At 70.9% G+C, this 50,028-nt stretch carries 35 protein-coding genes and 1 pseudogene; 24 read left to right on the top strand and 12 right to left on the bottom strand.

Annotation, left to right across the window (positions count from 1 at the left end):
• A partial coding sequence (locus tag AX737_RS27105) for a formate dehydrogenase accessory sulfurtransferase FdhD (RefSeq protein WP_197430734.1) occupies positions 1-292 on the bottom strand: 292 nt, incomplete at its 3' end.
• Positions 293-579: 287 nt separating this feature from the next.
• On the opposite strand from AX737_RS27105, the gene coxB reads away from it, so the two are divergent.
• The 15 genes from coxB to AX737_RS27035 all read left to right on the top strand — a co-directional run bounded on the left by coxB (position 580) and on the right by AX737_RS27035 (position 15,792).
• A complete protein-coding gene (gene coxB / locus AX737_RS27100; protein WP_066926901.1) occupies positions 580-1,419 on the top strand; it encodes a cytochrome c oxidase subunit II in 840 nt (279 codons plus the stop codon).
• 87 nt (positions 1,420-1,506) lie between these two features.
• The gene (gene ctaD, locus AX737_RS27095; RefSeq protein ID WP_066926899.1) at positions 1,507-3,135 is read left to right on the top strand and encodes a cytochrome c oxidase subunit I; all 1,629 of its coding nucleotides are present in this window, start codon (positions 1,507-1,509) and stop codon (positions 3,133-3,135) included.
• Between the two features lie 204 nt (positions 3,136-3,339).
• Positions 3,340-4,290, top strand: a complete 951-nt coding sequence (locus AX737_RS27090) for a heme o synthase (RefSeq protein WP_066926908.1) — start codon at positions 3,340-3,342, stop codon at positions 4,288-4,290.
• A 6-nt stretch (positions 4,291-4,296) separates the two neighbouring features.
• On the top strand, positions 4,297-4,461 hold the full coding sequence (locus AX737_RS34935) for a hypothetical protein (protein ID WP_197430733.1): 165 nt from the start codon (positions 4,297-4,299) through the stop codon (positions 4,459-4,461).
• A gap of 15 nt (positions 4,462-4,476) precedes the next feature.
• A complete protein-coding gene (locus AX737_RS27085) occupies positions 4,477-5,082 on the top strand; it encodes a cytochrome c oxidase assembly protein (RefSeq protein ID WP_066926897.1) in 606 nt (201 codons plus the stop codon).
• Positions 5,083-5,246: 164 nt separating this feature from the next.
• Positions 5,247-6,104 (top strand): cytochrome c oxidase subunit 3, encoded by an 858-nt coding sequence (locus AX737_RS27080; RefSeq protein WP_066926895.1) that lies wholly within the window; start codon positions 5,247-5,249, stop codon positions 6,102-6,104.
• A 127-nt stretch (positions 6,105-6,231) separates the two neighbouring features.
• On the top strand, positions 6,232-6,606 hold the full coding sequence (locus AX737_RS27075) for a DUF983 domain-containing protein (protein WP_197430735.1): 375 nt from the start codon (positions 6,232-6,234) through the stop codon (positions 6,604-6,606).
• Positions 6,603-7,370, top strand: a complete 768-nt coding sequence (locus tag AX737_RS27070) for an SURF1 family protein (protein WP_238229328.1) — start codon at positions 6,603-6,605, stop codon at positions 7,368-7,370. The genes AX737_RS27075 and AX737_RS27070 overlap by 4 nt, the downstream gene beginning before the upstream one ends.
• A 75-nt stretch (positions 7,371-7,445) precedes the next feature.
• Positions 7,446-7,874: a DUF4864 domain-containing protein gene (locus tag AX737_RS27065; protein ID WP_066926893.1), complete on the top strand. Its 429-nt coding sequence runs from the start codon at positions 7,446-7,448 to the stop codon at positions 7,872-7,874.
• Positions 7,875-8,038: 164 nt separating this feature from the next.
• A complete protein-coding gene (locus AX737_RS27060) occupies positions 8,039-8,278 on the top strand; it encodes a hypothetical protein (RefSeq protein ID WP_156453990.1) in 240 nt (79 codons plus the stop codon).
• An 81-nt stretch (positions 8,279-8,359) separates the two neighbouring features.
• Entirely contained in the window at positions 8,360-9,772 is a 1,413-nt protein-coding gene (thrC, locus tag AX737_RS27055) for a threonine synthase (RefSeq protein ID WP_066926889.1), read from the top strand.
• Positions 9,769-11,064 (top strand): pitrilysin family protein, encoded by a 1,296-nt coding sequence (locus AX737_RS27050; protein ID WP_066926887.1) that lies wholly within the window; start codon positions 9,769-9,771, stop codon positions 11,062-11,064. Before thrC ends, AX737_RS27050 begins: the two co-directional genes overlap by 4 nt.
• A gap of 397 nt (positions 11,065-11,461) precedes the next feature.
• Positions 11,462-14,329: a sensor domain-containing phosphodiesterase gene (locus AX737_RS27045; RefSeq protein WP_238229359.1), complete on the top strand. Its 2,868-nt coding sequence runs from the start codon at positions 11,462-11,464 to the stop codon at positions 14,327-14,329.
• A 150-nt stretch (positions 14,330-14,479) separates the two neighbouring features.
• Positions 14,480-14,830, top strand: a complete 351-nt coding sequence (locus AX737_RS27040) for a hypothetical protein (RefSeq protein ID WP_066926883.1) — start codon at positions 14,480-14,482, stop codon at positions 14,828-14,830.
• 32 nt (positions 14,831-14,862) lie between these two features.
• Entirely contained in the window at positions 14,863-15,792 is a 930-nt protein-coding gene (locus AX737_RS27035; protein WP_066926881.1) for a ferredoxin--NAD(+) reductase, read from the top strand.
• 128 nt (positions 15,793-15,920) lie between these two features.
• Here AX737_RS27035 and AX737_RS27030 read toward each other — a convergent pair whose 3' ends face one another.
• Entirely contained in the window at positions 15,921-18,359 is a 2,439-nt protein-coding gene (locus AX737_RS27030; RefSeq protein WP_238229330.1) for a glycogen/starch/alpha-glucan phosphorylase, read from the bottom strand.
• A 448-nt stretch (positions 18,360-18,807) separates the two neighbouring features.
• Between AX737_RS27030 and AX737_RS27025 the strand changes: the two genes are divergently transcribed.
• Both AX737_RS27025 and glgA read left to right on the top strand, forming a co-directional pair.
• A complete protein-coding gene (locus tag AX737_RS27025; protein WP_066926877.1) occupies positions 18,808-20,394 on the top strand; it encodes an alpha-amylase family glycosyl hydrolase in 1,587 nt (528 codons plus the stop codon).
• A 166-nt stretch (positions 20,395-20,560) separates the two neighbouring features.
• Complete coding sequence (glgA, locus tag AX737_RS27020; protein WP_066926876.1) at positions 20,561-22,087, top strand: glycogen synthase GlgA; 1,527 nt, start codon at positions 20,561-20,563, stop codon at positions 22,085-22,087.
• A gap of 166 nt (positions 22,088-22,253) precedes the next feature.
• Here glgA and glgB read toward each other — a convergent pair whose 3' ends face one another.
• The 7 genes from glgB to AX737_RS26985 form a co-directional block, all read right to left on the bottom strand.
• The gene (gene glgB / locus AX737_RS27015) at positions 22,254-24,530 is read right to left on the bottom strand and encodes a 1,4-alpha-glucan branching protein GlgB (protein WP_066926873.1); all 2,277 of its coding nucleotides are present in this window, start codon (positions 24,528-24,530) and stop codon (positions 22,254-22,256) included.
• Positions 24,531-27,791, bottom strand: coding sequence for a maltose alpha-D-glucosyltransferase (gene treS / locus AX737_RS27010; RefSeq protein WP_066926871.1), 3,261 nt, complete (start codon positions 27,789-27,791; stop codon positions 24,531-24,533).
• Positions 27,792-27,941: 150 nt separating this feature from the next.
• Entirely contained in the window at positions 27,942-31,319 is a 3,378-nt protein-coding gene (locus AX737_RS27005; protein ID WP_066926869.1) for a maltotransferase domain-containing protein, read from the bottom strand.
• Between the two features lie 126 nt (positions 31,320-31,445).
• Positions 31,446-36,344 carry a malto-oligosyltrehalose synthase gene (locus tag AX737_RS27000; protein WP_066926867.1) on the bottom strand — a complete coding sequence of 1,633 codons (4,899 nt, stop codon included), beginning with the start codon at positions 36,342-36,344 and terminating at the stop codon, positions 31,446-31,448.
• Positions 36,341-38,146, bottom strand: coding sequence for a malto-oligosyltrehalose trehalohydrolase (gene treZ / locus AX737_RS26995; protein ID WP_066926865.1), 1,806 nt, complete (start codon positions 38,144-38,146; stop codon positions 36,341-36,343). The genes AX737_RS27000 and treZ overlap by 4 nt, the downstream gene beginning before the upstream one ends.
• Before the next feature lie 484 nt (positions 38,147-38,630).
• Entirely contained in the window at positions 38,631-40,727 is a 2,097-nt protein-coding gene (glgX, locus tag AX737_RS26990; RefSeq protein ID WP_066926863.1) for a glycogen debranching protein GlgX, read from the bottom strand.
• Between the two features lie 40 nt (positions 40,728-40,767).
• Positions 40,768-42,189, bottom strand: a complete 1,422-nt coding sequence (locus AX737_RS26985; protein WP_066926861.1) for a trehalose-6-phosphate synthase — start codon at positions 42,187-42,189, stop codon at positions 40,768-40,770.
• Between the two features lie 388 nt (positions 42,190-42,577).
• Between AX737_RS26985 and AX737_RS26980 the strand changes: the two genes are divergently transcribed.
• The 7 genes from AX737_RS26980 (at position 42,578) to AX737_RS26950 (ending at position 46,883) form a co-directional block, all read left to right on the top strand.
• Entirely contained in the window at positions 42,578-43,078 is a 501-nt protein-coding gene (locus AX737_RS26980) for a hypothetical protein (protein WP_066926859.1), read from the top strand.
• Between the two features lie 3 nt (positions 43,079-43,081).
• Positions 43,082-43,492 (top strand): phage holin family protein, encoded by a 411-nt coding sequence (locus AX737_RS26975; RefSeq protein ID WP_066926857.1) that lies wholly within the window; start codon positions 43,082-43,084, stop codon positions 43,490-43,492.
• A gap of 5 nt (positions 43,493-43,497) precedes the next feature.
• Complete coding sequence (locus tag AX737_RS26970) at positions 43,498-43,878, top strand: DUF3618 domain-containing protein (RefSeq protein ID WP_082773326.1); 381 nt, start codon at positions 43,498-43,500, stop codon at positions 43,876-43,878.
• A gap of 48 nt (positions 43,879-43,926) precedes the next feature.
• Positions 43,927-44,718: a hypothetical protein gene (locus AX737_RS34930; RefSeq protein ID WP_066926853.1), complete on the top strand. Its 792-nt coding sequence runs from the start codon at positions 43,927-43,929 to the stop codon at positions 44,716-44,718.
• Positions 44,719-44,863: 145 nt separating this feature from the next.
• On the top strand, positions 44,864-45,979 hold the full coding sequence (locus tag AX737_RS26960; RefSeq protein ID WP_066926850.1) for a UV damage repair endonuclease UvdE: 1,116 nt from the start codon (positions 44,864-44,866) through the stop codon (positions 45,977-45,979).
• Between the two features lie 38 nt (positions 45,980-46,017).
• Positions 46,018-46,569 (top strand): alpha/beta hydrolase, encoded by a 552-nt coding sequence (locus tag AX737_RS26955; RefSeq protein WP_066926848.1) that lies wholly within the window; start codon positions 46,018-46,020, stop codon positions 46,567-46,569.
• An 89-nt stretch (positions 46,570-46,658) separates the two neighbouring features.
• Positions 46,659-46,883, top strand: coding sequence for a hypothetical protein (locus AX737_RS26950; RefSeq protein ID WP_066926903.1), 225 nt, complete (start codon positions 46,659-46,661; stop codon positions 46,881-46,883).
• A gap of 69 nt (positions 46,884-46,952) precedes the next feature.
• Here the strand turns inward: AX737_RS26950 and AX737_RS26945 are convergent, their stop codons facing one another.
• From AX737_RS26945 to AX737_RS34925, 3 genes and pseudogenes are all read right to left on the bottom strand, one after another.
• Entirely contained in the window at positions 46,953-47,984 is a 1,032-nt protein-coding gene (locus tag AX737_RS26945; RefSeq protein ID WP_066926846.1) for a TIGR01620 family protein, read from the bottom strand.
• A 20-nt stretch (positions 47,985-48,004) separates the two neighbouring features.
• Entirely contained in the window at positions 48,005-49,411 is a 1,407-nt protein-coding gene (locus tag AX737_RS26940; RefSeq protein ID WP_066926844.1) for a YcjX family protein, read from the bottom strand.
• A 136-nt stretch (positions 49,412-49,547) separates the two neighbouring features.
• Positions 49,548-50,028, bottom strand: a pseudogene (locus AX737_RS34925) (hypothetical protein); the annotation flags it as partial.

The following is a 50,028-nucleotide window of genomic DNA, read 5'->3' as shown; positions in this document are numbered from 1 at the left end:
CCTGCTCGCCCTCCCGCCCGCTCTCAAGCGCCACGCCCCGGATCTCGTCGGCAGACTCGACGATCCCCTCGGTCAGGCTGAACCCGTAGGCGAAATCCTCGAGGTCGGCCGGCGTCGTCATCATCACCGCGTAGGGCACGCTGCCGTAGACGAGGTTGACCGGCGTCTCGACGGCGAGGGCCCGGCTGTCCGCCCGCGGCTCGGCCTCCCGGTAGGCGACGACCCGCGTCGGCACCCGCACGGCCGGCTCCGGCAGGCCCGCTCCGTTCCCCGCGACATCGTGCCCAGACATCGGCAACCTGCAGCTTCTCGCGGCCTCGACGGCCATCGGGGCCCCTCCTACACCAACCCGCCCGGCGAGCGAGGGTGGCGGGCGCGGATTTGCGACGCGCAGGGTGCGGGAAAGCGCGCGATGCGACGCTTGTACGGTTGCGCCTTGCACGCCCATGTGATCTGACACCGCGATCGGAAACCCCGGCCTCACGGCCGTCGGGGCCGCGAAGTCGGTTGCGCGCTAGCCGGAGATAGGGTCTCGCGCGGCCAAGAAGAAGAGTCTCCGAGGGGAGCTAAGGGAGCCACATGCGGACGGCGCGGACGAAAACACCATTCTTGTCGGGGGTGGCCGCGCTCGGCGCCCTCCTCGTGACGTCCTCCCAGACCTTCGCTGCGGGTGTCGGCCAGCCGGTGCCGTGGCAGATGGACCGTCAGGTCGCGGTCACGGAGAACGCGCGCGACATTCACAGCTTCGAGCACGGGATGCACTGGCTCTCGCTCGGCATCTCGCTCTTCGTTCTGGGCCTGATCCTCTGGTGCATCTTCCGCTTCGGCGAGAAGCGCAACCCGACGCCCTCGAAGACCACCCACAATACCGCCATCGAGATCGCCTGGACGATCGTCCCGGTCCTGATCCTGGTCGCCGTCGCGATCCCCTCGTTCCGCCTGCTGCGCACGCAGCTCTCGGACCCGAAGGCCGACGTGATGATCAAGGTCATCGGTCACGCCTGGTACTGGTCCTACGAGTATCCGCAGACCGACCAGGGCGGCGGCTTCACCTTCGACGCCAACCTCGACGAGGACAAGCAGCCGAAGCTGCTCGCCACCGACAACGACATGGTCGTGCCGGTGAACAAGGTGGTGAAGATCCAGGTCACCTCGACCGACGTGCTGCACTCCTGGGCGCTGCCCTCCTTCGGCTTCAAGATCGACGCGATCACGGGCCGCCTGAACCAGGCCTGGTTCAAGGCCGACAAGGAGGGCACCTACCACGGCCAGTGCTCCGAACTCTGCGGCCAGCGCCACGCCTACATGCCGATCACCGTGCGGGTGGTGAGCGAGGAGGCCTACGCCCAGTGGCTCACCGAGGCGAAGACCAAGTACGCCCGCCTCGACGACGGTGCGAGGCTCGCCGACGCGCGCTGAGCGCCCTTTCCGGGCCGGCGCCCCTCGGGGCTCCGGCTCGGCTCACCGCGAGACAATCAGAGAGAAACGCACAAGGCTCTTCGATCCATGGCAACAGCCGCTGCACACGGGGCGCACGACGCCCACGACGACCATAAGCCGAGCTTCTTCGCCCGCTGGTTCCTGTCGACCAACCACAAGGACATCGGCACGCTCTACCTGCTCTTCGCCTTCTGCGCGGGCATGGTCGGGGCGTTCCTCTCCTTCGGCATCCGCATGGAGATGGAGGAGCCCGGGCTCCAGTATTTCTCCAACCCGGCCACCTACAACGTGTTCGTGACCGGCCACGGCCTCATCATGGTGTTCTTCATGGTGATGCCGGCCCTCATCGGCGGCTTCGGCAACTGGTTCGTGCCCCTCATGATCGGCGCGCCCGACATGGCGTTCCCGCGCATGAACAACATCTCGTTCTGGCTGACCTTCGCGGGCTTCCTGAGCCTCGTCTGCTCCCTCTTCGTCGAGGGCGCACCGGGCGCGCAGGGCGCGGGCACCGGCTGGACCGTCTACCCGCCGCTCTCGGCCGCCGGCCATCCCGGCCCCGCCGTCGACTTCGCGATCTTCGCCCTGCACCTCTCGGGCGCGGGCTCGATCCTGGGCGCCATCAACTTCATCACGACCATCCTCAACATGCGCGCCCCCGGCATGACGCTGCACAAGATGCCGCTCTTCGCCTGGGCCGAGCTGGTGACCGCGTTCCTGCTGCTCCTGTCGCTCCCGGTGCTCGCCGGCGCGATCACGATGCTGCTCACCGACCGCAACTTCGGCACGACCTTCTTCGACCCGGCCGGCGGCGGTGACCCGATCCTCTGGCAGCACCTGTTCTGGTTCTTCGGTCACCCCGAAGTGTACATCATGATCCTGCCGGCCTTCGGCATCGTCTCGCACATCATCGCCACGTTCTCGCGCAAGCCGGTCTTCGGCTACCTCGCGATGGCCTACGCGATGGTCGCGATCGGCGTCGTCGGCTTCGTCGTGTGGGCCCACCACATGTACACGGTCGGCCTCTCGCTCCAGACGCAGTCCTACTTCGTGTTCGCCACGATGGTGATCGCGGTGCCCACCGGCGTGAAGATCTTCTCCTGGATCGCCACGATGTGGGGCGGCTCCATCCGCTTCACCGCCGCGATGCACTGGGCGATCGGCTTCATCTTCCTGTTCACCGTCGGCGGCGTCACCGGCGTCGTCCTGGCGAACTCGTCGATCGACAAGTACCTGCACGACACCTACTACGTCGTGGCGCACTTCCACTACGTGCTCTCGCTCGGCGCCGTGTTCATCATCTTCGCCGGTGTCTACTACTGGTTCCCGAAGATGACCGGTCGCATCATCCCCGAATGGGCCGGCAAGCTGCACTTCTGGCTGGCCTTCATCGGCGCGAACGTCCTGTTCTTCCCGATGCACTTCCTGGGTCTGGCCGGCATGCCGCGTCGTTACGCCGACTACCCGGAGGCGTTCGCGGGCTGGCACAAGGTCTCGACCTACGGCGGCCACATCTTCGCGCTCGGCATGTTCGTGTTCGTGATCGGCGTGGTCCTGGCCTTCCGCTCGAAGGTGCGCGCCGCGGACAACCCGTGGGGCGAGGGTGCGACGACGCTGGAATGGACCCTGTCCTCGCCGCCGCCCTTCCACCAGTTCGAGACCCTGCCCCGCATCGTGGACGAGCCGGGCCACCACTGAGGACGGATCGGTCCGGGATATGCTTCCCGGACCGCGCGGGGACCGCGACAGCGGCCCCCGCCCTTCCCCGGGCGCCGTCGCGCGGCGCCCCGGAAAGGGCGAGATCTCCCGGTAGCGGGCCGCATCGGGCCCACGGGCTTGGAATTGTTCCGTTTCGCCTTTACCGCCGCCATGACGGCCGGCGCGCCAGAGCCAGTGATGTCGATGACGAGTCTGACCAACTCCCTGCCCGCCGAGCGCGAGGCTTTCGCTCCGGCGGTCGGCGGCGACGTGCCGGACTACTTCGCCCTGCTGAAGCCGCGGGTGATGGTTCTGGTGATCTTCACCGCGCTCGTCGGCATGGTGGTCTCGCCGCACGGCCACGTCTCGCCGGTGATCGGGGCGATCTCGCTGCTGATGATCGCGATCGGCGCCGGGGCGTCGGGCTGCCTCAACATGTGGTGGGACGCCGACATCGACGCGGTGATGACCCGCACCGCCAAGCGCCCGATCCCGGACGGGCGCATCCGGCCGAACGAGGCACTGGCCTTCGGCCTGTTCCTCTCGGTCGGCTCGACGCTGATCCTCGGGCTCGCGGCGAACTGGCTGGCCGCCGGGCTCCTGGCCTTCACCATCGTGTTCTACGCGGTGATCTACTCGATGTGGCTGAAGCGGGCGACCGCGCAGAACATCGTCATCGGCGGCGCCGCGGGCGCCCTCCCCCCGGTGATCGGTCAGGCGGTGGTCTCGGGGACGGTGGGCATCGAGTCGCTCGTGCTCTTCGCCATCATCTTCATCTGGACGCCCCCGCACTTCTGGGCGCTCGCCCTGGTGAAGGCCGGCGAGTACGCCAAGGCCGGCATCCCGATGATGCCGAACGTGGCCGGGCCCGAATCCACCCGCCGCCAGATCGTCTGGTACACGGTGCTGCTCGCCCCCCTCGGCCTCGTGCCGGTCGCCCTCGGATTCGGCGGCCTGCTCTACGCGGTGATCGGCGTGCTGGGCGGCCTCGGCATGCTGGCCTTCAGCGTGCAGGTGCTGCGCAACCGCGAGGGCGAGGCCGAGAAGCGCGCCGCCATGGGCATGTTCGGCTTCTCGATCCTCTACCTCTTCCTGCTCTTCGCCGCGCTGCTTGCCGAGCAGAGCCTGGGGCTGTTCCGGCCGCTGGTGGCCTGATTGACCATGATGGATCCCAAGGTCGAGTACCGTCCCCTCACGCCGGAGGAGGAGGCGCGCCGCCGCAAGCGCTCGGTGGCGATCGCGCTCGCGCTCGGCGCGATGGTTCTGCTGTTCTTCGTGCTGACCATCGCCAAGCTCGGGCCCCAGATCATGAGCCGGCCCCTCTGATCCGGTGAGGCAGGGATGACGAACGCGCCGCAGAACCGGAAACTGGGCCGCACCGCCCTCGCCTGCGCGGGCTTCGCGGCGGGCATGCTCGGCCTCGCCTTCGCCTCGGTGCCGCTCTACGACGCCTTCTGCAAGGCGACCGGCTACGGCGGCACCCCGCGCCAGGGGCCGGTGCCGACCGCGGTCGCGGCCAAGCCCGGCGATGCCATGCTGGTCCGCTTCGACACCAACGTCGCGCCCGGCCTCGGCTGGAAGTTCCGCGCCGAGAGAGGCGGCGTCGAGGCCCCGCTCGGCGAGACCCAGACCGTGTTCTTCCACGTGAAGAACACCGGGCCGACCGCGACCACGGGGGTTGCCACCTTCAACGTGCAGCCCGAGCTGATGGGCGGCTACTTCGTGAAGGTCGAGTGCTTCTGCTTCAAGGAGCAGACGCTCCAGCCCGGCGAGACGCTCGACGTGCCGGTGGTGTTCTACATCGACCCGGCCGTGCGGGCGGATTCCAACACCGCCGCGCTATCCGAGATGACCTTGTCCTACACCTACTTCGCCTCGAAGAACGGGCAGCCGGTCACCGCCGCGCTCGACCGGGGCGGGACGGTGCCGGGACGGGGGAATTTCTAGGCCCCGCGGCGGCGCCAAGCGTGACAACAGCCGCGCCCGTCCAGTATGGGTGCGGCCAGGGTTTTGAGACGAGCTTCGACGGGGCGGCACAGGCCCCGCGATCGTGAGGGCAGGACCCGCGGCCGGCGACGGCGCGGTCCCAAGGGGTCAGGAGAAACGTTCCGATGGCAGAGGCGCACGCCAAGAACCACGATTTCCACATCCTGGCGCCCAGTCCGTGGCCGCTGCTGGGTGCGATGTCGGGCTTCGTGATGACCACGGGCGCCGTGTTCTGGATGAAGAGCATCCAGTTCGGCACCCTCACCCCCGGGCCCTACGTGTTCGGCGCCGGGCTGCTCGGCGTGCTCTACACCATGTTCGCGTGGTGGAGCGACGTGGTGAAGGAGGCCAATTCCGGCGACCACACCCGCGTGGTGCAGCTCCATCACCGCTACGGCATGATCATGTTCATCGCCTCCGAGGTGATGTTCTTCGTGGCGTGGTTCTGGGCCTATTTCGAGGCCGCGCTCTACACCGCCGACCCGATCCAGGCCTCGCGCGTGGAGTTCACCGGCGGCACCTGGCCGCCGAAGGGCATCGAGGCCTTCGATCCCTGGCACCTGCCGCTGCTCAACACGCTGATCCTGTTGACCTCCGGCACCACCATCACCTGGGCCCACCACGCCCTGCTGCACGGCGACCGCAAGGGCCTGAAGCTCGGCCTGCTGCTCACCGTGATCCTCGGCGTGCTCTTCACCGCCTGCCAGGCCTACGAGTACCACCACGCCGCCTTCGGCTTCTCGGGCAGCATCTACTCGTCGACCTTCTTCATGGCGACGGGCTTCCACGGCGCGCACGTCATCATCGGCACGGTCTTCCTGATCGTCTGCCTGCTGCGCGCCAACGCCGGCCAGTTCACCACCCAGCAGCATCTCGGCTTCGAGTTCGCCGCCTGGTACTGGCACTTCGTCGACGTGGTCTGGCTGTTCCTCTTCGCCGCGATCTACGTCTGGGGCGCGGGCGCCGGCCACGGCGCGCACTGAGGACCGGCCGCCGCGCTCCGCGCATGGCGGCGATGCGAAGGGCGGCTCCGGCCGCCCTTTTTCATGCGCGCGACGCCGCGCGATCCCATATCGGACGCGCGGGGGACCCGCGTTCGAGGGAAGCACGATCTTGGATCACAGCCATCAGCGGCCGGAAGCCATTCCGACGGGCCTGCGCGGGCGCTGCCCGCGCTGCGGCGAGGGCCGCCTGTTCAAGGGCTTCCTCACCCTGCGGCCGTCCTGCGAGGCCTGCGGGCTCGACTACACGAACTTCGACTCGGCGGACGGGCCGGCCTTCTTCGTGATGTCGATCGTCGGCCTCGTCGTGGTCGGCCTCGCGCTCTGGATGGAGATCACCTACGAGCCGCCGATCTGGGTCCACGCCCTCGTGGCGGGGAGCCTGTCGATCGGGCTCAGCCTGATGCTGGTGCGCCCGCTCAAGGGCATGCTGATCGCCCTGCAATACGCCAACAAGGCCGAGCAGGGGCGCTTCGAACAGTGAGCGCCCGACCGGAGACTGGGCTGCCCGCGCCGCGGGGCGCGTGGCGCGATCTGGTCGCGCCGGGCCTCTCGGCGCTGATCGTGCTCGCCATCCTGCTCGGGCTCGGCGTCTGGCAGATCGCCCGGAAGACCGAGAAGGAGGCGCTGATCGGGCGCATCCGGGAACGCTCGCTGGCTGCCCCGGTCGCGCCGCCGTCGCCGGATGCCTGGAACCCGGCCCGCGACGAGTTCCGGCACGTCCGGGTGACCGGCCGTTTCCTGAACGACCGCGAGACCCTGGTGCACGGCCTCGCCCCGGGCGACACGCCCGGCCGCGCGCTGCAGGGCTACTACGTGCTGACGCCGTTCGAGCGGACGGACGGCGGCACGCTCCTGATCAATCGCGGCTTCGTGCCGACCGAGCTGAAGGCGCAGGCCGACCGGCGCGACGGCCTCGTCGCCGGCGAGACCGCGGTGACGGGCCTCCTGCGGGCCAGCGAGCCGCGGGGCCTGTTCGTGCCCGCCCCCGACCCGGCCCGCGGCGCGTGGTTCAACCGGGACATCGCGGGCATCGCCGAGGCCCGCGGCCTCGGACCCGTGGCGCCCTACCTCGTCGAGGCGGATGCGGTGCCCGGCCAGACGAGTTGGCCGCGCGGGGGCCAGCTCCGCATCGACCTCCCCAACAACCACCTGCAATACGCCTTCACGTGGTTCGGCATCGCTGCCTGCCTCGTCGGCGTGTTCTCGGTCTTCGCCTGGCGGCGCCTGCACGATCCGGCGGCCTGACACCAGGCCCCGGCTTGCGGACCCGATCGGCCGCGCTACCCTCATGGGCCGGGTACCTCCGGGCAGGTGGGCACGATGCGCGCGCGACTGACGTCCTCGGTGATCCTCGCGGCACTTCTGCTGGCGTCCGTCCCCGCGGCCGCCTTCGACGAGGCCGACCGGGAGGCCGCACGGGCCGTCATCGCGCGACAGGTGGACGCTCTCGGGCGCGACGACGCGGCGACCGCCTATGCCCAGGCGGCCCCCGGCATCCGGGACCTGTTCCCGACGCCCGAGGTCTTCATCGGAATGGTCCGGACGAACTATCGCCCGGTCTACCGGCACCGCAGCTTCGTCTTCGGCGCCGCGCAGGACGGCGGCGCGACCAGCCTGTCCCAGTCCGTCGCCATTCAGGACACCTACGGGGTCGATTGGACGGCCGAGTACAGCCTGGAGCGGCAGCCGGACGGCCAGTGGCGCATCGCGGGCTGCCGCCTGACCAGGTCCCCGGGTGTCAACCTCTGATTGCACTATCAGATGAAAGCAATCGGAAGCAATCACAAGGCCCGAGACACGGTTTATCTTTCTATCGCCCAGTTCGAATTCGCCCGATGACTTCGAAGGAAAACTGGATCCAATCGTCCTGTCCGCGGTTGTCGGGCCTGAACGGGCACGGAGATCGAACCGGTATGGCCAAATCCAGGCAGGACATGGACCGGGAAGCCGCTGCCGCGACGGCGCGACCGGAGGATGCGGATCGCTACGACCCGGTCCGGAGCGCCCTGCGGAGCGCCCGCGACGCGTTCGATCCGGACGGGGCGACGCGCGAGCACCGCGCCGCGACCGCGCCGCTGGTCTGGTACATCGAGGACACGCTTGACATGGCCCTCGCGAAGCCGGCCGCCGGGACGGACCTCGAGAAGCCGTAGCCGCGCAGCGATACGGCGCCGGCGCACTTCGACACCGCTACGCGCATCGTGTAGAGGGAGCGCCTTCTCCCGGAGGCCCCTGTGCTGCACGTCTCGACCCGCGGCGACGCCGCGCCGCTCTCGTTTTCCGACGCCCTCCTCGCCGGCCTCGCCCGCGACGGCGGCCTCTACGTGCCCGAGAGCTGGCCCGGTCTGACGAAACCCGAGATCGCCGGCCTCGCGGGCCTCTCCTACGCCGACGCCGCCAAGCGCGTGCTGCGCCCGCTGGTCGATGGCGAGATCGCCGACGCCGACCTCGACCGGATGATCGACGAGGCCTACGCCACGTTCCGGCACCCGGCGGTCTGCCCGATCAACCAGCTCGACGACAACCTCTTCCTGCTCGAACTCTTCCACGGCCCGACGCTCGCCTTCAAGGACGTGGCGATGCAGCTCCTCGGGCGGCTGATGGATCACGTGCTGCGCCAGCGCGGCAGCCGCGCCACCATCGTGGGCGCCACCTCGGGCGATACCGGCTCGGCCGCCGTCGAGGCCTTCGGCGGGCTCGATCAGGTCGACATCTTCATCCTCTACCCGCACGGCCGGGTCTCGGAGGTGCAGCGGCGCCAGATGACCTCGGTCGCCGCCCCCAACGTCCACGCGCTCGCGCTCGACGGCACGTTCGACGATTGCCAGAACATCGTCAAAGCCCTGTTCCAGCACGCCGACTTCGCCGACTCGGTGAAGCTCTCGGGCGTCAACTCGATCAACTGGGCCCGCGTCGCCGCGCAGGTGGTGTACTACTTCACCAGCGCGGTGGCGCTGGGCGCGCCGCACCGCCCGGTCTCCTTCGCGGTGCCGACGGGCAATTTCGGCGACATCCTGGCCGGCTGGGTCGCCAAGCGCATGGGCCTGCCGATCGAGCGCCTGATGATCGGCACGAACGCCAACGACATCCTAGTCCGCACCCTGGAGCACGGCGCCTACGAGCTGCAGGGCGTGACGCCGACCACCTCGCCCTCGATGGACATCCAGATCTCCTCGAACTTCGAGCGGCTGCTCTTCGAGGCGCTCGGGCGCGACGCGGCCTCGATCCGCCGCCTGATGGCGGGCCTGAAGCAGTCCGGCGGCTTCCGCCTGGACGAGTCGGTGCTGGCGACGGTGCGGGCCGAGTTCGACGCGCACGCGGTCTCGGAGGCCGACGTGATGGCGGAGATCCGCGAGACGCACGCCGCGACCGGCGTGACGCTCGACCCGCACAGCGCCATCGGGGTCCGCGCCGGCCGCCGCCTCCTGGGCAAGGATCCGCGCACGCCCGTCGTCGCGCTCGCCACGGCGCATCCCGCGAAATTCCCGGACGCGGTCGCCCAGGCGACCGGCGGCGCCCGCCCGGCGCTGCCCCCGCACCTCGCCGACCTGATGGAGCGGCCCGAGCGCATGACGCGCGTGGCCAACGACCAGGCCGCCGTCGAGGCGCTGATCCGCGAGCGTGCCCGCATCACGAGAGGCGCATGAACCAGCATTTCGACACGCACGGCGCCTCGCCCTCGCTGCGGGTGACGCGGCTCGCCAACGGCGTCACGGTCGCGACCGAGGCGATGCCGGGCGTGGCCACCGCGACGCTCGGCGTCTGGGTCGGCGCGGGCTCGCGCCACGAGCGGGCCGACGAGAGCGGGCTCAGCCACCTCATCGAGCACATGGCCTTCAAGGGCACGCGCACCCGCTCGGCGCGCGCGATCGCCGAGGACATCGAGAATGTCGGCGGCGAGATCAACGCCGCGACCTCCGCCGAGGGCACGAGCTACAGCGCGCGCGTGCTCGGCGAGGATGTCGGCATCGCGCTCGACGTGATCGGCGACATCCTCACCGACTCGGTCTTCGACGCCGGGGAACTCGCCCGCGAGAAGGGCGTGATCCTGCAGGAATACGCCGCCGTCGAGGACACGCCCGACGACGTGGTCTACGACGCCTTCACGGAAGCGGCCTTCCCCGACCAGCCGATCGGCCGGCCGATCCTGGGGCGGCCCGAGACGATCCGCAGCTTCGACGAGGCCGCGATCCGCGCCTATCTGGCCCGCGAATATACGCCCGACCGCTACGTCGTGGCGGCCGCGGGCGCGGTGGAGCACGAGGCCTTCGTGGCGGCAGCCGAACGCCACTTCGGCGCGATGCCCGCCGTCGAGGCGCCCGCCGCCGTCGCCGGCAGCTACGGCGGCGGCGAGCGGCGCATGCCGAGGAAGCTCGAACAGGCCAACCTCGTGATCGGCCTGCCCGGCCTCTCCTTCCGCGACGACGGCTACTACGCCCTGCACATGTTCGCGCAGGTGCTCGGCGGCGGGCTGACCTCGCGCCTCTGGCAGGAGGTGCGCGAGACGCGCGGCCTCGCCTACGAGATCCAGGCCTTCCACTGGCCCTTCTCCGATTGCGGCCTGTTCGGCATCGGCGCCGGCACGGCCGGCGGCGACGTGGCCGAACTCGTCTCGGTGACGCTCGACGCGGTGGTGCGCGCCACGCGCGACATCGCCCCCGAGGAGATCGCCCGCGCCAAGGCGCAGCTGAAGCTCTCCCTGCTCGGTGCGCTGGAGACGCCGGGCGGGCGCATCGAGCGCAACGCGCGACAGATCCTGGCCTGGGGCCGGGTGATCCCGGCCGCGGAGGTGATCGCGAAGGTCGATGCCGTGACCGTCGAGGACGTGCGGGCGGCGGGCGCCGCGATCCTCGCGGGCGCGCCGACGCTCGCGGCGATCGGTCCGATCAAGGGCCTGCCCTCGCTCGACAAGGTCGGGGCGGCCCTGCGGGCGGCCTGACCGAAACCCGCAGGGCGATCGCCTGTGCCGACACGGCCGGAGCGCGCGCGCTTCGGCCCGGGTGCTATCGCGGCGCGGGCCGGCAAGGCTTGTCGGCTTCCCGAAATCGCCCGGCGCCGCGGACGGAACCGCGCGCCGTACAGCGGATGGCGGGAATCCTGCTCAGCGAGCCTGCGCGTCCCTGTTTGTTGGGCGGGGCGCCCCGCGGTCGGGCATCCCCAACTTGTTTTGGCCGCAAACGCGGGCGATCCGTCCCGGGTCGCCTGTCGGCAGGAAGCGGTGGGTCGCTCGGCTCCACGTCTCCCGTCGGCTTGCCCGGGATCGACCCCGACTTTACCAAAAGCTAACTGAGCCGTTCACGCGCTCGCCCGCCCGGCCGGAACCCGTCTCGTTGCGCATCCTCGTCCTCCTCCTCGCGTTCCTCGTCGGCGCCCTCGCGGCGAGCACGCCCGCGAGCGCGGTCGAGGCGGTCCGCGTCACGCTGGACGCCCCGGTCATCGACCTGACCCAGGCGATCGAGCGCTACCGCTCCGACGGCGACCTGATCCAGATCTCGACCGCGCCCGGCAAGGACGGCATCGTCCGCCGCATCGTCGTGAAGGCGCGCGACGCAGGCGCGCGGCCCGACTGGATGGTCTTCGCGCTCACCAACGACACCGACGAGCAGATCGACCGCATCCTGGTGGCGCCCCACTTCCGGCTGGTCGATTCCGGCGTGGTCTGGCCCGATCTCGGCGGCTCGCGCATCGCCGCGATCACCGCGAGCCAGGGCATCCGGCCCGAGCGGGACGAGAACCCGGAGGCCGACCAGTTCGTCATCACGCTCGATCCCGGCACCACGATCACCTACGTGGCCGAGCTGCGGGGGCCGAACATCCCGCAGGTCCACCTCTGGGACCAGGACGCCTACCGCAAGAAGGCCGCCGGGCTGACCCTCTACAAGGGCATCATCATCGGCATCGCGGGCCTGCTCGCCCTCTTCCTCACCATCGTGTTCGTGGTGAAGGGCGCGATCATCTTCCCGGCGGCGGCCGCGCTCGCGTGGTCGGTGCTCGCCTACGCCTGCATCGATTTCGGCTTCCTGCAGCGGGTCTTCCCGGTGACGGAGCTCGCCGAGCGGGTCTACCGGGCCTCCGCCGAGGCCGTGCTCGGCGCGACCCTCCTGGTCTTCCTGTTCGCCTACCTGAACCTCTCCCGCTGGCACGTGCGCTACAGCCACGTCGCCTTCTTCTGGCTGGCCTTCCTGGCGGGCCTCGTGGGGCTCGCGGTGTTCGATCCCCCGGTGGCGGCGGGCGTCGCCCGCATCTCGATCGCCGCGGTGGCGGGGGTCGGCCTCCTCCTGATCCTCTACCTCGCCACGCATAACGGCTACGACCGCGCCATCCTGCTCGTGCCGACCTGGACGCTGCTCGTGGTCTGGGTCACGGCCGCGGGCTTCGCGGTGACGGGCCAGATCGGCAGCGAATTGGTGCAGCCGGCCCTCATCGGCGGCCTCGTGCTCATCGTCATGCTGATCGGCTTCACGGTGATGCAGCACGCCTTCGCGGGCGGCGGGCTCTCGCACGCCCTCGTCTCCGACACCGAGCGGCGCGCGCTGGCGCTGACGGGGGCGGGCGACATCGTGTTCGACTGGGACGTGCCGGGCGACCGCGTCTTCGCCGGCCAGGAGATCGAGAGCCAGCTCGGCCTCTCCCGCGGCGCCCTCGAAGGGCCGGCCGCGAACTGGCTCGCGCTCCTCCATCCCTTCGACGTCGAGCGCTACTCGGCCGCCCTCGACACCGTGATCGAGGAGCGGCGCGGGCGCATCGTGCACGATTTCCGCCTGCGCTCCTCCGGCGGCGCCTATTTCTGGTACCGTCTGAAGGCCCGGCCCGTGATCGGCTCGGACGGCGAGGTGATCCGCGTCGTCGGCACCATCGCGGACGTGACCGAGGTGAAGACCGCCGAGGAGCGCCTGCTGCACGACGCCGTGCACGACAGCCTCACCGGCCTGCCGAACCGCGAGCTGTTCGGCGACCGCCTCGACGCGGCGCTCGCCTTCGCCAGCCAGGACGCGCGCCTGAAGCCCACCGTGATCGTCCTCGACATCGACCGCTTCAAGGGCATCAACGACGCGATCGGCCTGTCTGCGGGCGACTCGATCCTGCTCACGCTGTCGCGCCGCCTCGGCCGCCTGCTGCGCCCGCAGGACACGCTCGCGCGGGTCGCGGGCGACGCCTTCGCGGTCATCCTGCTCTCCGAGCGCGAGCCCGACCGGGTGCTGGCCTTCGCCGAGATGATCCGGCGCACCATCGCCACGCCGATCACCTACGCCGACCGCGAGATCTTCCTCACCGTCTCGATCGGGCTGGCGCTGCACGAGACGGGCGCGCACCCGAAGCGCGACGACGTCTACCAGAGCGCCGAGATCGCGATGATCCAGGCCAAGCGCGGCGGGGGCGACCGCATCGAGGTCTTCCGCGCCAACATGCGGGCCGAGCGCTCGGACCGGCTGATGCTGGAAGGCGATCTCCGCCGGGCGATCGAGCGCAACGAGATGAAGGTCCTGTTCCAGCCGATCGTCCGGCTGGAGGACCGCACGGTCGCGGGCTTCGAGACCGTGCTGCGCTGGGACCATCCGAAGCTCGGGCGCATCCCGTCGGCGACCTTCATGCCGGTGGCCGAGGAGACCGGCTTCGTCGTCAACCTCGGCATCTTCGCGCTGGAGCGCACGGCGCTGGAACTCGCCGCCTGGCAGCGGGCGCTGGAGGTCGAGCCGCCGATCTTCGCATCCGTCGACGTCTCCTCCCGCCAGCTCCTGCGCCACGACCTCCTGCACGACGTGAAGACGGTGCTGGCCCGCTCCGGCGTGCTGCCGGGCTCGCTCAAGCTCGAGCTCTCCGAGAGCCTCGTGATGGAGAACCCCGAATACGCCGCCCAGATGCTCGCCCGCATCCGCGACCTCGGGGCGGGCCTCTGCCTCGCCGATTTCGGCACCGGCTACTCGGCGCTCTCCTACCTGCAGCGCTTTCCCTTCGACACGATCAAGGTCGATCAATCCTTCGTGCGCCAGATGGCGACCGGCAAGACCGCGATCCTGCGCTCCATCGTCAAGATGGCGACCGAGCTCGACCTCGCCATCGTGGCCGAGGGCACGGAGTCGGAGGCCGACGCGCAGGCGCTGGCCGAGCTCGGCTGCGAGTACGCCGAGGGCTACGCCTTCGGCGAGCCGATGACGATGCTCCAGGCCCGCCAGCTCTGCGGCGCGGCGCCCGAGGCCGCCTGAGCCGCCGCGGATCCGGACAGGATCGGGTCCGCGCGGAACGGGTCGACGGGTCCACTTAAATCTGCCTTAACCATGTTGCGGCAAGGTCCTGTGGAAGGACGGCCCTCCGCGCGCAGGCTTGCGCGGCGGCCTTGTCGAGTGGAGGGGCGTATGGCCGAGGCGGCGCGTCAACTGGATCAGACCGTAGGGGCCGACGTGGTGCGTCGGCTGATCGCCCGCCCGATTCGCCTGGAGCACACCCGGTACATCGCCGAGGTGGCCGCGTCGGAGCCCGTCGTGGACGAGGCCGCGTACGCGGCGGCGCCGGACGAGGCCCGCGACGTCGCCTCCCTCGAGGCCGAGCTCGCCCTGCTCAAAGCCGTGCTCGACGCGGAGCGCCGCGAGGCCGCCAGCCTGCGCGCCCGCCTCGCCGATCCCGCCGCGTCCGATCCGGCCGACCCCGCGGCCGTGCGCGCGCGCTGGGCCGGCTTGGTCGACGACCTGCTGCTGCGCCTGCGCTGAACCACTCTCATTCCGCTGACCAGGAGACGCCCATGAGCGCGCGTTGCTCGCTCATCGTCAACGGCAAGTCCGTGCGCGTCTCAACCGGCGACACGCCCGTCGAGGCTGCGCTGGCCGAGGGTATGATCGGGCCGATGCAGGCCCTTCACGGAACCGCCCTGCTCGGGCAGGGCCCCGGCCCGGCCGTGCGGCGAGCGCGGGCCCGCAGCAGGCGGCCCGACGCCCTCAAGACCGCCCCCCTGTCCGGCCGCACGATCGAGCCCGCCGAGGCGCGCGCACTCCCGCAGGCCAGCCGCAAGGGCTCCCTGAGCGAGGTGCGGGTGCTGAGCCCGCACGTCGTCGAGGCGGTCGTCACGCTGACGAAGCGCATCGATCTGGAGCCGGGCCATCAGGTCGCGGTGAGCTTCGAGGGGCTGGCCCCGCTCACCCTGGCCCCCACCCTGCGGATCGCCGGGACGACGGAACTCAACGAGCTGGTCTTCCACCTGCCGCGCTGCGAGCGGGACGGCAGCCTCGTCGAGGCGCTCGCCCCGCGGGCCGCCGTGAAGGTGAAGGGTCCGGTCGGCCGCGGCCAGTACCGCCCCGGCGGCGGCCGGCTCGTCCTCGTCGCGGCCGGCACCGGCTTCGCGCCGATCTGGTCGATCGCCCACGCGGCCCGCTACATCGAGCCCGCCCGCGAGTTGCACCTGATCGTCGGCGCCCGCGACGCGCTCGACCTCTACATGCGCGACAGCCTCGACTGGCTGCGCCGCACCGGCGTCGCCCGCCTCGTCCTCACCGCCGACCGCGGACGCCAGCGCCCGCCGGACGTGCGGCCGGGCCCGCTCACCGCCCACCTGCCGACGCTGCGCGCCACCGACGTGGTGCATGTGGCAGGCTGCGCCTCGACGGTCGGCGCCGTGCAGGTGCTGGCCGCGTCCGTGGGGGCGCGCTGCTACCCGATCCCGGTGGATCTGGGCTGACTACCCGAGGGGGCCCCCTCTCCCCGCTTGCGGGGAGAGGGAAGCCGCGCATCAGACCTTCGCAGCATGGCTGGCCAAAAGAAAACGCCCCGTCCCTCTCGGGATGGGGCGCTCGCTTCGAACCCGGCTCAGGCGGTCTTCACCCGCCAGATCTCCTCGGCATATTCCCGCATCGAGCGGTCGGAGGAGAACCACGCCATCCGGGCCGTGTTGTGGATCGCCCGCTTCCACCAGCCCCGCGGGTCGTTCCAGGCGGCGTCGATCTCGCGCTGCGCCCGCCAGTAATCGTCGAAGTCGCAGGTGAGCAGGTACTGGTCGCGGTGGCGCAGGTCGTCGGTCAGCGGCCGGAAGCGGTTGGGCTCCTCGGGCGAGAACCGGCCGGACGCGATCATGTCGAGCGCGGCGGCGAGACGCGGCGAGTTCCAGATCGCGTCGCGGGCGTAGTGCGGCTCCGCCGAGCGGGCGCGCACGCCCGCCGCGTCGAGACCGAAGATGAAGATGTTCTCCGCCCCGACATGGTCGCGGATCTCGATGTTGGCGCCGTCGAGCGTGCCCACCGTGAGCGCGCCGTTCAGCGCCAGCTTCATGTTGCCGGTGCCCGACGCCTCCATGCCGGCGGTCGAGATCTGCTCGGAGAGGTCGGCCGCCGGGATGATCGCCTCGGCGAGGCTCACCGAGTAGTTCGGCAGGAACACCACCTTCAGCCGGTCGGCGACGTCCGGGTCGTCGTTGACCGCGCGGGCGACGTCGGCGGCCAGCTTGATGATCAGCTTGGCCTGGGTGTAGCTCGGCGCCGCCTTGCCGCCGAAGATCTTGACCCGCGGCGTCCAGTCCTTGTGGGGCTCGGCCTTGATCGCCTGATAGAGCGCGACCGTCTCGACCACGTTGAGGAGCTGGCGCTTGTACTCGTGGATGCGCTTGATCTGCACGTCGAACAGGGCGGACGGATCGACCGTGACCCCGGTGCGGTCGTAGATCACCTCGGCCAGCGCCTCCTTGCGGCCGCGGCGCACGGCGGCGTAGCGCGCGACGAAGGCCGGATCCGCGGCGTAGGCGTCGAGGCCCTTGAGGAGTTCGGGGTTGTCGAGGACGCCCTCGCCCAGGGTCTCGACCGCAAGCTTCGTCAGGCCCGGGTTGGCGTTGTGCAGCCAGCGCCGGAAGGTGATGCCGTTCGTCTTGTTGACGATCTTCTCCGGCTCCAGCGCGTGCAGGTCGGCGAAGACCGTCTCGCGCATCAGCTCGGTGTGCAGCGCCGAGACGCCGTTCACCCGCCGCGAGCCGTGGAAGGCGAGGTGCCCCATGCGCACCCGCCGCCCGTGCGATTCGTCGATCAGCGAGACCGAGGCGAGATGGGCCGCGTCGCTCTTGCCGCTCTTGCCCTGCTGCTCGAGATGCATCCAGTTGATCAGGTAGATGATCTGCATGTGGCGCGGCAGCAGCCGCTCCATCAGCTCGACCGGCCAGGTCTCGAGCGCCTCGGGCAGCAGGGTGTGGTTGGTGTAGTTCAGCGTGTTGGTGGTGACGTGCCACGCATCCTCCCAGGTGAGGCCGTGGTCCTCCAGCAGGATGCGCATCAGCTCCGGCACCGCGATCGCCGGGTGCGTGTCGTTGAGCTGGATCGCGGCGTGGTCGGGCAGCGAGCGCACGTCGCCGCGCTCGGCCACGTGGCGCAGCACGAGGTCCTGCAGCGACGCGGAGGTGAAGAAGTATTCCTGGCGCAGGCGCAGTTCCTGGCCCGCGGTCGAGGAATCGCTCGGGTAGAGCACCCGCGAGATCGCCTCGGCGCGCATGCGGTTCGCCACCGCGCCCACGTGGTCGCCGCCGTTGAACTGGCCGAGATCGACCGGCGCCTCGGCCTCCGCCTTCCATAGGCGGAGCGTGTTGACCGTCTTCCCCCGCCAGCCGACCACCGGCACGTCGTGGGCCACCGCCCGCACGGTCTCGGCCGGGTGCCAGGTGCGGCGGATGACGCGTTCGCTCACCATCGACATGGTGACGGAGCCGCCGAAGCCGATCGTGTAGGTCGCGGCCGGCCGGGCGAACTCCCAGGGGTTGCCCTCGCTGAGCCAGGTCTCCGGCGCCTCGCGCTGCCAGCCGTCCTCGAAGGACTGGCGGAACAGGCCGTGGTCGTAGCGGATGCCGTAGCCGAAGGCCGGGATGCCGATGGAGGCCATGCTCTCCATGAAGCAGGCGGCAAGGCGCCCGAGGCCGCCGTTGCCGAGCGCGGCGTCCGGCTCCGCACCCTCGACCGTGCCGAGATCGACGCCGAGTTCGGCGAGCGCCTTCCGGGTGGTCTCGACGAGACCGAGATTGTTCATGGCGTCGGACAGAAGGCGCCCGATCAGGAACTCCAGCGAGAGATAGTAGACGCGCTTGTTCGGGACCTGCTTCTCGGCCGCCAGGCAGGCATCGACGATCCGGTCGCGGAGCGCCAGCGCGGTGGCGGCGAACCAGTCGCGCTCCCGCGCGGTCTCCGGCGTGCGGCCGATCGCGTAGGCGAGCTTGGCGCGGATCGCCTCGCGCAGGTCGACCACCGCGTCACCCGTGCTCGGGACGGAGGGTCGCACGCTCCGTGCGGGGGCTTTCCCGGCCGTCACGAGCGTGTCATCCGATTTCTCGACACCGGCGGCGGACGGAGAAAGAACTTCGTTGAGCACGTCAAATCCCCCATTCAAGGCCCCGCTGCGTCTTTGCGCGTCCGTTGCCGCACCCGGAGTGCTCCTGGATGGCCGGCCCGGCGTTCGGGGCTGATGATCCTGCGACCGCGTTGCGGCCGTGTGAAGGCGTGTCTGAGGCATGAATCGGCCTCTGCAAGCGATGTGCCGCCCGCACTGTGATGCGTTCGACACAAATTGCCCGACCAGGGACCAGTTTTCACCACTCCGGTTGAAGCAATGCTGAATGCGCCCGATCGATCCCGGCGGCCGGCTCAGCATCGGGTCGCCTCGCCGGCGCCGAAGAGCTAACCCTGTCAGCGCAAGCCAACGAGTCGGCACGACTCGCACGAGGGCCGACATGACCGAGACCGTCTGGTGGAAGCGCGGCACCGTCTACCAAGTCTATCCGCGCTCGTTCCAGGACAGCGACGGCGACGGCGTCGGCGACCTCGCCGGCATCACGGCCCGGCTCGACTACCTCGCCTGGCTCGGCGTCGATGCGGTCTGGATCTCTCCCGTGTACCCCTCGCCGATGGCCGATTACGGCTACGACGTGGCGGATTATTGCGGCATCGATCCGCTGTTCGGCACGCTCGCCGACTTCGACCAGTTGGTGTCGGAGGCCCATCGGCGCAAGCTGAAGGTGATCCTCGACTTCGTGCCGAACCACTCGTCGGTCGCCCATCCGTGGTTCGCTGAGGCGCGGGCCTCGCGGGACAACCCGCGGCGCGACTGGTACATCTGGCGCGACCCGGGGCCCGACGGCGGTCCGCCGAACAACTGGCTCTCGAATTTCGGCGGCCCGGCCTGGACGCTCGATCCGACGACCGGCCAGTACTACTACCACGCCTTCCTGCGCGAGCAGCCGGACCTGAACTGGCGCAACCCCGCCGTGCGGGCGGCGATGTACGACGCGCTGCGCTTCTGGCTGGAGCGCGGCGTCGACGGGTTCCGGGTCGATGTGATCTGGCACCTGATCAAGGACGAGTCGTTCCGCGACAACCCGGCCAACCCGCACTTCGCCGAGCACCTGCCGGAGATCAACCGCTTCCATCAGGTCTACTCCGCCGACCGGCCGGAGGTGCTCGACGTCATCGCCGAGATGCGGGCCGTGCTGCGCGCCTACGGCGAGCGGGTGCTGATCGGCGAGATCTACCTGCCGCTGGAACGGCTGATGGCCTATTACGGCGCCGACCTCTCGGGCGCCGACATGCCCTTCAACTTCCAGCTCATCCAGACGCCCTGGCGCGCCGACGCGGTGCGGGAGCTGGTGGAGAACTACGAGGCGGGCCTGCCCGAGGGCGGCTGGCCGAACTGGGTGCTCGGCAACCACGACCAGCCCCGCATCGCCGCGCGCATCGGCGAGGACCAGGCCCGCATCGCCGCGATGCTGCTCCTCACCCTGCGCGGCACGCCGACCCTCTACTACGGCGACGAGCTCGGCCTCGGCCACGTGCCGATCCCGGAGGATCGCGTGCGCGACCCCTGGGAGATCAACGAGCCCGGCCACGGCCGCGACCCGGAGCGCACGCCGATGCAGTGGGAGCCGGGGCCGCAGGCGGGCTTCAGCGCCGCCGAGCCCTGGCTGCCGCTCTCGCCCGACCACGCGACGCGCAACGTCGAGTGCCTGCAGGACGTGCCGGGCTCGATCCTGACGCTCTACCGCCGCCTGCTGGCGCTGCGCCGCGAGCACGACGCGCTCGCGGTGGGCAGCTACCGCACGATCGCCCTCGGCCTACCCGACATCCTCGCCTACGAGCGCGGCGCGGGCGAGGCGCGCCTGCGGGTGATCCTCAATTTCGGCACCGCCGCGCACGAGATCCCCCTGCCGGAGAACGAGGCCTGGACGATCCTCCTCTCGAGCCGGGGCGGCCGCGCAGGGGAGCGAGGCGCCGGGCGGATAAGACTGGGCGGGGCGGAGGGCCTCATTCTGATGCAGTCCTGACACGGGGTTGCCGCATCGCAGCGTGAACCGGAAAAAAGCCGTGTTTGCCTGGCCTGGTTTGTGCAACGCACAGGAACCGACTCGGTCCGGAAGCGTTGCCATGACGAACTTGGCCGCGGGCGCCTCAGCCCGTCTCGGGCGACGTGCCCGTATCGAGAACGCTGCGATGAGTTTCTGGGGTTGTTCGGGCGATCACAGCCACGAGCCGCAGCCAAGCCCTGCACCCGATCCAATCCTCGATTCCCGGACCTCGCTCCAGCCACGCGTGCTGTTCGCCACGCCGGAGATGGCTGACTTCGTGAAGACCGGCGGCCTCGGCGAGGTCGCCGGCGCACTGCCGCGCGCCCTGCGCCGCGGCTTCGACGTCCGCGTGCTGATCCCCGGCTACCGGCAGGTCCGCGCGGCCCATCCCGACATCCCAGTCGTCGCGCGCCTCAACGGCTATGCCGGCGTCCCGGCCTGCGATCTCGGCCTCGTCGAGACGGAGGACGGGCTGCAGATCTACGTCCTCATCAACGACGAGCTGTTCGCGCGCGACGGCACGCCCTACGGCGACGCCGGGGGCGATTTCGGCGACAACGACCTGCGCTTCGCCCGGCTCAGCCTCGCGGCCGCCGAGATCGCGGTCGGCGCGGATGCCGCCTGGCGCGCCGACCTCCTGCACCTCAACGACTGGCAGGCGGCGCTGGCACCCGCCTATCTGGCCTGGCGGGGCCTGCGCGTACCGAGCGTGCTGACGATCCACAACCTCGCCTACCAGGGCCTGTTCCCGCAGGCCAATCTCGCCCGGCTCGGCATGCCGGACTCCGCCTTCCAGGTGAACGGCGTCGAGTTCTACGGGCAGCTCTCCTTCCTGAAGGCCGGTCTCTACTACGCCTCCTACATCACCACCGTGAGCGAGACCTACGCCCGCGAGATCCAGACGCCCGACATGGGCTGCGGTCTCGACGGCCTCCTGCGGACCCGCGCCAGCCAGGGTCGTCTCGCCGGCATCCTCAACGGCATCGACGAGAGCTGGGACCCGCGCACCGACCCGCACCTCGCCACCCGCTTCGAGGCCGACGACTGGAAGGGCAAGCGCGCCAACGCCGAGGCCGTGCGCCAGCATTTCGGCCTCGCGGTCTCGCGCGGCCCCCTCTTCGCCATCGTGTCGCGGCTGGTGCACCAGAAGGGCATCGACCTGTCGATCCAGGCGGCCGAGACCATCGTGGCCGAGGGTGGCCAGATGGTGGTGATCGGCCAGGGCGAGGGCCGGTTCGAGAACGCCCTGCGAAGCCTCGCCTGCCGGTACCCGGAGGCTGTCGGCGTGCATGTCGGCTTCGACGAGGCGGATGCCCGCCGGATGTTCGCGGGCAGCGACTTCCTTCTGATGCCCTCGCGCTTCGAGCCCTGTGGCCTCGCCCAGATGTACGCCCAGCGCTTCGGCTCGCTGCCGATCGTGCGGCGCACCGGGGGCCTTGCCGACACGGTCGAGGACGGGGTGACGGGTTTCAGCTTCTCGGAGCGGGACGAGGGCGGCCTCGGCGGCGCGGTGCGGCGGGCGCTCGACACCTTCGGGCAGAAGAAGCGCCTCAACACGATGCGCCGGACCGCGATGGGCCGCAGCTTCGGCTGGGACAACTCGGCGGCCCACTACGCGGCCCTCTACGCCCGCGCCTTCGGCAACGCCGCCCCGCGCTGGCGCGCGGCCTGAACCTGGGATTGCAAAGGGCCTGAGGCCCTTTGGCAGGGTTCGGGGCGGAGCCCCGAGCTTGGCTTCGCCGACCAGGGCGCTGCCCTGGACCCGCGAAAGGTCGTGGACCTTTCGAAACCATGACTTCGAAAGGCGCGCGGGATTCACCCGCGCGCCTTTCGCGTTCTCAGCGCTGCAGCACGAAGATCGTCGTGCCGAGCGGCGGCAGGGTCAGGTTCAGGGACTGCGCCTGACCGTGGCTCGGGCTGTCGTCGCTGTGCAGGCCGCCCCGGTTGCCGACATTCGAGCCGCCGTAGACCTCGGCGTCCGAGTTGAAGGCCTCGCGGTAGAAGCCCGCCTCCGGCACGCCGATGCGGTAGCCCTCGCGGGGCACGGGCGTGAAGTTCGAGACCACGATCGCGATCTCGCCCGGCTCGCGGCCCTTGCGGGCCCAGGCGATGACGCTGTTGTCCTGGTCGTCCGCCACCAGCCACTGGAAACCGCCCGCCTCGACGTCGCGGCTGTAGAGGGCCGGGGTCGACGTGTAGAGGCGGTTGAGGTCGCGGATCGCGTCCTTCACACCCCGGTGCAGGGGATCGTCGAGCAGGTGCCAGTCCAGCGACTGGTTGTGGTTCCACTCCTTCTCCTGGCCGAACTCGCCGCCCATGAAGAGCAGCTTCTTGCCCGGGTGCCCCCACATGAAGCCGAAATAGGCGCGCAGGTTCGCGAACTTCTGCCAGCGGTCCCCCGGCATCTTGCCGAGCAGCGAGCCCTTCCCGTGCACCACCTCGTCGTGGGAGAGCGGCAGCACGAAGTTCTCGGAGAAGGCGTAGAGCAGGCCGAAGGTCAGGTCGTGGTGGTGGTAGCGCCGGTGGATCGGCTCCTTCGAGATGAACTGCAGGGTGTCGTGCATCCACCCCATGTTCCACTTGAAGCCGAAGCCGAGGCCGCCCGTGTAGGTCGGGTGCGAGACGCCGGGCCAGGAGGTCGATTCCTCCGCCACCGTGATGGTGCCGGGCGCGTGGCTGTAGGTCGCCTCGTTGGTCGCGCGCAGGAAGTTGATCGCGTCGAGGTTCTCGTTGCCGCCGTACTGGTTCGGGATCCACTCGCCCGCGCGGCGCGAGTAATCGAGGTAGAGCATCGACGCGACCGCATCCACGCGCAGGCCGTCGAGGTGATAGTGCTCCAGCCAGAACCGGGCGTTGGCGGCGAGGAACGTCGCCACCTCGGTCCGCCCGAAATTGTAGATGTAGGTGCCCCAATCCTGGTGGAAGCCCTGGCGCGGGTCGGCGTGCTCGTAGAGATGCGTGCCGTCGAACAGGCCGAGGCCGTGCGCGTCGAGCGGGAAGTGGCCCGGCACCCAGTCGAGCAGGATGCCGATGCCGGCCGCGTGCGCCGCATCCACGAAGGCCGCGAACTCCTCGGGCGTGCCGAAGCGGCTCGTCGGCGCGAACAGCGAGACCGGCTGGTAGCCCCAGGACCCGTCGAACGGGTACTCGGTGATCGGCAGGAGCTCGATATGGGTGAAGCCCATCTCCTTGACGTAGGGGATGAGGCGCTCGGTCATCTCCTTGTAGGTGAGGTAGCGGTTGCCCTCGTCGGGCACCCGCGCCCACGAGCCGAGATGGACCTCGTAGATCGAGATGGCGCTGTGGCGCGGGTCGCGCGCGCCGCGCGTCTCCATCCAGCCCTTGTCCTGCCACGCGTAGCGGGTCGCGCCGTTGAGGACGGAGGCGGTCTCGGGCGGGTGCTGGGCCCGGAAGGCGACCGGGTCGGCCTTCAGGGGTAGCACGGACCCGTCGGGCCCGCGGATCTCGAACTTGTAGGCCTGGCCGACCTTGAGGCCCGGGACGAACAGCTCCCAGACGCCGCCGTCCTGCCACTGCCGCATCGGGTGGCGGCGGCCGTCCCACTCGTTGAAGTCGCCGACCACGCTGACGCGCCGGGCGTTCGGCGCCCAGACGGCGAAACGGAAGCCGTCGATGCCGTCGAGGTTGCCGAGCTGGGCGCCGAGCACGCGGTAGACGACGTTGGTGCCGACCTCGCGCAGGGCGTTGACGTCGTGCTGCTCGATCGACGAGCCGAAGCTGTAGGGGTCGTAGCGCTTGCGCCGCGCGCCGTCCCAGGCCTCGATCTCGATCTCGTAGAGCGGGCGGCCCTCGCTCTTCACGGACGCGACGAAGAAGCCGTCCGGGTGGCGCCGCTCGAACGGGATGCTCCGCCCGGCGGTGAGCAGCGTGGCGGCGCGCGCCTCGGGCAGCACCGCGCGGACCTCCCAGGCGCCGGGGCCGACCTGATGCGGACCGAGGATCCCGAAGGGGTCGCCGTGGTCGGCGGCCATCACCGCCTTGATCGCGTCCGGGTGCAGGCTCGGACGCGCGGCGGGCGGCGGCGCCTCGGCGGCCCGGGGCGGAGCAGATCCGCGCTCGGTTCCGCTCGCGAAGCTGTCGTCGATCGCCGTCATTCAAGCGCCTTTCGTGCGTTCGTCCAGAATATTGAGAACCCCGCGCGCCGGGATTTCGATCCAGTCCGGACGGTTGTTGGCCTCGTAATCGATCTCGTAGAGCGCCTTGATCAGCAGACAGAGGCGCAGGAGATTGTCCTGGGTCGCCGCATCCGTGACGGCGGCCGGGCTCTCGCGAACCGCGTCCGCGTAGCCGGCCAGGAACGCCTCGTTGATCATGCCGAGCCACGCCACCGCGGCGTTGCGCCCGCGCCCCTCCGAATCGGCGAAGCGGCTCGCGATCTCGCGGATCACCGTCTCGGCGCCGTAGGCGAAGGAGCGCAGCATCCCGGCGACGTCGCGCAGGGGCGTCGACTTGGCGCGGCGCTCGTCCGCCGGCCGCGAGGGCTCGCCCTCGAAGTCCACGATGATGAGGTCGCCTTCCGAGACCAGCACCTGGCCGAGATGGTAGTCGCCGTGGATGCGCGTCTTGTGCGCCCCCCGCGGCATGCCCTGGGTGAGCCCGGCGATCAGCGCCTCGACCTCGCCGCGGCGGCCGTAGAGCTCGGCGACGTTCGGCCGGTCGAGCCCGCGCTCCACCACGGTCTTCATGCCCGCGAAGGCGCGCTCGGCCTGGAGGCGGGCGTCGCGGGCCAGCACCGCGAGGTCGTCCTCGCCGAAGGTCTCGGGCTGGAAGGCCGCGTCGTCGCTGTCGGTCGCGAGCGCCCGGTGCAGCTCGGCGGTGCGGCGACCGAGGAGGTCGGCCCAGCGCAGGTGCGCGCCGAAGGCCTCCTCCGGCGGCGGCGCCTCGCTCTCAGGGGCCAGCACCACGGTCTCGAAGTCGCGGCGCAGGCCCTCCAGCATCACCGTCCAGGCGTCGCCCTGGTTGAGGACGTAGCCCTGCAACACGGCGAGCGCCGTGCGGGTGCCGTCCTCGGCGACGTGCTCCAGAGTGCCCAGCAGCGCGGGGGTGTTGGTGAAGTGCGCGACCTCCGTGAGGAAGCGCCCGACCTCGACCTCGGGATGCGTGCCCGGCTGGAGCCGCCGCAGCAGCTTCAGCATCATCTTCGAGCCGATGGCGATCGAGGTGTTGCTCTGCTCCGCCGAGAGGCGGCGCACCTCGCCGGCCTCGTAGGTGATCTCGGGATCGTAGGCCGAGGTCTTCGAGAAGACGAGCGTCCCGCGCTCGGTCGGGATCTCGCGGCCGTCGCGCATGCCGTCGATCAGGGCGACCGCGAAGTCGCTGGAGGCGGCGGCGCCGTAGAGCAAGCCGGTGCGGGGCCCGCGGCGGACGCGGGCCACCGCGTAGGTCATCAGGGTCTCGTCCTCGCGGCCCTCGTCCACGCCGACGGGCACGAAGTAGTCCTGGCGCTCCCCGTTGGCCAAGCTCACGGTGACGCGCGGCAGGAGGAAGCGGGCCTCGCCCTCGCCCTCCTTGAGCACGGCGCAATCGATGATCTGCACGCCCTTGATGCGCGAGCCCTTGGCGCCGAACCAGCGACGGCTCGCCAGGAAGGGCGGGATCACGGTCCGCTCGAAGGCCGTGCGCTCGCGGCCCGCGACCAGGGACTCGATGCCGCCGGTCAGCACCAGCGTGAACAGCTCCGGCGCCTCGCGCTGCGGGCCGACCGCGCCCGTGTTCGCCGAGGAGAGCGAGAACCAGTAGAAGCCGTAGGCCGGCAGCGTGAGCAGGTAGGGCAACTCGCCGATCGCCGGGAACTCCGTGCCGCCCGTCAGCTCGATCGGGACGGCGCTCCTGAGTTCCGACAGGTCGAGCTGCACGGCCTGCGGCGCGCGCGAGAGGTTGGCCACGCAGAGGATGCGCTCGCCCTCGAACTCGCGGATCCAGGCCAGCACCTTGCGGTTCGCCGGATAGAGGAACTGGATCGTGCCGCGGCCGAGCGCGACCGAGTTGTTGCGGATCGCGATCATGCGCCGCGTCCAGTTCAGCAGGCTCGTCTGGGCCTGGACCTGCGCCTCGACGTTGATCGCGTCGAAGCCGTAGATCGGGTCCTGCACGGAGGGCAGGAACAGCTTCTGCGGGTTGGCGCGCGAGAAGCCGCCGTTGCGGTCGGGCGACCATTGCATCGGGGTGCGCACGCCGTCGCGGTCGCCCAGATAGATGTTGTCGCCCATGCCGATCTCGTCGCCGTAGTAGAGCACCGGCGTGCCGGGCATCGACAGGACGAGGGACTTCATCAGCTCGATCTTGCGCCGGTCGTTCTCCAGCAGGGGCGCAAGGCGGCGGCGGATGCCGAGATTGATGCGCGCGCGGCGCTCGGCGGCGTAGAACGACCAGAGGTAGTCGCGCTCCTCCGCCGTGACCATCTCGAGCGTCAGCTCGTCATGGTTGCGCAGGAAGATCGCCCACTGGCAGCCCTCCGGGATCTCCGGGGTCTGGCGCATGATGTCGGTGATCGGATGCCGGTCCTCGCGGGCGATCGCCATGTACATGCGCGGCATCAGCGGGAAGTGGAATGCCATGTGGCACTCGTCGCCGTCGCCGAAATACTGCGCCGTCTCCTCGGGCCACTGGTTGGCTTCCGCCAGCAGCATCCGGTCCGGGTAGCTCGCATCGAGCGCCGCGCGGATCGCCTTGATGACGTCGTGGGTCTCGGAGAGGTTCTCGCAGTTCGTGCCGTCGCGCTCGATCAGGTAGGGGATCGCGTCGAGGCGCAGCCCGTCGACGCCCATGTCGAGCCAGTAGCGCATCACCTCGATGACGGCTTCCAGCACCGCCGGGTTGTCGAAGTTCAGGTCGGGCTGGTGCGAGTAGAAGCGGTGCCAGAAATACTGCTTGGCGACCGGATCCCAGGTCCAGTTCGAGACCTCGGTGTCGAGGAAGATGATGCGGGTGTCCTTGTACGGCTCGTCGGTGTCCGACCAGACGTAGAAGTCGCGCTCGGGGCTGCCGGGAGGCGCCTCGCGGGCCCGCTGGAACCAGGGATGCTGGTCCGAGGTGTGGTTGATGACGAGCTCGGTGATGACGCGCAGGCCGCGCTCGTGCGCCGCTGCCACGAAGGCCTTGAAATCCTCCATGGTGCCGTAGGACGGGTTGATGTCCCGGTAATCGGCGATGTCGTAGCCGTCGTCGCGCAGCGGCGAGGGATAGAACGGCATCAGCCAGATCGCGGTGACGCCGAGATCGCGCACGTAGTCGAGACGCTGGGTCAACCCCGCGAAGTCGCCGATCCCGTCGTTGTTCGAGTCGAAGAACGACTTGACGTGGATCTGGTAGATGATGGCGTCACGGTACCATTGCGGATCGCTGCGATCGATCATCGCGTCGCTGCCTCATGCGTCGGGGCGGGTCGGAGCCGGTCCCGCCCGACGGGGGTCGGCGCGTGAACGGGCGAGATGCGGCTTGACCGCATCATCGCGGCAACAGCGCGGCAGAGCGCGCCGGGTCGGTGTCTGGTCGCACGCGAGCGCTCATCCCGCAAGGCGCCGCGGCACCCGCAGGCGCCAGATCACGCAGGAGCGCTCCGCCGGATCGAGGGCGATCCGGTGCGATTTGCCGCGCAGCTCGAAGGTGTAGCCTTGGAGCAGGTCCTCGACCTCGACCGCGCCGTCGTCGGGCAGGCCGAACAGCCAGAGCGGCACCTCGTAGGTGCATTCCTGGCGGTTCTTCGGGTCGAGGTTGACCATCACGAAGACGCAGTTGTCGAGCTCCGGCGTCACCTTGGCGTAGGCGATGATCTCGTCGTTGAAGGCGCCGCAGAAATGCACGTTGCGGAAATCCCAGAGGGCCGGGTTCTCGCGGCGGATCTGGTTGAGCTTGATGATGTGCTCGCGGATGTTGCCGGGGCGATGGTAGTCCCAGGCCTTCAGTTCGTATTTTTCCGAGTTCAGGTACTCCTCCTTGCCGGGGTACGGCGCGGCCTCGCACATCTCGAAGCCGTTGTAGATGCCGTAGACGGAGGAGAGCGTCGCGGCGAGCGTGGAGCGCACGACGAAACCCGGCCGGCCGCTGGTCTGGAGGTAGTACGGATTGATATCGGGTGTGTTGGCGAAGAAGTTCGGGCGGTAGTACTCGCCCATCTCGCCGGCGAGTTCGAGGGCGTACTCGGTCAGCTCCGCCTTGGTGTTGCGCCAGGTGAAATAGGTGTAGCTCTGCTGGTAGCCGGCCTTGGCGAGCTTCTTCATCATCTTCGGCCGGGTGAAGGCCTCAGCGAGGAAGATCGCGTCCGGATACTGGCCGTTGACCTCGGCGATCACCCATTCCCAGAACGGGATCGGCTTGGTGTGCGGGTTGTCGACCCGGAAGATGCGCACGCCGCGCGCGCACCAGCCGAGCAGGATGTCGCGCAGCTCGATCCAGAGCGAGGGCAGCGCGCCGCCGTAGAAGTGGACGTTCGAGATGTCCTCGTACTTCTTGGGCGGGTTCTCGGCGAACTTGAGCGTGCCGTCCGGGCGCCACTCGAACCATTCGGGGTGGTTCTTGATCCAGGGATGGTCGGGCGAGCACTGGATCGCGAAATCGAGCGCGATCTCCATGCCGTAGGCGTGGCTCGCCGCGACGAGCCGCTCGAAATCCTCGAGCGTGCCGAGATCCGGATGCACGGCCTCGTGGCCGCCCTCCTCGGCGCCGACCGCGTAGACCGAGCCGACATCGCCCGGCAGCGCCTTCAGGGTGTTGTTCTTGCCCTTGCGGTTGGTGCGCCCGACCGGGTGGATCGGCGTGAAGTAGAGCACGTCGAAGCCGAGTTCGCGGATCTGCGGCAGGCGGTCGATCACGTCCTGAAAGGTGCCGTGGCGGTTGACGTCCATGGACTGCGAGCGCGGGAAGATCTCGTACCAGGCCGAGAACCGGGCCGCGAGGCGATCCACGATCACCGGCAGCACGACGGGATAGCGGGAGAGGTTCACGCGCTCGGCATGGGCCCGCACCAGCTTCACCGAATCGGGCTGCAGGATGCGGTCGAGTTGCGCCGCAGAACCGCTCTGCTCGGCGGCCAGTGCCGAGACCAGGGCCGCGAGCCGGTCCTTGTCGCGGCCGGTGGCGAGATCGGCCGCGGTCTGGACGAGCGCCACGCCCTCGATCGTCTCGAGGCGGACATCGACGCCCGCGTCGCGCTTCTTCAGGGTGTCGCGCATCCAGGACGAGAAGCCGTCGCGCCACGCCTCGATCGTGACCTCGTAGCGGGCGTTCTTCTCCAGCGGGACGCTGCCGCCCCAGCGGTCGTTGTCGATGAAGACCATCGGGTCGCGCCGCCACGTCTCGGTGCCGGCCACGCGCGAGAGAACGGCGGCGTCGATGATTTCGTGGCCGTCCGAGAAGATGTCGGCCTCGACGTGCAGTGACTCGCCGACGACGCGCTTCACCGCCGAGCGGCCGCCGTCGAGTTCCGGCGTCACCGCCTCGATGACGACGCGGCCCCTCCCCTCCGGCCGGTCGTGCAGAGGCAGACGCGCGACCTTGGCGGCGTCGGCCGTGATGATGCGCAGTTCTCCCGGCGCGAGGTCGATCGCGCTGCCCGGGTGAAAGGCGATCGGCTCGGCCTCCGGCGTGCGGTCGGTCCAGGGCCCGAGCATGCCGCCCGTGCGGGCGATCAGCGTGCCGGCATCGACCGGGAGCGGGCGCTCGGTCGGGTTGTAGAGCACGATCACGGCGTTGCGCGCCGAGGCGTGGTGGCCGGTGTCGAAGCGGGCGAGCGCGACGAGATCGGAATCGGGCGCCGAGATGCGCTGTTGCGCGCCCTCGACGTTGGCGGCCGGGATCTCGGCGCGCAGCTTATTGATCGCCGCGACCGAGGCCGAGATGTCGATGCCGGTATCGTGCTCGCGGGAGGCGGGCGTGGTCTCGACCACGTGGAGGCGGCGGCGGTAGCCCCACTCGTAGCCCACCGGCATCAGCACGCCCGCCGAGAAGAAGGCGGCGAGCGCGTAGCGCGCGCGCAGGTGCGCGGCGATCTCGGCGGCACCGCCCACCACCTCGGCCGCGAGGCGGCCCATGTCGTGGTTCTCCGGGAAGGCGATGGAGGGCGCGAGGACGCGCAGGCGCTCGTACTGCTCCAGCGCCCAGCCCTTCTTCAGGTCCCACCACGCGAAGGAGTTGAACAGGTAGTCGAAGCCGGCGCCGGCCGTCTCGCGGGCCTGCTCGAAGGTGCAGCCCAGGGTCTCGGCGGCGAACAGGCACTCGGGGTCGCGCCGCTTCGCCTCGCCGATGAGGACACGCCACGTCTCGGCCGGGACCATGTAGGCGGCGTCGCACCGGAAGCCGCGCACGCCTAGCCCCTGGAGCTTGGCCACGTAGGCGCCCCAGATCCGGGTCAGTTCGTGGCGGGCGTGCTCGGCGTGGTAGTCGAGCTCGGCCAGATCCCCCCAGACCGTGCGCTTCGTCGGATCGTCCGGATCGACCGCGAAGGGGCTGGCGATGGTGCCGTCCGCGTCCTTCAGGAAGAGGTCGGGCCGCTCGCGGGCGAGTGTGCCGTCGTTGGCCGTGTGGTTGATGACGAGGTCGGTCATCACCTTGAGGCCGGAGGCCTCGGCCGCCGCGCAGAAATCGCGGATCTGGTCGTCGTCCGAGCGGCCGTCGGCATCGCGGAACCGCTCGTCCAGGCGGTCGGGGTCGGCCACCGCGTAGAGGCTGCCCGAGCCGCCGGTCTGGTGGAACGGGTTGAGGTAGACCCAGTCGAAGCCGAGATCGGCGATGCGCGGCAACTCGCGCGTCCAGTCGGCGACGCGCCCCACCAGCAGCGGGAACAGGTTGTAGATCCGCGGCCCCTCGGCCCGCGGCGCGAAGGCGGCCGGCAGGGCCTCGACGCCGGTCGCCGGGGCGGCCTTCGTCGCGGTGGTCGGTGCGTTCATGCAGGCCTCTTCGTCGTCTCGCGTGTGGGGCTAACGCCCGAGCATCCGGCCCGCTCCGGGCGTGGGACCCGCGAATGTCTTGAAAATCCGCGGGCTCCGGGGCCGCTGTCTTAAGCGGCCTCTATGTCACTCCGTCCGTCGCAGCACCGCGAAGGGCAGGTGCCGGAACAGTTCGGCGCAGTCGGCCTGCCCGCCCGCGCGGGTCTCGCCGGTGACGAGATCGCGCCAGCGCGTGCCCGCGCCGAGGTCGAGCACGGTGCCGGCGAAGCCCTCGCCGGACCAGACCTGTCCGTCCGGCACGAGCTTCGCCACGAGCCGCGGCACGGCCACGACGAGATCGTCGCCGCCGCCCGCGCCGTCCGCCCGCTGGAAGGCGAGGACGTGGGCCGCCTTCGCGCCCTCGGCCGGCAGGGCCCGGTAGTCGGCATCGGCGTAGAAGCCCGCCCGCTCGGCGCGCTCCGCGAGGAGCTTGGCGAGCACCGCCTGCTTCACGCGCCCGTCCCACCACGTACCCAGAAGTTCGGAAGCGGGACGTCCCTCCTCCAGCGCCCGCGCCAGCGCCGGGTAGTCGACCGGGCGGCGGTTGTCGGGATCCACGAAGGAGAAGTCCCAGAACTCGGTGCCCTGGTAGGTGTCGGGCAGGCCCGGCAGGGTCGCCTTCAGCACCGTGCGTCCCAGGGACGTCAGCATGCCGAGATGGGCGAGGCGCTGGGCGAAGGGGCGCAGTTCCCGCAGGAAGTCCGAGCCCGGCGCGACGATCGCCTCGAACAGGCGCTTGACCGCGCCCTCGTAGGCCTCGTCCACGTTGACCCAGCTGGAGCGGCGCTTGCCCTCGCGCATCGCCTTCTCGCCGTAGGCGATGAGGCGCTCTCGGAAATCCTCGATCCCGGCCGCGTCGTCCTGCTGGAGGAGTTCCAGCGGCCACGCGCCGAGGATCGCCTGGAAGAACATCCACTGGTCGTTGGCGTCGGGCGCGGGCTCGTCGTCGATCGTGGCGAGGTGCGGCCCGGCGGTCGCGCGCCAGAGGTCCCAGGCGCGAGCCCAGGCATCCGGCATCTCGGAGAGGGCGATGAGGCGCGTGCGGGCGTCCTCGCCGCGCTTGGTGTCGTGCGTCGCCGTGGTGATCATGGCGTTCGGCCAGTCGCGGGCACGCGCCGCCTGGAGCGCGTGAAAGTGCTCCGCGTCGATGCCGTACTCGCCCGGGTCGCCGCCGACTTCGTTGAGGCCGAGGAGCAGCGCGTAGCGGTAGAAGAGGGTGTCCTCCAGGCTCTTGGCCATGACCGGGCCGGTCAGCTGCTGGAAGCGGCGGCGGAAGCGCAGCACCACCCGCGGATCCGGTCGGCCCGGCCCGGAGGTCTCGACGCGGCCGAGCAGCACGTTCTGCGCGAAGTCGTGCACCGAGCGGTCCGGCAGGCCGGACCAGCGCTTGGCCTTGGCCACCGCGCCCTCGATCAGCCGGACGTCCTCGGCCTCGATCTCGGCGTCCTCCAGTTCCGGCGGCAGGTAGCTGCGGTAGGTGGGAAAGCGCGCGATGATCTCGATGAGCGCCCGGCGGATGGCGTTGACCGAGAAGTCGCGGGTGCGCCGGTCGGCGTCGGCCACCTCCTTGAGGTCGGCGGTCAGCACCTCCAGCTCGCTCGCGAAGCTGATCTCGAGGATCTCGGCCTTCGCGGCGCGGAGCTGGAAGCCGTAGGGCTCGTCCATGCCCGAGGCCCACTCGTAGATGCGCCGGACCTTGGCCTGCTTCTCCTTGTCGACCAAGATGCCGTCGAGCTGGTTCAGCACGTCGTAGCCGGTGGTGCCGGCCACCGGCCAGGGCCGCAGCTTCTCGCCGGGCTCCAGGATCTTCTCGACCACCACGTAGAAGCCCGGGCCCACCGCGGCCTGGAGCGCGCGGGCGTAGCCCAGCGGGTCGGCCAGCCCGTCGATGTGGTCGATGCGCAGGCCGTCGATGCGGCCCTCGCGCACGTGCCGGAACACGGTCTCGTGCGAGCGGTGGAAGATGTCCGTCTTCTCGACGCGCAGGCCCGCCAGCGAGTTCACGTCGAAGAAGCGGCGGTAGTTGATGTCGCTCGACGCGATGCGCCAGTGGGCGAGCCGGTAGGCCTGGCTTTCCAACAGGCGGTGCAGCGGCCCGAAGCTGTCCGGGTGTCCCTTGACGCCGTTGAGAAGCTTCAGGCCCCGCTCCATCGCGTCGCGGATCGTCGGCGCCGCGGCGTAGACGGCGGCGAGGCGCTGCTTCAGCCCCTCGGCCTCCTCCGGGAAGCCTCGGCGGCGCTCCGGGTTCGTCTCCTCGCCCATGGTGCGCAGACGCTCGGAGATCGCCATCAGCTCGGCCGAGGCGTCGTCCCCGACCTCGCCGAGGGCGGCCAGCACCCGGTTGAGGATGGTCGGGTAGTTCAGCGGCCGGATCGGGAACTGGTGCTCGTAGTGCCAGACGCTGAAGGCGCCGGCCTGCGGGTCGAACTTCAGTTCCAGCGTGCCCTTCTCCAGGGCCTCGCCGTAGCGGTCGCCCAGGAACGGGATGACGAGGTTGCGGTTCGCCCCCATCCGTTCCCAATCGATGTCGAAGGCGTGCGCGAACGGCGACAGCGGACCCCACTCGAGAACCGAGAGCCACCACGGGTTGTCGGCGCCGCCGACGCCCATGTGGTTCGGCACGATGTCGAGCAGGAGCTTCAGGCCGTGCTCCCGCAGCCGGTCGGAGAGGCGCACGAAGCCTTCCTCGCCGCCGAGTTCCGGGTTGATCGCGCCGTGATCGACGATGTCGTAGCCGTGGGTCGAGCCGGGCCGCGCCTTCTGGAGCGGCGAGGCGTAGACGTGGCTGATGCCGAGCTTGGCCAGGTACGGGACGATCCGCTCCGCATCCGCGAAGGTGAAGTCCTTGTGGAACTGCAGCCGGTAGGTCGCCCGCGGCGGCGGCGCGTTGAGGCGCGCTGCACCCGAATGCGGTCCGCGCTCCTCGGCCGAGAGCGAGGCGGCGAGCTTGGCGAGCGGGCCGCCGGGCTCGGCGATGGCGGTGAGGTCGCGGTCGAGCTTGCGCCGCCAGTTCGGATAGCCCTCGGTCGAGCCCGGCACGTTGGCCTGGGAGAGTTCCGAGATCACGTCCTCGTACTGGACGGCCGTGAGGATCGAGGGCGCGCGGGCGAGATAGCGCGCGGCGGCCTCGAAGGGCGCGGCGTCGGGCGGGTCCCAGCTCGGCAGAAGCTGCTCGCCGGCCAGGGCCTCGGTGAGGCGGCGGCGCTCGGTGACGCGCTCGCCCCGCTCGGCCTCGGCCCGCTCCTGGTCGTAGAGGCCGAGCGCCTGCCGGGTGTCGGTATCGACGCCCCGCCACCAGCCGACGAAGGTCGGCAGGTCGTGCGTGGTGATCGCGGTGAGCGCGTCGCGCGGATAGGCGCCCGGCGCCTTGAAGCGGCCGTCGCCCTCGCGCTCGAAGGCGAGGATGCGGTAGCTCAGGATGCCGGCGCCCATCAGCGCGTCCGAGAAACCCTCGGGCGCGGTGCCGAGATCCTCGGCGATCACGATGCACTTGTTGCGGTGGCTCTCCAGGCGCAGCACGGCCAGCATCGGCTCGAACGGCATCAGGACGTAGGCGCCGTCATGAGCCGAGCCGCCGAGCGGGATCAGGAAGAGCCTTGCCAGCTGGAAGGCGTGGTCGATGCGGATCGCGCCGGCATGGCGCATGTTGGCCTGGACCAGAGCCCGGAAGGCCGCGAGTCCGTCGCGCTCCATCTCCAGCGGGTCGAAGGCCGGCAGGCCCCAATCCTGGCCCTTCGGGGCGAGGAGGTCCGGCGGCGCGCCGATCGAGACGCCGTTGGCGAAGCGCTCGGGATGCGACCAGATCTCGGAGCCGCCGCGGTCGGCGCCGACCGCGAGGTCGCGGTAGAGGCCGATGCGCATGCCGGCCTCGTGCGCGCGCCGGGAGGCCGCGGCGAGCTGACGGTCGGCGAGGAATTGCAGCCAGGCGTGGAAGCTCACGGCCTCGGCGTGCTCGGCCTCGAAGGCGCGCACAGCCTCCGTGCCGGCGCGGCGGTACTCCTCCGGCCAGTCGCCGAGCCAGTGGGCGCCCTGGGCCTTGAAATGGGCCGAGAGCGCTTCGAACACCGCGTGGGCCTGAAGATCCTCGCCGCCATCCTGGCGGAACGCCTGGAAGTCGGCATCCTCGCCGCGGCGGGCCGGCGAATCCTGCCAGAGCGCGTCGAGCACCGGCGCCAGCACGTCCCAGACGCCCTGGTGATCGACGAGGGAGGCCGAGCGCAGGGCCTCGACCGCGCGACCGTTCTCCCTCAGCAGCGCCTCCGCCCGCGAGCCGACGAAGCCCGGCAGGGCGTCCGGCGCGATGAACAGCGTCTCGAGGAACAGGCGCGAGGAGGGCGAGTAGGGCGAGATCTTGGTGCGGTCGGCCCCGAACAGGGCGTGGACCGGGCTGAGACCCAGGAAGGACGCGCCGCGCAGGCCCGCATCGTGCGCGGCCTGCCCCGCATCCGCGTAGGTGCCGATGCCGATATTGTCCGCCGAGCGCAGGCCGTAGAGCTGCGCGGCGAGGCCCCAATCGGCCGCGCCCTCGTCGGCGTAGGCACGCGGGCGCCAGCAGCGCTGCGGCGCGGCGATCACCCAGGCCTCGGCTTTGCGGTCGCCGAGCGTCGCCGTGAGGTGATGGTAGCCGGGCGTCAGCGGCGGCAGCTCGAAGCCCGCCTCGCTGCCCGAGATCGCCGCACGCCCCTCGCGGGCATTGCCGCGCTCGTCCACGACGCGCCACGCCAGGGTACCGGCTTCCGCCCGCACCGGCACGCGGGCGGTGCGGCGCGCCTCGACCGGCATCAGCGGCGGGACCAGCCCGCGGCGCAGGGCCTCGACGGTGCGGAGCGACTCCGCGGCCTCGTCCTCCGAGCCGACCCGGAAGCCGAGGGCAGCCAGCAGTCCCTTGCGGACCTCCAGCTTCGTCTCGACGGGTTTGCCGAAGGCATCCGTGTAGCCGCCGGCGACGCCGACGAGGTCGGCCAGACGTTCGAGAGTGCCGCTCACTGGTTCTTTTCCGTCACGAAGACGCCGGTCCAGCCGGCCAGGCTCGCGCCCCGATCATCGGGCGCGTTGGTCCAGATCACCTCACCGGAGAGATCGTCCGGCTGAAACTCGGCGTCGCCCAGGTTGGCGACGAAGCGGAGCGTCCCGGCGCCGAAGCGCCAAGTGCAATCGACCACGTCGGGGCGCGGCAGGGTCGCGATGGCGCCGCGGTAGCCGGACTTGGCGAGCGGCACGACCACGTCGCGGCGGATCGCCAGCAGGCGCTTCGTCTCGGCGAGCACGTCCTTGTGCGGCGCTCGCTCCGGCTCGGACCAGTCGAGCTTCGAATCCGCGAAGGTCTTCTCCTCGGTCGGGTCCGGGATCTTCGAGGTGTCGTCGGCGAAGGCGGCGAAGCTCTTGAACTCGCGGCGACGGCCCTCGCGCACGGCCTTGTTCAGCTCTTCGTCGGGCGCGAAATCCACGAAGAACAGGAACGGCGTCGAGGCCGACCATTCCTCGCCCATCCAGAGCATCGGGATCTGGGGCGCCAGCAGGAAGCCGCCGCGGGCGAGAGCGAGCTTTCTCGGATCCGAGAGCTGGCTCAGCCGCTCGCCGAGCGCCCGGTTGCCGACCTGATCGTGGTTCTGCAGGAAGGTCACGAAGGCGTGGGGCGGCAGGTGCGCCGAGGGCTCGCCGCGCGGGTGGTTGTCGAGGGTCGGGAAGGGCTCGCCCTGGTAGGCGAAACCCTCCGACAGGCAGCGGGCGAGACGCTCGACCGGCTTGTCCGCGAAGCTCTCGTAGTAGCCGGCATCCTCGCCCGTCAGCAGCACGTGCCAGCAATGGTGCAGGTCGTCCGCCCACTGCGCGTCGTGCTGGCGCGGCTTGCCGTCCGCATCCCGCTCCAGCCACTTGGCTTGGTTCGCCTCGTTCTCGAGCATCAGGTGGATCTGGCGGTCGGGGAATTTCTCCCGGACGGTCTCGCCGAGCTCGGCCAGGAAGTGTCTTTCCGAATCGTCGAGGATCGCGTGCACGGCATCGAAGCGGATGCCGTCGAAATGATACTCCTCCAGCCAGTACAGCGCGTTCTGGATGAAGTACTGGCGCACCGTGCGGCCGCTCTCCTTGCCGTCGAAGTTGATCCCCGCACCCCAGGGCGTCTGGTGACGCTCGGTGAAGAAGGTCTTGGCGTAGGCGTGGAGATAGTTCCCGGCCGGGCCGAAATGATTGTAGACGGCGTCGATGTAGACCATCAGCCCGAGGGCGTGCGCCCGGTCGATCAGGCGCTTCAGGTCGTCGGGCCGGCCGTAGGCTCCGTCCGGCGCATAGGGCAGCACGCCGTCGTAGCCCCAGTTGCGGGTGCCCTTGAAGTCGGCGAGCGGCAGCAGCTCGATCGCGGTGACGCCGAGGTCGCGGATGTATTCGAGCTTGCCCGCCAGCCCCGCATAGGTGCCCTCGGGGGTCGCGGTGCCCACGTGGGTCTCGTAGATCACCGCCTCCTCGAAGGGGCGGCCCGTCCAGGCGTCGTCCGTCCACACGAAGGCGTTCGGGTCGATCACCTCGCTCGGACCGGACACGTCCTCGGGCTGGAAGCGCGAGGCGGGATCGGGCACCACGAGGTCGCCGTCGATGCGGAAACCGTAGCGGGCGCCGGCCCTCACACCCGGCACCACCGCCCGGCGCCAGCCGTGCTCGGCGGCCGGAATGGCGTGGTCCTGCCCGTCGATCACCAGGGTGACGTCCTGCGCGGTCGGGGCCCAGAGCGCGAAGCGCACGCCGCCCTCCACGAACTCGGCACCGAAATCCATGCTGTGGGCGCGCCGCATCGAGCCTGTTCCTTGTCGTCGAAGACCCGCGCTCGGGAAGCGCGGACGAGCCGTCGAACCGTGTCGTGGCACGCCCAGGAACGCCGAACCGGCGGCGCATCGTTGGACGTCTTGGAGCCCCTCACGAAACGCCCGATCGCCGGGAGACCTCCCTCTGCACGCGACGGTGCAGCGGGCGTTTCATGAGAGGCTCTTGGGGAGCGTGCGGGCGTGTCCGGCCCCGCTTCCTCATCAGAAGGCGGCGCGGCGCATCTTGTTCCCGCGCCGCAACTAAGGCGGTGGAACGGTGCGGCAACGGTGTCGCAGGGTAGATTCCGGCGGATCGGGCGGCGGTGCGGATCGGCGTCGCCTCGGGGGCCGGCGCCGGGCCGCGCTCTCGACAACTCCCGGTTGCCGTCCCCCGCAGCGCCATGCGCCAAGTGCACCGTCATCCCGCGGCAGCGCCGGAATGACGGGGGTGGGAACCCGGTCGCGGGAGACCGCCTCAGGCCGCCTCGTCGGTGCGGGCGGCGAGCACCAGCACCGTGCGGGCCGGCAGGCTCAGGCTGCCGCCCCCGGCGAGCGCGGCGGGGCCGAACAGCACGGCGCCGGTCTCGCGCGCGGTGTCGAACACCACGCGCCAGGGGCCGCCGACGTCCGGCGCGATCCGGAAGCTGCAGGCCGTCTCGGCAGCATTGAACAGGATGAGCAGGCGCTGGCCCGCCTCGCCGTCGTTGCCGATCTGCATGCCGAAGGCCTGGCGGCCGTCCTCGCCCCAGGCGGCCCCGTCCATCTCGGTGCCGTCGGGGCTGAGCCAGTGCACGTCGCGCAGCGGCTCCTCCGGATCGATCGCGGAACCGTCGAAGAAGCGGCGGCGGCGCAGAGCCGGCTCCTCGCGGCGCAGGCGGAGCAGGTTCGCCACGAAGGTCGCCAGCGTCGGGTCCGGGTCCGAGGTCCAGTCCATCCAGCTGACGGCGTTGTCCTGGCAGTAGGCGTTGTTGTTGCCGCCCTGGCTGCGCGAGCGCTCGTCGCCCATCAGCAGCATCGGCACCCCCTGCGCCAGCATCACGGTGGCGAGCAGGTTGCGCTTCTGGCGGGCCCGGACCTTCAGGATCTCGGGGTCGTCCGTGTCGCCCTCGACGCCGTAGTTGCGCGAGACGTTGTGGCCGTGGCCGTCGCGGTTGCCCTCGCCGTTCTCTTCGTTGTGCTTCTCCTCGTAGGCGACGACGTCGGCCAGCGTGTAGCCGTCGTGGCTCGCCGCGAAGTTGATGCTGGCGAGCGGCGAGCGGCCGGAGGGCGCGAAGACCTCGCGCGAGCCGGACAACCCTTGCGTCAGCTTCGGCAGGGTGCCGCGGTCGCCGCGCCAGAAGCCGCGGGCGGCGTCGCGGAACTGGTCGTTCCACTCGCTCCAGCCGCGCGGATAGCCGCCGAGCTGGTAGCCGCCCTCGCCGATGTCCCAGGGCTCGGCGATCATCTTGACGCCGGCCAGCACCGGGTCCTGCGCCACGGCCTGGAAGAAGGCGGCCTGGGGCGAGAAGGCCAGCGGCGCGCGCCCGAGCGAGGAGGCGAGATCGAAGCGGAAGCCCGCGATGCCGTAGGCGGAGACCCAGTGGCGCAGCGAATCCATCACCAGCTGCATCACCCGGGGATGGGCGACGTCGAAGGTGTTGCCGCAGCCCGTGCAGTCGATCCCGCGCTGCGGGTCGGCGGGGTCGAGCTTGTAGTAGCTCGCGTTGTCGATGCCGCGGAACGAGAGCGTGGGGCCGTCGAGCCCCGCCTCGCAGGTGTGGTTGTAGACCACGTCGAGGAAGACCTCGATCCCGGCGGCGTTCAGCTCCCGGATCGCCGCCTTGAGGCCGCCGGTCCCGCCGTGCCCGAGATAGCGCGGGTCCGGCGCGAAGTAGCCGAGCGGCGAGTAGCCCCAGTAGTTCACCAGTCCCTTGTCGACGAGGAAGCGGTCGTCGGCGAAGGCCTGGATCGGCAGCAGTTCGAGGGCGGTGACGCCGAGCTTCCACAGGTGCTCGATGATCGCCGGATGGGCCAGCGCCTCGTAGGTGCCGCGCTCGGCCTCGGGGATCGCCGGGTGGGTCATGGTCAGGCCCCGGACATGGGCCTCGTAGATCACCGTCTCGTGCAGCGGCCGGCGCACCGGCCTCAGGGCGAGGTCGGGCACCTCGGGCGCGGTGACGACGGCCTTCGGCATGTAGGCCGCGCTGTCGCGCCGGTCGATCCGGTCCTCGCGGGCGACCCCGCGGCGATGGCCGTAGAGCGCGTCGTGCCAGCGGATGCGGCCCGCGATCTCGCGGGCGTAGGGGTCGAGCACGAGCTTCGAGGCGTTGAAGCGGTGGCCGCGCTCCGGCGCCCACGGCCCGTGCACCCGGTAGGCGTAGAGCTGGCCCGGCAGCACGCCGCGCAGGTACCCGTGCCAGACGTCGTCGGTGCGCGCCGGCAGCCGGATCCGGTGCGTCTCGTGGCGCTCGCCCGGCTCGAACAGGCAGAGATCGACCGCGGTGGCGTGCTCGGAGAACAGGGCGAAATTGACCCCGCGCCCGTCGAAATGCGCGCCGAGCGGGGCCGGCACGCCGTCATCGACGCCGATCATCGGGCAAGTCCGTCCAGAGGGTTCGAGAAGGCGACCGGGATTACTCGGCGGCCTCGGCCGCCGTCGGCGGCTCGCGCTCGACGGTCCGGAAATGCTCGAGCTCGGTCAGGAAGTTGCGCGCCCACCAGTCCACGTCCTCGCGGGTCATCCGCTCGGCCATCGGCTTCCAGCGCTCCAGCCGCTCGCCGCGCGACATGTAGAGCGCCGTGCGGATCGCCTCGGCCACCTCGAAGCGGTCGTAGGGGTTGACCAGGAGCGCTTCCGGCAATTGCCGTGCCGCCCCCGCGAACTTCGACAGGACGAGGACGCCCGGATCCTCCTCGCTCTGCGCGACGACGTATTCCTTGGCAACGAGGTTCATGCCGTCGCGCATCGGCGTGACGAGGCCGACGCGGGCCGCCCGGTAGAGGCCCGCCAGCACGGGCCGCGGATAGGCCTTGGTGACGTACTGGATCGGGGTCCAGGCCGGGTCGCCGAGCGAGCCGTTGATCTCGCCCACCGTCTCGTTCACCTCGCGGGCGAGCTGCTCGTATTCCGGCACCTCGCTGCGGGATTTCGGCGTGATCTGGATGTAGGTGACGTTGCCGCGCTGGTCGGGGTTCGAGGCCAGGAAGCTCGAGACCGCCTCCATACGCTCGGGCACGCCCTTCGAGTAGTCGAGGCGGTCGACGCCGATGATGAGCTTGCGGGTGCGCAGGCCCGCCATGGTCTCGCGCACGACCTTGTTGGACGAGGCCTTCTCGGCCGCCTCCTTGAAGCCCTCGACGTCGATGCCGATCGGGAAGCTGCGGATGCGGGTGCGGCGGCCATCGACCATCAGCGAGCCGCCGCCGAGGGGGATGGCGCGCAGGCTGTCGATCAGGTTGCGCGAGAGGTTCTGGACGTCCGGATCGGTCTGCAGACCGATCAGGTCGTAGTCGGCGATGGCGCGCAGCAGGTCGCCGCTCGCCGGCAGCGAGTTGAAGACGTCGGCCGCCGGCCACGGGATGTGGTGGAAGTAGCCGATCGGGTTGGCGAGGCCGAGGCCGCGCAGCTCCGAGGCCAGCGGCAGCAGGTGGTAGTCGTGCACCCAGATGATGTCGTCGGGCTCGACCAGCTTGGCGAGCGCGCGCGCGAAGGTGCGGTTGACCCGGCTGTAGCCGGCGTAGTCCGAGCGCGAGAAGGCGCCGAGCCCGAGCCGGTAATGCATGATCGGCCAGAGCGCCCGGTTGGCGAAGCCGGCGTAATACTCCTTGTGGTCCTGCGGAGAGAGATCGACCACGGCATACTGCACCCGGCCGCGATCGATCAGCGTCGGCTCCTCGGACGGGTTCTCGCTGATCGTGCCGCTCCAGCCGAACCAGAGGCCCTCGTAGGAGGAGAACGCTTCCTTCACCGCGACGGCGAGGCCACCCGCGGCCACCGCCTTGCTGCCTTCCTCGGGAACCGCCACGCGGTTCGATACGATGACGAGGCGTGCCACGCAGTCGGCTCCCGTTCCCTCAAAATCGTGCGGACGCGAGAGACGCGGCGTCCGCCGTACACCTGCTAGCCAGAACGCGCGGAAGCGAGGCGCGATCCCGCCGACCTGCCGAACCAAGCGCGGAACCGCCCGCCGGGTCAAGGGCCGGCGCGCGTCCTGTCCCGACGATTCACCCTGCCCTTCCTCCCGGACGCCGTCTCCCGGGAACGGTCCGGGACGGGTCCGGGACGGGTCCGTTCGCACCCGGGAGGCCCACCGGGAAGCCCCGGGAGGCGGCGGCGGGAGCTCGGCGGAACGTATCGGAGTTGCACCTGCGAGGACCGGAACCGTAGGGGGTCGAGGCGGTTACTCAGCCACGTTCAGCAACGCCCCGCGCGAGGAGTGACCGATGGCCGCGAGCGAGTTCCCACATCCGGCCCCGGGCGATCCCTCGGCCACCCACGATTCGCCTGGCGCACGGCAGCAGGCGGACTGGCGCGGCCTGAAGGGCGACGTCGAGGGCTTGGCGGACGTCGCCGCCGAGCAGGGACGCGGCCTCCTCGACGCGGTGCGCGTCCAGGCCCAGGACTACGTCGAACAGCGCAAGAACGACGCGGCCGGACAGGTCCACGACCTCGCCCGCACCATCCGCTCGTCGTCCAAGGATTTCGACGACAAGCCCAACATCAAGGCCTTCTTCGACAGCGCCGCGGACGGCCTAGAGCAGCTCGGCTCCTCGATCGAGAGCCGCAGCTTCGGTGATTTCTACGCCGAAGCCGAGTCCTTCGCCCGCCGCGCGCCGGTCGCGGTGGCGGTCGGCACGTTCGTGGCGGGCCTGCTCGCCGCCCGCTTCATCAAGTCGTCGAGCCTGCCGCCCGAGGGCGACGCCCGCGACGGGTTCCGGGGCTGAGCCATGGCGCAGGGTTCCGCACCTCCACCGAACGGGTCGAGCATCCAGGGCCTCCTCGGCGAGGCCCTGCGCGAGACGAACGACCTCGCCCGCAAGGAGATCGCGCTGTTCCGCGCCGAGATGGCGTCGAACCTGCGCTCGCTGATCGTCGGGCTCGCCTGCATGGCGGCCTCGGCCGTCTTCGCCGTGGTGGCGCTGCTCGTGCTGATCGGCGCCTTCGTGAAGTGGCTCGCCACGATCGTGGGGTCCGAGTGGCTCTCGGCGCTGATCGTGGGCGGGGTCCTCCTCGTCATCGCGGTCGGGCTCGCCCTCTGGGCGCGCAGCGCGCTCTCGCTGTCGACGCTCGCGCCGACCCGCACCACCCGTCAGGTCCGCCAGGACGCCCGTGCATTGTCGGAGCGCGTATCCGGATGAGTGGCATGAACGATTTGGAGCGCGACATCGAGGAGAGCCGCGCCCGGCTCGACCAGACGATCGACCGCATCCAGGGACGCCTCAACGCGTCGAGCCTCGTGGACGAGATGCTCGGCAGCGCCCGGCGCACGCCCCTGAACGGCGTCTACGACGGCGCGCTCGAGGCGGTGCGGCGCAACCCCGTCCCCGTCCTGCTGATCGCGGCGGGCGTGGGCTGGCTGATGCACCGCATGTCGCAGGAGGCCAACCGCCGCCGCACCGAGGTGCAGGCCGAGCGCGTCCCCGTCCTCAACACCGGCGCGGCCCGCGTCTACGACCCGGACCGCCCGACGACGAAGCCCGCGGCGGTACCGGCGAACGACATCGTCGATACCACGCACGTCTGAAGTCCCGCACGGGCGCCCCCGTCGCGCCGGAGTCCGAAGGAGTTTCCCATGAGTGAAGGTGCCGGACAGAAGGACGGGCCTGGCCTGCCGCAGCTCGACCCGCACGGGCGCGCGGCGGACCACACCCTGAAGCCGGATCCCCAGGGGATCCACGACCCGCTGGGCCGTGCCGACCACGACCCGCACGGCCGCGCCGCCGACCACACCCTGCATGCCGACCCCGCCGGCGAGCGCGATCCCCTGCCGCGCGCGGGCTTCGATCCGCACGGCCGGACGGCGGACTTCTCCAACAGCAACACCTCGGGCACCGCCTCCGGCGGCGATCTGCGCAGCAAGGTCGAGGGCGTCGGCGCCGCGGCCCGCGAGCAGGCGGGGGCGATCCAGGACCGCGTCGGTCAGGCGGCCGATGAGGCCGGCAGCCGCATCCGCTCGGCCTACGACGACGCGCGCACCTACGTCTCGGAGGCCGGAGAGGGGCATCTGCGCCGCATCGACGACCTGACCGACCGCGGCCGCGAGGGCCTGCAGCGCGGGCGCAACGCCGTGGAGGACTTCGTGGGCGAGAACCCGCTGCTGGTCGGCGTCGTCGGCCTCGCGGCCGGCCTGCTGCTCGGCGCGCTCCTGCCGCGCACCCGGCAGGAGGACCGCAATCTCGGCCCCTACGCGGACGAGGTGCGCGACCAGGGCCTGCGCTACGCCCGCGAGTTCACCAATCGCGGACGGGAATTCGTGCAGACCGCCCTCGATCCGGAGACGGTCAATGCGGCGGCCCGCAAGGTGGCCGGCCAGGACGACGCGCAGAGCCGCAGGCCGGACGATCCGGTGCGGCACACGCTCTGAGTCCGACGTAGATCCCGAATCGGCAAGAGGGCGGTGCCGTGCGCCGCCCTCTTCGTTTGTTCCCGGAGAAGGCCGTCCCTGGGGGAGGCCGCCCCGCTCCCCTCTGCCGCATGCGTCGAATCCGGCGCCACCGCGTTGATCCCGCATGCCCAAGCCCGCCGCCAGACCCGAGCCGCCCGAGACGCCCCGTCTCGGCTTCTGCTGCAAGTTCATCCCCGACGAGCCACCCGGCACCCACGCGACCCAGAAGGCCGCGAAGGAAGCCGCGCTCTTCATGAACCTGACCAGCGCGACGATGGCCCACCTGACGAAGCTCGCCCCCGTCGCGCGGGCGGCGAAGCTCTCGGGGATCGTCACCCACAACCTCGCGGCGCTCGAGCGCCAGATCGACTGGGTCGGCGCCCGCCCGCCCCTCGAGCGCCTGCTGCGCATCGCCAGCAACGTCCTGCCGGGCTACACCCACCCGATCGCCGAGCCGCTCTACGCGGACCCGACCTTCGCACGCGCGATCGAGACGGGGCTCGCGCGGATCGGCGAGCGGGCGCGGGCGCTGGGCGTGCGCCTCAGCTTCCATCCGGGGCCGTTCTGCCTGCTGGCGAGCCGCAACCCGGCCGCCATCGCCAACGGTCTGGGCGAACTGGAATATCACGCCCGCATCTTCGAGATGATGGGCTTCGGATCCGGCTGGCACCCCCACGGCACCCACATCAACATCCATGTCGGCGCGCGCGACCCGGGCCTTGCCGGCTTCCGCGAGACGCTGCCGCGCGCGAGCGAGACCGCCCGCAACCTCCTGACCATCGAGAACGACGATTTCGGCTTCAGCACCGACGAGTTGCTCGAACTCGCCGACGTGGTCCCGATCGTGCTCGACCTGCACCATCACTGGGTCCTCAGCGGCGGCGCGTATCTGGAGCCGGACGATCCCCGCATCGCCCGCATCCGCGAATCCTGGCGCGGCGTGCGGCCGATCGCGCATATCAGCGTCTCGCGCGAGGACATGCTGCCCGCCCCCGACCCCGACGTGCTGCCGGATTTCGGGGCCCTGCGGGCGGCCGGCGTTCCGGTCAGGGAACTCGCCGCCCATTCCGACATGATGTGGAACCGGGCCGTCAACGCACTGGTGGCGCGCCACCTCGCCTGGGCGGATTTCGAGGTCGAGGCGAAATCCAAGAACCTCGCCTCGGTCGGCCTCGCCGATCAGGTCCGGGCGGGCCTGGGGCCCGTCGGCACGGCGCGGGGCCTGATCGCGGCCGAATGAATCTCGACGGCCCCTCCGCCAGAGGCTAGGCATCGGCCATGAAGACCGCCGACTGCGACATCCTCATCGTGCCGGGGCTCCGGGGCTCGGAGGAGGACCACTGGCAGGCCCGCTGGGCGAGCCGGCTCCCGACCGCGCGCCTCGTGCAGCAGGACGACTGGCACAACCCGGAGCCCGGTCCCTGGCGCGCCCGCGTCGCCGAGGCGGTCGCCGCCGCGACCCGGCCCGTGATGCTGATCGCCCACAGCCTCGGCGTCGTCGCCTGCGTCGAGGCGGTGCCGGACCTGAAGCCCGGCATCGTGCGCGGCGCGGTCTTCGTGGCCCTTCCCGACGTCGAGAACGCCCCGGACCTGCCCGACAGCGTGCGCGCCTTCGCGCCTCTGCCGCGCGACCCCCTGCCGTTTCCCTCCCTGGTGGTGGCGAGCCGCACCGACCCGCACTGCGACTATGCCCGCGCCGAGGACTTCGCCTACGCCTGGGGCGCCGCGATCGTGGACGCGGGCGATTCCGGCCACATCAACGTCGCGAGCGGGCACGGGCCCTGGCCCGAGGGCCTGATGCGTCTGGCCGGCTTCATGAAGACGCTCTGAGCGCCGAGCGCGCCGATTAAGGCTTCGTTTACCCTGCGGGGGTCTGGATGGTCGCGAAAGCCGGGCCAGCCCGCCCGCGGGAGATGGATGTGACGCGCAGAGAGCTTCTGGAACGCCTCGATACGGCCATCGCCGCCCTCGGGCCGCGGGCGCCCACGAACTTCAACAGCTCGCTCTTCGGGGATGCCGCCCTGCTCAAGCGCATCGAGGCCTTCGAGGCGCAGATCAACCTCCCCGAGAAGCCGAAGGTCGCCGACTACACCGGCAACATGTTCTCGCGCATCGCCAACCGCCGGGCCGCCGGCGCGAAGTGAGGGATCCCAGGGCTCCGCCCTGGACCCGCCAAAGGCCGTAGGCCTTCGGGATCCAACACCATCCGTGTCCTACCGCGAAGCATCCGCGTCCGGCTGAGCCGCCTTCAGGAGCTCGCCCGCCACGTCGGTGAGCCGCGGCGGGGCCTCCCGGGTGAAGGGCAACGGCCGGCAGACGGCCAGCGCCGCGAGGCCGAACCGGGCGGTCATCAGCCCGTTCAGAACGCCCTCGCCGAGCTTGGCCGAGATGCGCGCGGCCACGCCCAGCCCCAGCACCTGCTGCAGCATGCTCTCGCCCACCGCCATGCCGCCCGTCACCGTGAGGTGGGCCAAAGCCGCGCGGGCGAGCCGGATGAAGCCGAGGAAGCCCGGGCGCCCGCCGTAGATCGCCGCGATCCGGCGCAGAAGCCGCACAGCGGCGAAGACCACGAAGGCCACGTCCACGATCGCCCGCGGGCTCAGCGCGGTCACGGCGGAGACCTGCTTGGCCGCCGTCGCGATGGCGTTGCGGGCTTGGCCGTCGAGGGGCGACAGCAACTCGTGCTCGGCGAGCCCGATGCGGTCGTCCACGTCGAGGATCGCGTCGCCCAAGGTCGCCAGCCGCTCGCGGCCCGGCGCCAGCGCCGCGCGGTCGGCGTAGAAGGCCGAGAGGTCGCGCACCACACCCTGCGCCGCGGTGTGGTCGCGTGTCGCCAGCGCGTCGATCGCGGCCTGCCGCAGGTGCTCGATCTTCCGCTCGCGCCAGAGCCCGGAGAGCTCGCGCGCCACGATCGCCAGCAGGGCCAGCGACGCGAGGCCGAGCAGCGCCAGCGCCACCCAGCCGAGCCAGGGCGCCGTCGCGAACAGGTCCGCGATCAGCCGCTCGACCGAGAGCCCGACCGCGATCGCCACGAGGCCGCTGACCGAGGAGAGCAGCAGCGCCCCCCAGGGCGAGCGGCTTCTGGCGGCGACCGGCACGGGCGTGCCGTCGGCCGCGTCCACGATCTCGAAGGGCTCCTCGACGATCCGGACCTGGGACGGCGCGACGGGCTCGGGTGCCACGCCCTCCGGCGCCGGCTGGTCGGAGGGAATGCGGAAGGCGCGCGGGCGGCGGGGGTTCGACATGGCTCAGGCCTCGAAAACGATCACGCCAACCGGTCCCCGATCAGGAACTGCATCGCCCGGTCGAGCCGGATCTGCGGCAGGTGTCCCGGGCGCCCGAGCGCGTCGGGCCGGACCGGCGGCGGGCGGAACCGGGGAAAGCGGAGCGAGCCGGGCTCGACCGCGCCCTCCAGCACCGCCTCCGGCCGGGCCGGCAGCTCGCCGGGGAAGACGGCCGCCTCGCTCGTCCCGTCGAAGACCTCGCCGTCCACCACCTCGCCCGCCTCCGGCACGCCGGCCACCGCGCGCAGCGCCTCGGCGCCGTCGTGGACCGTGGTCTCGCGGGTGGCCCGCACGGAGGCGAGCGCCACGGTGCCGACCCGCGCACCCGCCGCTTCCGTCCGGCGCATGGCGCGCGAGACGAGCAGGCGCAGCAGCGCGTCGAGCCGGTCGTGGCTCGTCTGGTGGAGGTGGTCGGCCTTGGTCGCGGCGAACAGGATCCGGTCGGCCCGCGGCGCGAAGAGCCGCGAGAACAGGGTGTTGCGGCCGATGTTCAGGCTGAGCAGCACCGCGTCCAGCGCCTCCTCCAGCTCGGCGACAGCGGTCGGGCCGGCATCGACCGCGGCCAGCACGTCGACCAGCACGATCTGCCGGTCGACCCGCTGGAAATGGTCGCGGAAGAACGGCACCACCACCTTGGCCTTGTAGGCCTCGAAGCGTCGCTGCATCAGCCAGGCCAGGCTTTCCGGCGCGATGGCCTCCGGCAGGTTGTCGAGCGGCGCGAAGGTGAGGGCCGGCGAGCCCGCGAGGTCGCCCGGCATCAGGAAGCGCCCCGGCGGCGTGGTGGCCACGGCCTCCGGCCCGTTGCGGAGCGCCGCGAGGTAGGCCTTGAACGCGTCGCTCGCCCGCTCGGCCAGCACCTCGTCCAGCGGCGCGTTCGGATCGAGGGTTTCGAGCAGGGCGAGCCAGGGCGCGGCGCTCTCCGCACGGCCGGCCCGGCGCGTGCCGTTGATCGTGGCGCGCGACCACGCGGTGTAGTCCTGCTCGATCAGCGCGAGGTCGAGCAGCCACTCGCCCGGGTAGTCGACCACGTCGAGCATCAGCGTCCCGGGGCCCGAGCGCCAGCCGCCCGCCCGCTCGTACTCGATGGCGAGGCGGAACTGGCTGATCCGGTCGGTCGAGCGCGGCCAGAGGCGACGCTCGGTGAGCGCCGCGTAGTGGTCCTCGAAGGGGAAGCGCGGCACGTCGTCGTCCGGCTGCGGCACGAGGCGGGCACGGCGCAGCCGCCCCTCGTGCGCAGGGGCGAAGGCCGGCAGCGCGTGGGCCTCGGTGAGATGGTGGATCAGCGCGGTGGTGAAGACCGTCTTGCCCGAGCGCGCCAGCCCGGTGACGCCGAGCCGCAGCGTCGGCTGGACCAGGAGATCGCCCGACGCCTCGGCGAAGGCCCGCATGGCGGATCCGGCACGGGCGGCGAGGTCGGTCAGGGGCACGGAGACTCCCGGGGCGGGCGGTCGGAACGGTGAACTTGGCCGCGCTGAGGTGGCGCGGCACGCGGGTGGGCGCAAGGCCCGGGCGCGCGGACCCCGCTCAGTTCGCCGCCTGCGCGGTCGCGAGGGCGGGGATCGACAGGCGGGCGATCGCCGCCCGGACCAGCTCGGCGGAGGCGCGCATCGTGCCGAGCTCGACCTTCGACATCGCCAGCATCACGCGTTCGAGGTTCGGCCCCGGGCGGCCCTCGGCGTCGAAGAGCTTGAGGTCGTCGTCGGGCCCAAGGCCCACGCTGCCCGCGATGGCGGCGGCGTAGTTGCCGATGCGCGCGGTGTCTCCGCTGCAGATCGGGGCGGGCGCGCGCAGGTCGGAGAGGGTGAAGCCCGGTGCCAGCAGCGGCAGTGTGGCCGATTCGGCGACGAGCTGGGACGGCGGCGGGGTGCGCCGCTCCAGCAGGGCTGCCGGGTTGTCGGCGCCGCGCACCGGGGTGGGGGATGCCGCGATAGCCCGGGCGGGCTTCGCGGCGCTGCCCGGCCGGAGTCCCGGATGGCCGGCCATCCGGGCGAGCGGCGACCAGGGC

Source organism: Methylobacterium sp. CCH5-D2, from assembly GCF_001556475.1.
In the GTDB taxonomy this organism is placed as follows: domain Bacteria; phylum Pseudomonadota; class Alphaproteobacteria; order Rhizobiales; family Beijerinckiaceae; genus Methylobacterium; species Methylobacterium hispanicum.
The sequence above is the reverse complement of the archived record's forward strand: the minus strand, read 5'-3'. Positions and strand labels throughout refer to the sequence as shown.

What these genes read in the sequence shown, in the direction of transcription:
- coxB (WP_066926901.1), top strand. Translation starts at nt 580, where the DNA reads ATGCGGACGGCGCGGACGAAAACACCATTCTTGTCGGGGGTGGCCGCG.
- AX737_RS26940 (WP_066926844.1), bottom strand. Translation starts at nt 49,411, where the DNA reads ATGCGGGCCTTCGCCGAGGCGTCGGGCGATCTCCTGGTCCAGCCGACG.
- AX737_RS34930 (WP_066926853.1), top strand. Translation starts at nt 43,927, where the DNA reads ATGAGTGAAGGTGCCGGACAGAAGGACGGGCCTGGCCTGCCGCAGCTC.
- glgB (WP_066926873.1), bottom strand. Translation starts at nt 24,530, where the DNA reads ATGACGGCGATCGACGACAGCTTCGCGAGCGGAACCGAGCGCGGATCT.
- AX737_RS27060 (WP_156453990.1), top strand. Translation starts at nt 8,039, where the DNA reads ATGGCCAAATCCAGGCAGGACATGGACCGGGAAGCCGCTGCCGCGACG.
- AX737_RS26980 (WP_066926859.1), top strand. Translation starts at nt 42,578, where the DNA reads ATGGCCGCGAGCGAGTTCCCACATCCGGCCCCGGGCGATCCCTCGGCC.
- AX737_RS27065 (WP_066926893.1), top strand. Translation starts at nt 7,446, where the DNA reads ATGCGCGCGCGACTGACGTCCTCGGTGATCCTCGCGGCACTTCTGCTG.
- treZ (WP_066926865.1), bottom strand. Translation starts at nt 38,146, where the DNA reads ATGCGGCGCGCCCACAGCATGGATTTCGGTGCCGAGTTCGTGGAGGGC.
- AX737_RS26955 (WP_066926848.1), top strand. Translation starts at nt 46,018, where the DNA reads ATGAAGACCGCCGACTGCGACATCCTCATCGTGCCGGGGCTCCGGGGC.
- AX737_RS26960 (WP_066926850.1), top strand. Translation starts at nt 44,864, where the DNA reads ATGCCCAAGCCCGCCGCCAGACCCGAGCCGCCCGAGACGCCCCGTCTC.
- AX737_RS26970 (WP_082773326.1), top strand. Translation starts at nt 43,498, where the DNA reads ATGAACGATTTGGAGCGCGACATCGAGGAGAGCCGCGCCCGGCTCGAC.
- AX737_RS26975 (WP_066926857.1), top strand. Translation starts at nt 43,082, where the DNA reads ATGGCGCAGGGTTCCGCACCTCCACCGAACGGGTCGAGCATCCAGGGC.
- glgX (WP_066926863.1), bottom strand. Translation starts at nt 40,727, where the DNA reads ATGATCGGCGTCGATGACGGCGTGCCGGCCCCGCTCGGCGCGCATTTC.
- AX737_RS27085 (WP_066926897.1), top strand. Translation starts at nt 4,477, where the DNA reads ATGACGAACGCGCCGCAGAACCGGAAACTGGGCCGCACCGCCCTCGCC.
- AX737_RS27005 (WP_066926869.1), bottom strand. Translation starts at nt 31,319, where the DNA reads ATGAACGCACCGACCACCGCGACGAAGGCCGCCCCGGCGACCGGCGTC.
- glgA (WP_066926876.1), top strand. Translation starts at nt 20,561, where the DNA reads ATGAGTTTCTGGGGTTGTTCGGGCGATCACAGCCACGAGCCGCAGCCA.
- AX737_RS27050 (WP_066926887.1), top strand. Translation starts at nt 9,769, where the DNA reads ATGAACCAGCATTTCGACACGCACGGCGCCTCGCCCTCGCTGCGGGTG.
- AX737_RS27035 (WP_066926881.1), top strand. Translation starts at nt 14,863, where the DNA reads ATGAGCGCGCGTTGCTCGCTCATCGTCAACGGCAAGTCCGTGCGCGTC.
- AX737_RS27040 (WP_066926883.1), top strand. Translation starts at nt 14,480, where the DNA reads ATGGCCGAGGCGGCGCGTCAACTGGATCAGACCGTAGGGGCCGACGTG.
- AX737_RS27080 (WP_066926895.1), top strand. Translation starts at nt 5,247, where the DNA reads ATGGCAGAGGCGCACGCCAAGAACCACGATTTCCACATCCTGGCGCCC.
- AX737_RS26945 (WP_066926846.1), bottom strand. Translation starts at nt 47,984, where the DNA reads ATGTCGAACCCCCGCCGCCCGCGCGCCTTCCGCATTCCCTCCGACCAG.
- AX737_RS27090 (WP_066926908.1), top strand. Translation starts at nt 3,340, where the DNA reads ATGACGAGTCTGACCAACTCCCTGCCCGCCGAGCGCGAGGCTTTCGCT.
- AX737_RS34935 (WP_197430733.1), top strand. Translation starts at nt 4,297, where the DNA reads ATGATGGATCCCAAGGTCGAGTACCGTCCCCTCACGCCGGAGGAGGAG.
- AX737_RS27025 (WP_066926877.1), top strand. Translation starts at nt 18,808, where the DNA reads ATGACCGAGACCGTCTGGTGGAAGCGCGGCACCGTCTACCAAGTCTAT.
- treS (WP_066926871.1), bottom strand. Translation starts at nt 27,791, where the DNA reads ATGATCGATCGCAGCGATCCGCAATGGTACCGTGACGCCATCATCTAC.
- ctaD (WP_066926899.1), top strand. Translation starts at nt 1,507, where the DNA reads ATGGCAACAGCCGCTGCACACGGGGCGCACGACGCCCACGACGACCAT.